Origin of the sequence: Erwinia sp. STN24 (genome assembly GCF_041320675.1) — a bacterium.
Classification (GTDB): domain Bacteria; phylum Pseudomonadota; class Gammaproteobacteria; order Enterobacterales; family Enterobacteriaceae; genus Erwinia; species Erwinia aeris.
On record NZ_JBGGPM010000001.1, the window covers coordinates 2,059,507 to 2,115,204 of the forward strand.

Here is a 55,698-nt window from a genome sequence, read left to right on the forward strand (position 1 = left end):
ACCGCATCGGCGGCTTCTGTTGCAGGAGTAATGACCAGGCGTTTTGTGTCCAGATTTGCCGCCAGGTTATCAAGATCGTCAGAAACAGCGTGGCTCAGCATGCACGCGGCAGCCCCCTCGTTAATCCGATGCCGTAGCATCAGCTCGCGATACGCTATGACCTGCACGATAATGTTCAGAGGCTCAGACTCCAGCGCCAGCGCAGCGGCAACCGACGTCTGTTGCTCCTGCGGAAACGCCGCAATCATCACGGCTTTTACGTCGCTGAGGATGGTTTCAAAATCCAGCGTTTCGATGATCTGCGGCTGCGGCAGCTCCGATAAGTCAACTGTTGCCATTATCATTCCTCAGCGTCAGGGATGTAGCTGCTGTCTGCATGGTTTCAGTGATAATGCCGCTCAGTTCAGCCGTGACGGCACCGGTTTTCGACCAAGCGATATCAATCGCATTCAGCGCAATGCGCGGTTCCCATCTCGCCAACGCAATAACCGCCGCGCTCATGCAGCGCAGGCGCGTCACATCATTTTGCGGCTCGTCCAGTAAATCAGGGATCAGGCTGCCGTATTCTCGGCGCATGATGCGGCTGGCGAGCGGCGTCGTCAGCACATCACGCACGGCGCTCCACAGCTGATCTGCGTCAGTCAGCAATCCTGTGCCAACAGGATTCATGCCTGTATAACGCACTGTCATTGTGGGCCTCCGGTTCTGCTGAGGCCGCTCTGTACCCTGTCATGCACGTGCGTATGAACAACGACCCCATTTGACGACAGCGCGCCGCCGGAGTGCACAACGTCGCCAGCCAGCGTGCCGCCGTCTGTCAGTTCAAACGTCCGCGTTTTCAGATGTTTTGTGCATTCGACAAGCGGCGTTTCCAGCGTGATGCGGGCGGATGCCTGAATATGCGCCGTTCTCATGCCCTGCGCTTCCAGCGCCCCGGCGTCGGCGTCATAACTGAAACGGGCGCCATCTGGTGCCGTGATAACGATCTCTTTTGTGCTGTCGCCGGGTGCAGGGTTATCGTTGCTGTATGCGCTTCCGATGATGAATGCGGTTTCAGGGTTGCCACCGATGCAGCCCAGCCAGACCTGCTCACCCACGGACGGCGGTACCCAGACATTAAACGCCCCGGCGCGGGCGGTGCTCCAGCGCAGCCAGCCGGTTTCCAGCTCGCCGCTGCGCACGCGTACTCGCCATTTTTTTTCATCAACAGCAAACACGACGCCGACACGAAAAATATTTTCCAGCAGGCGCATCAGTTCAGCATTCATTGTGCTGCGCTCCCCAGGCTGTTGATCACCTGCTCCTGTATTGCCTGCTCGTCAGCCAGCGTGAAGCCCAACAGCTCGCGCACCGGGTATTTCGCAAAGGCGCCCGGCCCGATTTGATCGCGCTGGCCGTACTGATGCACGCGGGCAATGCGGGCGGCCACGCCGCCATAGCCCACACTGGCGCTGTTACTGTCCGTCTGCATTTTCAGAAAGCGATAACCGCGCAGGCGCTGGAACAGCGGTGATTTTTTATTAACGGATTTGCGCACGGCCTGCGTGTTGATTTCGATATAGCGTTCAATATCGGCACGGTAAAACGTTCTGATGCCGTTGCGATCCTCGCCAAATCCGGTCAGCGTGCGGCCGTGCCGTCCGCGTCCTCCGTGCCAGTTTTTCAGGCTGCGCAGTTCTCCCTGCCAGATAAATTTAATGCCCTGCTGCGAGCGCAGCACGCGGCGGCGGCGCGCGTGATATGGCGAGCCGTCCGGATTTTTCTGCGCCCTGATGCGTTGCTGCTGGCTGCGGCGCAGCGCCTGACCGACCGCGCGTAAAGTGCGCGTGCGACCGGCTGGCGACGTGCCGATCAGCACGTCGCTGAATACTCGATCCAGCTCGCGGAAAAGATCGCTGCTCACGCGTCAGCCTCCCACATCATGCCATCAAAAACAGTGCTCCAGTCACCGCGTGCTGACGGGATGCGCGGACGCGGCTCCGGCAGGTGCTCAGCGTGCGGAATACCCGCATCGTCAAGCGAGACGCGAACGCGTTCACGGATCGGCAACTCAAAAAGAACATCGGCCGTATCGTCGTTGTTAATAAGCGTCGTGAATTTTATCCCGCTGTTTTTCTGCGGATTCAGCAGCAGATCGGGCTGGTTATGCCAGAGCCACGCCATCAGCGGCAGCGTGAACGCGTCCAGGTCTCCGGCGAAATTCATCACAAACAGCACCAGGGTATAACGATACATAAACGACGGGGTTCCGCCGGTCGTCTCGATATTGCCCTCTTCAATAAAAACGGTGAATGCCTCCGGGTTTGCCCGGCACCATTTGTTTGAGCGCGTCAGCGCTTCGCGTAATGAATCGGTTTTCAGCATGGCGCCTCCTTAATTTTTATGCTGGCTTTCCAGTCCGGCGATGGCGGCTTTATCTGCGTTACACGCGTCCAGCGCGTCGCGCAGACGATCACTCCAGATTGCTATCACGCCCCACGTTACCGGCGTTGCCAGCTGCGGCGCTGGCGTCGGCGTGGTCAAACTTTCCGGCACCTGAGCGCGTATTATCCGCGTCTGAACCAGCGGTTTTTCGCCGGAGCAGCTCGTTACTGACGTTAGCAGGCACAACAGTACCGGCGCAGCCATCACTTTGTATTGCTGCCTGAATTTTTTCACGCCTTGCCTCCCCATCTTCATTGCGTTTCCTTTCGCTCTCTTGCACGGCCAATAATGCCGCACGGCTTTCAGCAACCAGCCAGCGCATTTCGTCGATCGCCGCCTCGCTGTCGCGCAGGCGGCTGCGGGTATAATCAATTTCTGCCTCGTTCAGGCCGCGCTTATAGCCGCAGTAAAACCCTGCCGACTGCAACGCGACTAGCAACAGGATGGCGAGCACGGTTGTCAGCAGCTTCACCGTGGTGCCTCCACATCGCGCAGGCACCAGGCCTTAAAGTCCTGGCGGCGGTTAGCCAGGCCCGCACTGCGTTTCCCGGCGCTGTTCACAAAATCGGTCAGCCTGTTGCACATCGCCGCCCATTCGTACGCCTGCGCATGCCGCCAGATTGTCGTGCGCCGCTGGCGGTGCTGGCGGTCTGTAAACCACATCAGGCCCGTACAGCCAACGTTAAACGCGGCGTCGGCCATTGCCTCAAAAGCTGACTGCGGCATCAGCTCACCGGCAAAGTTTTTATTAATGCAGTTTTCAGCGTGCTGCATATCGTTAATCCATCGTTGCGCGATCTCTTGCTCGCTGTATTCGCGCTGCTCCACATTACTAGTCGAACCAATGCCCACTGTCGCGACGCCTGCGATGCAACGATACGGCGTTTTTCGACAGTCCTCCCAGCCAGCGATTTTCTGCTGGGCTTCAGGTGACGAGCGCAATGCATCCGGGCTGAGCGTTATGCCCAACGCAACAACTGATGCGATGGCGCAACGTTTAATAATCGGTTTCATTGCTGTTTCTGATCTCCTTTAACAGTGCCAGCGCCTGCTGCTCTGACTCACTCAGCGCAAGCCGATCGGTGTTCTCCAGTATCTGGCTGATCAATTCATTGCGTCGCCGCTGCGCGCGTTCAATCCTCTGGCGGTGCAGCCAGGCCCGCGCAGCCGTAACCAGCCCTACTAACAGACCGGCCAGCGCAATTTTTTCGCTGATGGTCATAATACCGATGCCTGTAACCATGGCTGACATCGCAAACGCTACCCAGTCATTCAGGCGCTGAAACTCTGTTAATCCCATAGCTGTACTCTCTTTTGCTCTGCCTGCCTGGCGATTTCCGGCAGTTCGACCCGCTGACCAGCCGCCAGAAAAACCTGATTGCACAGGCCCGGATTGGCTGCGAGTACAGTTTCTGTTACGCCCTGTGTGGTGCCATAGTGGCGATAACAAAGCAGATCTACGGTGTCACCCTGATGCGCTCTGACTTTCATCAGCACAGCTCCGCAAACAGTCGTTGCGCATCCTGAATATCAGCGATACTCCAGCGCGCATCGCGCCAGAGATCGTCGCGCTGTAAATCCAGGGCGGCGGCTTCTTTGTCGCCCTTTGCGGTGGTATCAACGTCTCTGTAGCCTTCCAGTACCAGCGCACGGGCAATGGAATAGACGGCGCGCCGGTAGCTCCACACCTTTATGCTCTCATCATTAATCTGCTGTGCCGGGACAGCCTGCAAAGTGCTGTAGCCGGATGCCTGCTGCCCGGCCTGCCAGTCACGCAGCTGCTTTGTGACATGTGCCACGGCTTCGGTTGCAACATGCATCAGGCGCGACGTGGTGACGCCGCCGGTAATCCGCGCAGCAAGGCGCAATTCACGCAGGCTAATTACCGGCCAGAAATCGCCAGCGGCGATTGTCGCGTCGCCATCATCGACGTCAGCAATGTCACCCTCAGCGGGCAAAACAGACTTACGCGCTACCAGGCTCATACTCAGATCTCCTGAAAAATCAGGCGGTGGGCGAACGGTCAAAAGACCAGGAGCGGGCAGATAACTGCTCGCGCCGCCTGCCGGACGGGGCCGAAGTCGTTAATTCTTACCTTTGCGGGCGGCGGTTTTGCCCGTTTTACGGACACGCGTGGGTTTGCGCACGGTTGTTTTTGCGGCAGCTGGCGCCGGTGCAGTGACTATCACAGCTCCGTCAGTGTCTGCCGGTACGCTGTCGGCAGGCAACTTTTTCAGGTCGCGGGTCAGCACGCCGATTTCTTTTTTCACTCCGGCGTTCGGGTTACGCGTCATTGCCTCGCGATAAAGCCTCAGCATCGCCGTTTTTGTATCAGCATCGCTGGCGCCGCGACGCGAAACCGCGCGTGCTTTGCACAGCTTGGCACGCACGACGTCCGGCATATCACTTTCGGCGGTGATCTCTGCGACTTCATCCAACACGGCAGTAAACCCGGACAAATCAGCGTCAATATCCGCAGCGGCCAGCGTTAGTACTGGATTGCTGATCTCTTCGGTGAAAAATGTTGCCGCGTCGCGGTTGAAATTGTCGGGTAGCGTCAGGCCATGACGGATCACATAGCTGCCCAGCGCGAGCGCCAGCGCGTAATTTTGACAGTCAATCGCCCACACCATCAGCGTGCTGATAACCTCATCCTGGCGCCCGCTGTCGCCGTCCAGCGTTCCCTCGATCCATCCCGCATATTCCGGCAGCATCGCCGCTTTCATTTCGGCTTTTGTTGCGTCTGACTGCACACCTTTCAGTCGCGACTGATCGAGACGCAGCCGGTGCAGGATCTGCTCATGGGCCGTGCGCTGAATATCGCTTTCTTCGTCAGCCAGGCCCCGGCGCTCGGCCATGACCCGCTGAAAATGTCGTTGTGCCGGTGTCTGCATCTTAACTTCTCCCCGTCCGGCGGATATTCCCGCCTTCGCTGTTATTCCGCCGTCGCAAACTGGATGCCGTCAATAAACGCCACCTTGCCGTAATCCTCAACGGCAAAATCATCGTTAGACGACTGATACGTCGCAATGCGGTTGTAATGCGGTTCCTCAACGATGCTGCGGCGCAGCGCGCCGAGCTGGTAATAAATCGACAGGTTTTTAAACGAGGTGATCAGCACGCCGTTTGACGGGAAGTAAGGTGCAAAGAACGTCGGCAGCCCGCCTACTTTTTCCTGACTAACAATCAGTTGGGCGGCAATAAGTTCGCTGTTCGGGTTGCTCTGGCTTAGCGCGTTGAGTTTCGGAAAGTTGCTGGCCGTCAGCAGATCAGATGCCATGATCACAACCAGATCCGGCGCCTTGCGGTGCCACGATTCTAATAGGCTGTTTTTGGCGTCGAAAACAGCGGTGTCTAAATTACCGTAGGTGCCTTTAGCAACGATTTTGTTGTCTTCATCACGCGACGTAAGGGTAACGTCTTTGATGATGCGGTGTGACGCCTCGTTGCGGATCTTTTGCAGCCAGCCAACGCCGCAATCCTGAAGCAGCGGATTGGCAGCGCGGTCAGATTTTTCAGCGTACTTCGTGCCGTTAAATCCTATCATGATGCGATCGAGCGCAATCTGTTGGGCATTAGCCTGGCTGATCAACGCCTGAAAATTCGGCTGCATTGACCAGGTGTCAAGCTGTGCATAGCCCAGCCCGGAATCGTAGTTAATCTTGCGGCAGTGGTAGCTGTTTGGCTCTTTTGAATGGTTATCAACAGGCTGGCGACGGGCTGAGCCGTCACTACTGTTATTAGTGCTGGCGATCGGCCCTTTGCTGCCAATCAGGATTTTTTGCCCTTCCTGTGCCTTTACTGGAAATACGTTAATCTTTTTCAGAAATTCGTCACTTTCCATCGCAGCTTTTTCGAGGCGCTGCTGAACGGCCGGATCAACGTTGAACATTTGCGCGACGTCGCCCGGCTGCACGCCGTTCAGCTGCGCCTGACGGGCAATGTACTGGTTATAGAGACTGCGGGTAGAGTTTTCCATTTATCCTGTTTCTCGCGTTGGTTCTCAGAAATCAGCCAGCTGGCCGCCAGCATTGCCGCCACTGGCGGGCTGGCGCTGAGAAAAGTTGTTGTCCTGTGTTTCCAGTTTGCCGGTCAGCGCAGCCAGATCGGCTGTCAGTTTTGTGATGGTCTGGCTGTCCTGCTGGCGCTGCTGCGCCAGGCTGTTGACGCTATCGAGCAGATCAGCATGGGATTGCGCAACGCTTTCCACGGCTTCGCGCACCTGGCTGAACTGTTCGCCGTCGGATTTGCGGCCCTTACCGATAATCCCCATTACACGCCCAAACCACTGTCGCCCCTCATCCCTGCGCTGTTCTGACAGCTCGATTAACTCGGCTTCAATGGCTTCTGTAAACATGGCCGGTTCGCCCTGTCGCTGATGGAATGCCTGCACCTGCTGACGCTGCTGCGCGGCAAACTTCAGGCGTTCGGTGCCCAGACTTGCAGGCGTATCAGTCATTGCCAGGCCCACAACGTAGGCTTTGCCGTTTAGCGCAAACTGCGGATGCAGCTCGATACTTGAATAGACCTTTTTCCCTTCGCCGGTCATCGTTTTCATTCGGTCTGTAGGCTCAATTTCTGCATAGAGCGCCGTCCTACCGGCAAGCGGCCCCTCGGTAATATCGTCTGCGCTCAGTGCCACAACGTCGCCCATCGCTGCAAAGTCGCTATCCGGGAACGGCGAAAGATAATGTTCGACGTTGACCCGCGCGGCATATACACCCGGACTGTAATTAGCCGCCGCTTCGCGCAGGTGTTGAGGCTGGATCTCCCGACCATCTACCGTTGCGCCGGAAACCGCGACGCGGAATTTTTTACGCGCTGGTTTTGTTGCATTCGCCATATCAAAATCCTGTCGGTTGTTTTCTGTCCGGCCATGATTACAGAGCGTAACCCGCTGTCTCAACGAGGTTTTGTTGTCGGAGAGCGGCCAGAGCCAAAAGGAAGGGCGACACCTCCCGCGCGCGCGGTAATCTCCCCGCCATAGACTGGAGGGGCTGATGATTCAGGACGCGTTTGTACGACAGCGAGCGAGGCAACTTTACTGGCAGGGTTATCCGCCAGCGGAAATTTCGCGATTAATGGGGATTAACCAGAACACGGTTTACGCGTGGAAAAAACGCGACGAATGGGACGAAACGCCGCCCATTCAGCGCGTCAGCCAGTCTGTAGATGCGCGCCTGATTCAGCTGACGAGTAAGGAGAGCAAGAGCGGCGGCGATTTTAAAGAGATTGATCTGCTGACTCGCCAGCTGAAAAAACTTGCTGACGGCCAGCCTGCTGCGGCCTCAGGTAAAACGCCCCGCAAACGTAAGCCCAAAAATCATTTTACTGACGAGCAGATTGCTGGGCTGCGCGTGAAAATTATGGACTCGCTGGCCTCGCATCAGCGCGATTGGTTTGAGCAACGGCATCACCGCAACCGGATGATCCTAAAGTCCAGGCAGATTGGCGCGACCTGGTATTTTGCCCGCGAGGCGCTGCTTGATGCGTTGCGCGACGACGTTAAATATCCCTATCAGCGCAACCAGATATTTCTTTCTGCATCCCGCCGTCAGGCGCACCAGTTCAGGGGGTTCATTCAGAAGGTGGCGGAAGAAGTAGACGTCGAGCTTAAGGGTGGCGACAAAATCGTACTGAGTAACGGCGCAGAGCTGCATTTCCTCGGCACGTCCGCTGCAACAGCGCAGTCATATACGGGTAACTTGAAGTTTGACGAATTTTTCTGGGTCAGCAACTTCACAAACCTGCGCAAAGTCGCAGGCGCAATGGCGACGCTGAAGGGGCTGACACGCACCTATTTCTCCACACCGTCTGGTGAAACACACGAAGCGTATCCGTTCTGGACGGGTGACCGCTGGAACGAGAAGCGCCCGAAGGCACAGCGCAAAGCGTTTGATGTGGGCTGGAAAACGCTGAACAGCGGGCTGTTATGCCCGGATAAAACTTGGCGTCAGATTGTCACCCTGAAGGATGTGATAGAAAACGGCTGGGAGTACACCGACCTTGAAGAAATCCAGGATGAAAACAGCGAGGATGAATTCCGCAACCTGTACATGTGCGAGTTCGTTCGCGATGGCGAGTCGGCCTTCAATCTTAACGCCCTGATTGGCTGCGGCGCAGATGGCTACGACGAATGGCCGGACTGGAAACCTTTTGCGTCCAGGCCAATGGGTAATCGCGCGGTCTGGATCGGCTATGACGCCAACGGCAGCAGCGGCAACGGTGACAGCGGTGCGATTTGCGTTGTAGTGCCGCCGCTGGTGCCGGGCGGTAAATTCCGCACGGTGGAAACGGAACAGGTGCGCGGCCTTGAGTTTGAAGAGCAGGCGAAAATTATCGAAAACTTCACCTTCAAATACAACGTTCAGCATGTTGGCATCGACGTAACTGGTGGTAACGGTGAAGCCGTTTACCAGATAGTGAAGAAGTTTTTCCCGATGGCAATGCCCTACACCATGTCAATGACGTCAAAGCGCGCCCTTGTGCTGAAAATGCTACAGCTGATCCGTGCCGGTCGCTGGGAATATGATCGCAGCGAACGCGCCTTGATCAACGCATTTAACTCTGTTCGCAAGGTAAAAACGCCTGGCGGATTCATCACCTATGACACTGACCGCTCGCGCGGCGTCAGCCACGGTGATTTAGCCTGGGCGAATATGCTCGCCATTATTAACGAACCGCTGGGTCAGGAGAGGGGCAGCGGCGGGTTTGCTATGGAGTTCTGATGAAAAAACACAGCAGTAAAAAACATTCTGCCATAAATAGCGGTGCTGGCGGGCACGACATTGGCGAAGCATTAAAACGCGATCCGGCGATGACTGCATTCACGTTTGACGGCCCCTACCCCGTCACCGGCGCACATGACCTGCTGGATAACATGTATTGCACGGACAACGGCCGGTACTATGAAACGCCGGTTGACTGGTACGGGCTGGCGCGCTCGTTTGGTATGGCGTCATGGCACCAGTCCGCGCTGTATTTTAAACGCAACGCGCTGACCGGCTGTTTTATCCCGCATCCGCTGCTGTCGCGTCAGGGGTTCTCTGCGTTCGTGCTGGACTGGTTTGTTTTCGGCAATGCCTATCTGGAGCGACGCGATAATCGACTGGGCGGCGCGCTGGCGCTGCACCATGTACCTGCAAAATACACGCGGCGCGGCAGCGATCTGGATAATTACTGGTTTATCCGGCAGTGGAAAGACGAGCACCAGTTCGCGGCCGGCACGGTTTGTCATGTTCTGAATCCTGATATTCACCAGGAGATCTATGGGATGCCGGAATATATGGGCGCCCTGCTTTCCGCCAGTCTGTCGCACTCTGCTGACATGTTCCGTAAGCTCTACTACGACAATGGGTCACACGCCGGATGCATTATCTATATCGGTGCATCGACTGTAGATCAGGAAAGTATGGCGAACGTCAAAAAGACGCTACAGGACGCGCGCGGCAAGGGCGCATTTAAAAACCTTCTGCTGCACGCGCCAAACGGCGGAGAAAAAGGCGTGCAGATCATTCCGTTCAGTCAGATCTCAGCGAAAGACGAGTTCCTCAACATCAAATCAGTGACGCGTGACGACATACTCGCTGCGCATCGCGTGCCGCCGCAGCTGATGGGCGCCATGCCGCAGGGTGTTGGCGGTTTTGGGGACATTGAGAAAGCCGCTCGCGTCTTTGCTATTAACGAGCTGATGCCTGCCATGGAGGCGCTAAAACACGTCAATGACTGGTTGGGTCAGGACGTGATCCGCTTCAATCCTTACGCCCTTCTCAAAACTGAATAGCCCGCCCCGCCGCATACCGTGCGGCGGCACAATCCTGCTCACCTCATTGTAAAACGCATCAGCACGCCTCTGGCAATCGCAACATCATAGCCGGACGCGGCATTATTTCGCCCACGCAACGACCAGAAATGGCCCGAAAACGCTCCAGATCGCAGTATCTGAGGTATACCACTGCCAACCCCCTGCCGCGCGGGCTGTTCCCCCGTCACCTGCACGCGACATTCGCTTCGTTTTTTGTGCAAGCGTAGATCTTCGTGAAGGCAGGCGCAATGCGGCTTGATCGCGATAAGATCCGGTAAAATAATCTGTGCAACATTGTGCGCTGTTTTGCAGCAGCAAACAGACAATAAAGCCGAGTCAGGGCGGGGTTTGTGCGCTAGTCAGTCAAACCCTGTGTAGGTTTATAATGAGAAAAATTTAAATGTCGATATTGTATGCTGTATATATGCCAAATTATCCTTTACGTGATATCTTTGTCCTAACATCAACTTTCCCTTTGCAAAAATGAAACATAATAAAATTAAGATATTAAAGAAAGACGGTGAATTTTCGTTAAGCTTACTTGACTATGATATTGTTCATATAAAAAAGACCCCTGAAAGAAAGCGTCTTTTAAATTATTATTGGAACAATAAAACAAAAGAAATTATAAGCGGCTCAGGCACATTGCAAACGAAAAAAAAGATACCTTCTATAGCGCATTTACTTAAGTATAAAAAAAGCACATGCGACATGAGTAGAGAAGAAATACAACTCGGTGATTCAGTTTGTGTTTTATTTAACACAACTGCCGCTATTTTCCTTTTTGGAACAATTGTTGGTGTTGATAAATTGAAAAAGGAAACATATTTTCACATCTTACCTCACGCTAAAAACTTTCCATTTCAAAAAGATGAAATAATTAAAGTGAGGTATCAGAAAAATAATATTTTCCTTTTAAATGATGGTACTAACGAGCGCTATCACTATATGGCAACAAAGAACCTTGCATATGCCAAATATCAATATCAAGTTGACTTTTCAGAGTTTGTTATTTCTTATATAAATTCCTCTAGCCTTTTGATTAAATATATTTCTGACAAAAAAAAGACGCTTAACGAAAAAACGATACTTCAATGCCATAAAGCCTTATTTGAACATATTTATGATTGGGCAGGAAAATACAGGAGTCATGTTGTTGTTGTTGGTGATAAAGAAAGGCCGACAATGGATCACGGAGAAGTTAAAAAAGCCTTAAAAGCAAGCCTAAGAGCTTGTAATAAGAAAGAGCTTGATAAAATAAAAAGCAAAGAGCAGCTTGTAAATAAATTAGCTATTCTTCATGCAGAGCTTGCATGGATCCATCCATTTCAGGACGGTAATGGGCGATCAATAAGATTATTTCTTCAAATTGTGGCAGGTACAATGGGTTATGAGTTTGATATGGAAAAACTTGAGGGGAGTATTAAAAATAAACGTGCATATCATTATGCTGTTAGAAGAGCTATCCATCATGATAAACGGAATTTGATTGCCCTTATATCAAGGGCAATCAAAGAGCTTTAGGCAACAGCAATTCTTGACAAAAATCGAGCTGCTTGCTCCATTTTGGACCATGATGTATTGGTAATCTTATTACCTTCCAGAGAAAACGATGCACGCAGGGAACGATTAACACTTTGCTCAAGCCTTGAACGACGTACAGGCTTAGCCTCACCGCGCTCACCTCTTACTTGTACTGTGATAATCTTTTGGCTCATTTTAATCTCTCTAATCTCTAAGGAAACACCACAAATTGCCTCGGCGATGATAGTCATTCTCATTTACAGACTACATGGCCGGATGGCGATTCTACGCCTACTAGTTCATATCTACAACAGTTACTTTGTATAGCTCTTCTACAGACAATCGCTGCGCAACTAGCTTTTTCAGCAACTCTGACAACTATAGAACATCTCTAATTATCGGTCGCTGTTTTGAAATCTTTACTACTCACATTTGAGCACTTGTACGGATTTAGTGCTGTTGCGGTACCGCTTACAAACTAGTACGACCCGCCGCCATAGCGGAGCGGCGAATCTTTTAATGCAGCACAGCATTTAAATTTTTTACCTGGGCTGATTCCGGCACAGGCTCGCAACTATTCAGCCCGGTTCCAATGTCTTCGCCGATGTACTCCAGCAGAAAGGCAACCTCCTCGCCCGGCAGCGGATTTTGCCGCTGCATGGGTAACTGACTCCCGGACAGGGGCACACGTCAATCGTCACTTTTTAACCGTCTGAATTTAATTGCTTTTTCTTTTGTTCCAAATACTTTTGCTCTGCCTCCGCGATCATGGCCTGATGATCAGGATGATCGCGAAATATGCCTGATGCAGGCAATTTATCTTGTGGGCCTGCGGGTTTTTCTTTATCACTATACTGCATGTGCTGTAACTCACGCTTTTCATATGAAGACTCGCGATAATAAAGCCAACGTTGGTAGTCATCTTCCCGTTCAAAATCATCATAATACTTACCCATGCAATCTCCTGTCGAACAGTGCAATCCTAAGCCTTTCCAAAAGCGCGTCGTTTTCCTGGACTCTTTCAGCCTTATCCCTTTGCCTGGCTTCATCACAACGTTGTTCAATGGCTGCCGTTCCGATTAGCTTCGCTGTACATGCCAGGCATAAGCCTTCATTGCCATATGCATGATCATCCTGAGTTAACTCAACATTACAATGCTTAGCCTTGCAATAAGTTGTTTTAACTTCTTCTGTCAGATAGCCATCTTTCAAATAAATGAGCTGCTTACCAAAAGAAATCACCGCGCCACGACGTAGGACGTTAGTATCGGCTTTCGAATTTATGCCCCACGCCGCAAGCTGGTATTTAAGGAAATTTGTCATTGGTATAAGTTGAGCGGTACTGATTTTACGGGTTGTTGCTTCTTGGCGAATCGTAGCGGCCACTTTCATGTAATTCTCTGCCCGCGCCTGATCGACCTCATCACAACCTGATGCGGTAATGGCGTTAGCGAGCGATTCAAAATCTTCTACTGGCGATCTTTGCCGCTGCGGCTGGTAGTTACGCAGGTTTTCTATCATCCGTTTTCGCTGCTCGCGTGACAGCCGACCAATTTCCAACTGTTCTGGCTCCGGCGGCCCAGCTGACAGCGTCATTTCTGGTGGCGATTCGGATGGTGAATCTGTACATTTTTTGGTCTCAGTACAGTTATTGACACGAGTCCTAGAGGGCGCAGGCGCGCCCGGAAGGTCAACGGCCAGGTCAAAAGCCGGGCCGTACTCATTAACCGGCTCCGGTTTCTTCTTAACGATGCTGTATGAATGCAGGCGCGTGGGAATGGGTGGGATTGGTGTATCGGGCATACGCAATCCCTTGATCAAGTCCCGATATTCGTCGTAATCGTTAGGCGTTTCAGTTTGCTGATACCAAATGCGCAGCGGGCGGCTTTCGCGCGGTGCCAGTGGCCCGCCCTGTAGCTGCGTGTACTCCTGCCAGTCACCAGCGTCGGCGGCGCGGTGCAGCTCAGCAAATAGCGGGTTTATTCGGTCTGCCAGCTCCTGATTACGAAACCGGCGCAGCTCGCGCCAGACCGATACCGGCGCACCACCTAAAAACTGGAACTGGCGAATGCCCCAGCACGATGCCCAGGCTGTAGCGTGCAACGCGGTTTCTTTCAGCGGCTTACCGCTTTCGTCGTCTGTCTCGCCGTCGAGCGCATAGCCGTCGATATTTTTGGAAATATATTTCACCACGTAGCCCGTGGCGCTGCCTTTAACCGGATCGATCTCTTTCATCTCAAAGCGCGGCTGCTTACCGTGTTGCCCTTGTAGCTCTTCCGCGTCCTCGCGTGTTGCATAGTCTTGCATCACTTCCAGCAGTTCGCTTGCGTGCTCCGGCAGCGAGAACAGCAGGCCGTGCCAGTGTGGCGTGCCGTCATGGTGCGATTCGGCGACGCGAAGGCCGAAAACGGGAATATCTCGACGCGCCAGCTCGGCACGGATGCGCTGCCAGACGCGGTTTAAATAGCGCTGAGTTTTCTTTGGGCTGGAGCCGTTCCACTTCGAATTACGATGCCCGAAGATGCTATATGCGTGATATTTAGACGGCGCGGTCAGTGTAAAAAACTGGCCGACGAAACCGCTTTCGGTGGCAACTTTCTCAAAGCCGCCTATACGGGTCATGAGTTCAACGCGGCGCAGCGCCGGATTGGATATGCTCTTATCGATCTGCTCAATGAGTGAGATGCGCTCTTTGGTGTCTTGGTCTTCAAGCTCGAGACGGGCCATGATCGCGCGGCTGCGCTTGCGTCTGGCATCCCACTCATCAACGTGGTGCTTACTGCAATACGGTGCAGCGCCCCGCTTCACATCACCAAACGCAATGTGCAGGTGTTCACGCCAGCGCGTTGCGTATTTTTTTAAGTTTCGGTGCCAGTAGCGATCACTCAACATTTTTTTAATGGCCGTTACCGCACCATTAACTGAAAGGCGCCCACGGCGATAACTACTTAATCCCGATGGCGTTAATTTGAACAGTAGCGTCAATTTTGCCGCCTCCGCGTAAAGGCGACCTGTGTATTGTCGATCACCTAACGGCGCGAAAGCCTCGTTGACCTCGCTGAGCGTTGCGCGCATATAGATGGCAATGTCTTCCGCCAGTAACTCCACATCCTCTGGAGTAAAATCGGGCAACCGGTTAAATCGCTCAATCAGGCCGTGTAGCGTGCTGAAATGGTGGTAGATGGAGTTAATATCGCCATTAGATTCAGTACCCTCATCCAGCTCAGCGGCATATTGCTCGTTAACCAGATTGATATGCGGTAAATCTCTGCGCACGACATCGCGTAGGGCCAGGCGCGCAATGTGACGCCCCTTTACTGTATGAATGCTGTCAATACGTGACGCCAGTCGGAGGCGGATAAAGCGCGGTAGTGGTGAAAGAGTCTTTTTTACCCATGCTAAAAATTCCTGCTCTTGACCCAGTTCGACGAGATCAACAGCAGGATTTTTATCAACATGAATAGCCGGGCGCGGCTTATTCCACTCCCACACATACCGGGTAGCGTCAGCCTGGCTACCCGGATATGGCGGCGGCGGAGAAGGCGCGCGACGGCCTCGGACTTCAGCGGTCATCGCGCGTTTCCAGATATGCCGTTATGAACGCTTCCGCGACCGGTGCGACAATGGCGTTTCCGTAGGCGCGCAGCTGGCCCACAGTCCGGGCAGCACCCACCTCCAGCGCGCCCGCATCCCTCGCAAATGTTGAGAACTCCAATTATCTCTTTGGCCTTCTGGCGGTTGCTGGCGTCAGTGCTGACGGAACGTTGCACGCTGATTTCGTGCAGGCGGAAATCGTGGTAAATCTCGCGGGTGATTTCGGTGTCGCTGTTAGAAATCACAATCGGCGTGCCGTGTTTACGATTTACAGCGAGCAACTCCGTCGCTAACTGGCGGTGGTGTCTCTCGGTGAATGGCTCGGTGTGGTATTGGGTGAAATTGGCGGTTTCGCTGGCAGGCAGGTACGGCGGGTCGCAATAAATAACTGCATCTGCCCCTGTAATAATTTCAATCGTATTATGAAAAGAACAACACAAAAAAAGGGCTTTAGTGTCGTTAGCTTTTTCTGCAAAACAGCGAATTTCCTTTTCAGGAAAATAGGGATTTGATTTGTGCTTACCGAACGGAATATTATAATTTCCCTTTTGATTATACCGCACGACGCCGTTATAACCGTGACGATTGAGATAAAGAAACAAAGCCGCGCGCCTTACGCTTGCCAATATTTTAGAATCAGCAGAATTAAATAACTTGCGATTCCTCAAATACTCTTCCTTGCAGTTTCCTTTTTCAAATAACAACCGGGTGATGCTAATAAGTAAATCAGGGTTGTTTTTTGCTTCGCGATACAGGCGAATTAAATCGGGATTTATATCAGCTAGAATATAGCGACGATAATCGGTATTAAGGAACACCGAAGCACCGCCAACGAATGGCTCAACAAGGCAATCAGCTTTCGGTAAGTGCGGTAATAATTCAGGTATAACCCGGCTCTTTCCTCCGGGCCATTTGAGCATGGAGCGGATCATAGCATTGGCTCCTTATCTGCTGTCAGGCGTTGCCATATCTCAGAAACGTAAGTTGCCTGGTGTACCGCGTCAGCAGGTGCGTTATGGCGTTCGCCCTTAAATGGCAGGTCTTGCCTAGGGTCATATCCCAATGCGTGACCCATTTCGACAACCGTGCGAACATCACGATCGCTTGACCAGTGCCACGGCACATCCAGATCGGTACGTTTATAAGCAGCACGTAAAATCACGCAATCGAACGAAGCCCCATTTCCCCATACCTGCACAGCATCAGCAGGAACTGCGTTTTCTTTAATGAAGTCGTGCAACTGAACCAGCGCTTTCCAGACTGGTATGGCATCGTCAGCAACAAGCTGCGCGCGCGCCTCAGCGCTCTGCTTCAGCCACCACTGAATGGCAGCGGATTCAGGCTTTGCACCGTATGCAATATCAGTCGCAAAATCTACGCGAGCATAGAAGCGTGCGCCGGTGCAACCGGTGGAAGGTTCGAAAAAAACGGCACCAATAGCGGCTATCGGCGCCGTGGCTTCAGTGCCCAGCGTTTCTAAATCAATCATTATATGGTTCATTTTTATATTCCATATGGAGACGCGGGAGCAGCATTCCTCAATGATTCGGTAAGATGCTGCCGATAATCTCTGACGAAGTGCTGCACGGCGGGGTGATTTGGAGATAACGTTAATTCACCATCGCAACGAGTTTTTATTGTCATTCCCTCTTCATCAATCATCGGCAGAATGACATTTAGAATAAAAAAGCATTTCTCTCTTTTAGTCATAAAATAATTCTCATTTTAGGCGTGAGTAAAAACGCCGCCAATTTATATATTGACAGTTAGATATCATCTATTTAATTTTTTTCAATTAGCAATATCGTTATAGAGGCTGCGGCACATCTCCATCACATATTGAATCTATAACGGGTCGTAGTGATTTGAGAACATTGTTATCGGAAGCACAAAACGCCAGGCCGTAAAGATGCTGGATGCCGCTAGCTAATACAGCGTAATGCGAATCCTGCCCCTGAGGATTACCTTCACAATTGAAATGATATCGTTGCAGCATATTATTGATCTGTTCAGCGTAAAAATATTCCATTTTTAGCCTCTTAATTATTTACCTTCAATGTTTATAGAGCCTTTCTTGATTTTTATTCTACTTCATCCCTATGCTTTATATATTCCTGTCGTTTAGCCCTCCTTTCTGTTTCGACTTTGTGACAATGACGTCTTATCAGCCACTGCGTTAAATTGAGGATTATTAACGCCAGCGTGAACACCAGTGCAGATTCAATTAAATAGTGCATTTCTCCCTACTCCTGTCGAAAGCGTCGCGCTCGCTAAACAGATCATCTATAAAAGACGTAGCTTGCGCCTGAGCGTCGAAGTGTCCATAGCTTTGATCGCCCATACTCACCAGATAGCGCGTGACAGGTTGCAGCTTATTACGCGGTCTGCGGACGATTACAAATCCCCGATACACGGAGCTATGATTTGATAAAGGCTTAACTACTTGTTCCATAGCCCTATCCCTTTTTACTTCTAAGATTCGCGATCTCTGTCGTGAAAAGACGATCTTTCCACGCGTGCCATTCCGGCGGCGCAACTTGGGCCAGATGCGAGGCGTAAGCGTCCCACTCGTCTTTATGAATATAGATTTCGCCCTGGCCTGTAGGGTTGGCCGGATCTTTCATGCGGACGACCGGCAGTTTGCCTGCGGCAACCATCTTGCGTATCGCGCTGGGGGTTTTTCCGATATACGCAGCGAAAAGCTCTGGAGTAACCAGGCTGGAAACTGCGTTTTCTGCCACTTCCTGCATTGTGATATCCTCCACCAGTTTAGGCTCCCAGAGTGCGTTAGGGCGCTCTGGGGTTTGTTGGTTGGTCTTTTTGATATGACCCACACACAAAGGATAGTCATATGAATAATACCTCGTCAAGGGATTTCTCTCATAAACTAAGGCAGATAAGAGTTGCTGAAGGGCTAACCCAGAAGCAATTTATTGATTTAGTAGGAATAGGCTTAGGTACAATTAAAAATTATGAAACCCATCAAACGATTGCGGGAGGAGTAATTGTTGAAAGAGTACTGAACGTGCCTCGCTTCCAAAAATACACGCTCTGGTTAATGACGGACACCGTCGCACCAGCAGCGGGGCAAATCTCCCCGCTTCTCTCCCCTGATGGGCAAGACGAAACAAAATCTACGCAATCGGATCACAAGGCTGGCTGATAGTCTGGTTTTTATGGATGCTGGATAACAATCATCACAATGATGAATGTTTTAAGGAACAAACCGGAGGGCTTCGCTATGTCGATTAAGAAGCTCGATGATGGTCGTTTTGAAGTGGACATTCGTCCGCAAGGCACTTCAGGAAGAAGAGTCAGGCGGCGTTTCAGTAAAAAATCGGAAGCTCAGGCTTTTGAAAAATACGTATTAGTTAACTATCACGACAAGGACTGGTTAGAGAAACCGGATGATAAGCGTTGCCTGTCGCAGTTAATCGAGTTGTGGTGGAGCTACAGCGGGCGCGGACTGGCCCAGGGCGAAAACTACAAAAAGCGGCTGGAACGGATTACGAAGCAGTTAGGAGATCCGCGCGCTTATATGCTGTCCCGGAAATTCCTGTCGGAATACAGATCTAAGCGCATTCAGGCAGGAATAAAAACAAGCACTGTAAACCGCGACCTCGCGCTGATTTCAAGCATTTTCCGCACGCTGATTGAAGTTGACGAGTTTCACGGCGACAACCCGATTCACAACCTGAAGAAGCTAAAGCTTCAAAACAGCGAAATGGCCTTCCTGGAGGATGACGAGATCGAAACCCTGCTGGAAAGCCTGGAAGGTGACGAAAGGCGTGTGGCCGTTCTCTGCTTAAATACCGGCGCGCGCTGGGGTGAAGCAAGCAAGCTGAAGGCTGAACACATCATCAATAACCGGGTAACGTTTGTCGAGACAAAAACCGGCCCGCGCCGCACGGTTCCGATCTCGCAAGAAGTGACGGATTACGTTTTGACACGCAAATCCGGCAGGCTGTTTAACGCTGATTATGCGCGTGCGCGTGGGATCCTGAAAGCGGTGAAACCCAACCTGCCGAAAGGCCAGGCGCTGCATGTTTTGCGTCACACGTTCGCAACGCATTTTATGAGTAACGGCGGCAATATTATTACGTTGCAGCGCATTCTGGGGCACACGTCGATTGAGCAAACGATGGTTTATGCGCACTTCGCGCCAGACTATCTGACGGACGCCATCAGGTATAACCCGCTAAAAGGATCGTCCACATATTGTCCACCGGTTAGGGCATTTTAGGGGGTTTTAGGGCAGGTGCGGCGGTTATAAGTGATTGATTTACTTATAACCGCCTGATACGACAGGCACAAAAAAAGCACCCGAAGGTGCTTTTTTTCGTTATAGCTATCAGCCTTTGGCTTTCGCTACCGCAACCATTGCCGGGCGCAGCAGGCGACCGTTCAGCGTGTAGCCGCGCTGCATGACCATCAGCACGTGATTCGGCGCCACGTCTTCGGATTCAATCATCGACATCGCCTGATGGATTTCCGGGTTAAACGGCACGTTGACGTCGCCAACCACTTCCACGCCGAACTTACGCACGGCGCCAAGCAGGGATTTCAGCGTCAGATCGATACCCTCGATCATCGCGGTCAGCTCGCTGTTCTCTTTGTCGGCCAGTTCCAGCGCGCGCTCCAGGCTGTCGATAACCGGCAGCAGCTCGTTGGCGAATTTTTCCAGCGCAAATTTATGCGCTTTTTCCACATCCAGTTCGGTGCGGCGACGAATATTTTCGATTTCGGCCTGAGCACGCAGCTGCGCTTCACGAACGCCACCCTGCGCCTGTGCCAGCTGGGCTTCCAGCTCGGCAATGCGCTCATCACGCGGATCCACGCCTTCTGCTGTCTCCGCGTCCTGGGTTGCCTGTTCCATCTCGATATCGTCTGAGACTTGCTCGTTTGGTGTGTTCTGTTCTTTACTACTCATGAATTTCTCCGCGTTTGTGCACATTCATCTCGCTGGTTCGCTTATTATGGGGATCAGAATTGCGGTTTCAAGGGAACCCGTTACATTGTCTGAGGTAGTTTACCTCATGAGGAACACCAGCATCATGAACAACCATTTTAACTGCATCGGTATTGTGGGCCATCCGCGCCATCCTACCGCGCTGACCACTCACGAAATGCTCTGTCGCTGGCTTACGGCGAAAGGCTATCAGGTGATCATCGAAGAGCAGATAGCCCGCGAACTGAATCTGGCCGACGTCGAAACCGGCTCGCTGTCAGAGATCGGACAAAAGGCCGATCTGGCGGTGGTGGTAGGCGGCGATGGCAATATGCTGGGCGCGGCGCGGGTGCTGGCTCGCTACGATATCAAGGTCATCGGCATCAACCGCGGCAACCTGGGTTTCCTGACCGACCTCGATCCTGATAACGCGCAGCAGCAGCTGGCCGACGTGCTGGAAGGCAAGTACATTACGGAAAGCCGCTTTTTGCTGGAAGCGCGGGTTTGCCGCCAGGGCCGCGAGCCGCGCGTCGGTACGGCAATTAACGAAGTGGTGCTGCACCCCGGCAAGGTCGCGCATATGATTGAGTTTGAAGTGTATATCGATGAGACCTTCGCTTTTTCGCAGCGTTCCGACGGCCTGATTATCTCTACGCCGACCGGGTCGACCGCCTATTCGCTTTCCGCTGGCGGCCCCATCCTGACGCCCTCGCTGGATGCGATTGCTATTGTGCCCATGTTCCCGCATACGCTTTCGGCCAGGCCGCTGGTAATCAACAGCAACAGTACGATTCGGCTGCGCTTTTCCCATATGCGCAGCGACCTGGAAGTCAGCTGCGACAGTCAGATCGCGCTGCCTATCCAGGAAGGCGAAGACGTACTGATCCGCCGTAATGACGATCACCTGAATCTTATTCATCCGCAAAATTACAACTATTTCAATACGTTAAGCTCAAAACTTGGCTGGTCGAAAAAATTGTTTTAAAATCCGTTGCCAGCTACTTTACTGGTTATAGAACCAGTATATACTGTATGAAAAACCATATCTGTGTTTTCATACAGGAACGCTTTCTATGCTGGCACAACTGACCATCAGTAATTTTGCGATTGTTCGTGAACTTGAAATCGATTTTCAGCGTGGCATGACCGCAATCACCGGCGAAACCGGCGCGGGTAAATCTATTGCTATCGATGCGCTCGGCCTCTGCCTGGGCGGTCGCGCTGAAGCCGATATGGTGCGTCAGGGCGCAAATCGCGCCGACCTCTGTGCCCGCTTCTCCCTGAAAGATACCCCTTCTGCCCTCGCCTGGCTGGTGGAGAACCAGCTGGACGAAGGCAGCGAATGCCTGCTGCGCCGCGTAATCAGCAGCGACGGCCGCTCTCGCGGCTTTATCAACGGCACCTCCGTTCCGCTTTCCCAGCTGCGCGATCTGGGCCAGCTGCTGATTCAGATCCACGGTCAACACGCCCATCAGCTGCTGCTGAAGCCGGAACATCAGAAAACGCTGCTGGATGGCTACGCGGGCGAGAACGGCCTGATGCAGGAAGTGGCGCAGAGCTATCGCCAGTGGAACCAGAGCTGTCGCGTGCTGGCGCAGCATCAGCAGCTGTCGCAGGAGCGTGAAGCCCGTCGCGAGCTGTTGCAGTATCAGCTCAAAGAGCTGAACGAGTTTGCGCCGGTTGCAGGCGAATATGAAGCCATCGACGAAGAGTACAAGCGTCTGGCGAACAGCGGTCAGCTGCTGTCCACCAGCCAGCAGGCATTAATGCTGCTGGCCGACGGTGAACATACTACGTTGCAGAACCAGCTTTATACCGCGCAGCAGCTGTTGAGCGAACTGGTGGCGATGGATGATAAACTCAACGGCGTTTGCGTCATGCTGGACGAGGCGGCCATTCAGATCAGCGAGGCCAGTGACGAACTGCGTCATTACTGCGAACGTTTAGATCTCGACCCTAACCGTCTTTACGAGCTGGAGCAGCGTCTGTCGCGCTATATCTCGCTGTCGCGCAAGCATCGCATCTCTGCGGACGAGCTGGCTGGCTATCATCAGCAGCTGCTGGAAGAGCAGGCCCAGCTCGATCAGCAGGAAAGCAATCAGGAAGAGCTGGCACTGGCCGTGGCAAAGCATCACAAAACCGCCGTGGAATGCGCCGAGCGTCTGCATGAGCGCCGTTTGCACTATGCGCAGGAGCTGAGCCAGCTGATTGGCGAAAGTATGCACGCGCTGTCAATGCCGCACGGCCGCCTGGCTATTGAAGTCCAGTTCAACCCGGACCATCTGACCGCAGAAGGCGCAGATCGTATCGAGTTCCGCGTGACCACGAACCCAGGGCAGCCGCTGCAGCCGCTGTCCAAAGTCGCCTCCGGCGGCGAGCTGTCGCGTATCGCGCTGGCGATTCAGGTGATTACCGCGCGTAAGATGGATACCCCAGCCTTGATTTTCGATGAGGTGGATGTGGGTATCAGCGGCCCAACCGCTGCGGTCGTCGGTAAAATGCTGCGCCAGCTGGGTGAATCCACCCAGGTCATGTGCGTAACTCACCTTCCGCAGGTAGCGGGCTGTGGTAATCACCATTTCTTTGTCAGCAAGGAAACGGACGGCGAGATGACCGAAACGCATATGCAGCCGCTGGACAAGCGCGCGCGTCTGCAGGAGCTGGCGCGTTTGCTGGGCGGCAGCGAGGTAACGCGCAACACATTGGCTAACGCAAAAGAGCTTTTGGCGGCCTGAAACGGCACTTTTTTGGCATCCGGCGGTCATAACCTTGCTTCGTAGAGGTTTCCAACTGCGGAAAGGTTTATTATCATCGGCTTCTGACGCTGTGATCGAAGCGATAAACCGATACAGAATATAAAATAGCCTGATGCCCAAGGTGTTGGCCCGAAAAGGAATAAAGATACTTATGCGCTGTAAAACGCTGACTGCTGCGGCGGTGGTTCTGCTGATGACGACCGCCGGATGTTCCACTCTGGAGCGAGTGGTTTACCGGCCGGACATCAACCAGGGCAACTACCTGGTTGCGAATGACGTCTCTAAAATCCATACCGGCATGACCCAACAGCAGGTGGCTTACACCTTGGGCACGCCGATGATGCACGATCCTTTCGGCAGCAACGTCTGGTATTACGTTTTCCGTCAGGAGCCGGGCCATCAACCTGTGACCCAGCAGACGCTGACGCTGACCTTTGACAGCAACGGCGTATTGACCAATATCGATAACAAGCCTCAGCTGTCGTCCAATAAGCGCTAAGGCAGAGGCTGACCAACCTGTCGGCCCGACTGCGGTCGTGTAGATTGGGAAGGCGACGGGAAGAAAAACAGATAAGGCGCTGAAGAGCGCCTTATTTTTTTGCGGCTCGCTCTGCGCGCTGGCGGCGCAGCTCTTTGGGATCGGCCAGCAGCGGACGATAGATTTCAATCCTGTCGCCACTGTGCACTTCATCGCTCAGCTTAACCGGACGGCTGAAAATGCCCACTTTGTTGCTGGCAAGATCAATATCGTTGCGCAGCTCCAGCAGTCCGGAAGCTTTAATCGCCTGTTCGACAGTGGCGCCCTCTTCCACGTTAACCGTATAAAGATACTGTTTTTCAGGAAGCGCATAGACCACTTCTACCGCGATATCAGGCACTGTAAACCTCTTTTGCGCGCTTGGTGAAAGCCTGCACCATGCTGCTGGCCAGCTCTTTAAAGATGCGGCCAAACGCCATCTCGACCAGCATGTTGGTGAATTCAAACTCCAGATTCAGTTCAACTTTACAGGCATCTTCGCTCAGTTCGATAAACTGCCAGCCGCCGGTCAATTTGCGGAAAGGCCCGTCAACCAGCTGCATCTGGATGCTCTTGTTGTTGTTGAGCGTGTTGCGCGTGACGAAGGTTTTGCTGATGCCGGCTTTGGAAACATCTACCGACGCCGTCATCTGCTGCTCACTGGAATCCAGCACGCGACTGCCGGTACACCCTGGTAGAAACTCCGGATAGGCATCCACATCGTTTACCAACCGGAACATTTGCTCAGCACTGTAGGGCACCAGCGCAGAACGACTAATCTGGGACATAACGTTTCCTGTTAATCTTAAACTTTACAATAATAACATCGACGGCCTGTAAACAAAAATTCTCAGCCGCCAGCGTTCTGCTAAAATAGCGCTTTTCCCCGCGCTTGTTGTTACAGGGGATGCCATCATTCACCGCTTCATGTACACTAAGTTGCACTATGACAAAGAAAAAAGCACATAAACCCGGTTCTGCCACCATTGCCATGAACAAGCGGGCGCGCCACGAATACTTCATTGAGGAAGAGTTCGAAGCGGGTCTGTCGCTCCAGGGATGGGAGGTCAAATCTCTCCGTGCAGGTAAGGCCAACATCAGCGAAAGCTACATTATGCTGCGCGATGGTGAGGCGTTCCTGTTCGGCGCAACTTTTCAGGCGCTGACCGGCGCATCCTCTCACGTGGTTTGCGATCCTACGCGCACCCGTAAGCTTCTGTTGAAGGAGCGAGAGCTGGATACGCTGTTTGGCAAAGCCAATCGCGACGGTTACACCATCGTGCCGCTGTCGCTGTACTGGAAAAACGCCTGGGCCAAGCTGAAAATCGGCGTGGCGAGAGGTAAGAAAGAGCACGACAAGCGTGACGACATCAAAGAGCGTGAGTGGAAGACAGACAAAGCACGTATAATGAAGCACGCAAATCGCTAAGGTACTGGCATTGCGTGAGGTTTTTCTGTTATACTGCTAAACAGTACTTGGGGCTGATTCTGGATTCGACGGGATTTGCGAAGCCCTAGGAGCATGCCGAGGGGCGGTTTGCCTCGTTAAAAGCCGCAAAAAAATAGTCGCAAACGACGAAAACTACGCCCTAGCAGCTTAATAACCTGCTAAGAGCCCTCTCTCCCTAGCCTCCGCTCTTAGGACGGGGATCAAGAGAGGTCAAACCCAAAAGAGATCGCGTGGATGCCCTGCCTGGGGTTGAAGCGTTAAATCCAATCAGGCTAGTTTGTTAGTAGCGTGTCCGTTCGCAGCTAACTGGCGAATGTAAAGACTGGACTAAGCATGTAGTGCCGACGGTGTAGTAATTTCGGACGCGGGTTCAACTCCCGCCAGCTCCACCAAATTCTTGGTCGATGGCTACCAGAACCATTCGATGAAGTCCTGAAAGCCCGCAAAGCGAAAGCTTTGCGGGCTTTTTTGTGTTTGTAATTTGTCACGCAGCGATACAAGCGAGATGACCGCAATTGCTGGCCAGAGAGGACAAATACCACGGCGGCAACCATCAACACGCGGAATCTTCGAGAGAACATGCAAGCATGGTTGGCTACTCCCTGATTATCCTGCCGGACCAGGAGAAGTGGAGCGGTGGCGCGGGCATCAAGGCGATTACCAGCGGCGACGCCGTGGCGATTGACCCGAATTACCGCGACGCTTATTTAACCCACATCCCGGCGGTGATACGGGCGGTGAACAACAATCCGATGCGCTTCAGCGACCGCAGCGGCGGCGTGCCCCGCCGCCGGGTAATTCTGCCTTGTCCGGATGTGATACCGGCGAACGAACGTGATCCAAAGCTGCTGGAGAAGATTGCCGGGGAGCTGGCGGTTATCGTGCGCCACCTGATGCCGCGCTTCACCCGCCCTGATGATGCCCGCGAGCTGTTGCAGGCGCAGCAGTCGCCTGAGGAAGCGCTTGAAATCAAGCGCAGCGCCGACCCGCTGGTCGACTTCTGCGGCTACCTGACGCCGCTGAGCACGCCAACCGGGCTGTTTATCGGCAACGCTAATATCCTGCCGGTGAATCCGCGCCGCTACCTCTATCACGCCTACCTTTCATTTATGGAGGCCAGAGGTCATCAGCACCCCATGAGCCTGACGGCGTTCGGCCAGGCGGTGCCGCAGATGCTGAAGAAGTACGAGATAGAATTATTGAAGCGCAAGACGAAGAACGGTATCCAGACCAGCCCGGAGCTGAGCGAAGACTGCGAGGCAGACTGGCTACCCCGTTGCGAGGCGTAAATATTAAAATGAATACCAAACCGGCTCCGGCCGGTTTGTGCCAGAAGCGGACGTTGCACACTTAAAGGACCTGTTGCCAGGCATTGTGAAAGCTTGTTAGATTTTCTTTTATCTATTGGTAACGGGGATATTTTTTTGCTATTCCTGATGTAACTTGCAAAGGAAATAGGCCTCCCCGGACTGCTTGAAGCAGGAGAATCCTGCCTGATCCAGATGCATGCCGGCAATTATCAATTTTTCATCTACAGCCTGTTTCAACGTTTTTTTCCTTGTCTCTTCGGCCTGCATAGGATCGACATCAAACATGATTGATACAGTGGGATGTGATGACTGAATATGTGGGAAATGAACGATATCGCCCCATATTAACAACTCTTTTTTATCGGAATGAATACGAAATCCGGTATGCCCTGGTGTATGGCCCGGCAGCCATACAGGACGAATTCCCTGCATTACTTCACTCTCATCAAGCAAACATATCCTTCCGGCATAGGCGTCTAAGGTCTTGCGAACCAGTGTGAAATTACGTTTGCCGCGCTCGCTGGCTGCCTGTTGTTTTTCATTGTCCTGCCAGTGTGCAATTTCGAGCGGATGCAGGTGGAGCTCAGCTTTTTTATAAACTGGCTCTCCATTTTCATGCAGCAGACCGCCAATATGATCGGGATGGCCGTGCGTCAATAATATCGTGTCTATGTCATCAGGGCAGATGTCGAGCATCGCAAGTTTCAACCGGAGCTGCCCTCCCACGTTGTCGCGCCCGCCCGCACCGGTGTCAACCAGGATGGTGCGCCCGCATCCGCGAATGAGATAGCAGTTGATATGGATACGCCCGTACTTCTCGATCCCGGCATTGCGCTGGATACCCTCAGCCTCAGCGATCTCAATGCCTGAAAGTAAATCAAGCGTGGCTTCCATTGTGCCATCGCTCAGCGCGATGACCTGGTAACCACCAATCTGACAGGTTGGAAAAATAACAGAGTGCATGAATACCTCATAAAAATTGTAGGCGAGCAACATCCTACCTGATGACTTTTCATCATGTTAAACAAGTTATTTCCCTGTTAAAATCGACATTATTTCATGACTCAGTGAGCTTTTGTCATTGAAACAAGTTACGCATAGACATTTAAGGCCACGATAATGCCCATGAAAATTCCCAGTAGCCGCTCCCTGCTGGCCTTTGAGGCTGCAGCAAAGCACGGTAATTTTGCGCGCGCGGCGCAGGAGTTATCACTAACCGAGGGCGCAATCAGTCGGCAAATCGCACGCCTTGAGTCCATGCTGAACTGCAGATTATTTGATCGTACCGGCAGTCGCGTTAAGCTCAATCCGGTTGGCGCCCGCTATGCATATCAGATACGCGAAACGCTTGAGCGGCTCGAAAGAGATACACAATCAATCATGGGTATGCCTGAAGGCAGTAAAAATCTGGATATTGCCGCTCTGCCGACCTTTACGTGCCGCTGGCTGATCCCCCGCCTGAACAGCTTTTACACTCAGTATCCAGATATCACAGTGAATATTGTCGCCAGAACCGATCCTTTTATTCTCACCGGCAGTGGTTTTGACGCCGCAGTTCATTTTGATCATCCGGCATGGGCAGGTATGCATATGCAGTTTCTTTTCCAGGAAACGCTGCTACCTGTATGTCATCCAGCGCTGGTAAAAAGCAAAGAACACAACGCGCAACTTAACAAACTGCCACGGATTCACCGTCGTCAGAATCCGCAGGCATGGCAATGCTATGCGCAGGAAACCAGGATCGAACTCGATAATCCAGCGCAGGGAGTCCGCTATGATCTTCATGAAATGTCTATCGCCGCTGCGCTATCAGGACAAGGCGTCGCAATAGTGCCGCGCATGTATGTCGAAAAAGAGTTAAATAGCGGGGAGCTTGTTGCCCCCTGGCCTGAATCTATCTCACTCAGTAAAAAGTTTTGTTTAATTAAACCGGCTGAAACAGGCATTAATGAGACGGCGCTGAATGTCTTCGAGCGTTGGCTACTGGCGGAAATTAACCCGGGCATATAGCTTCGCCGTTATTTAAGAGCTGCACTCTCGAATCATTATGTGACTGCGACTATGCTCCAGGGCAATAATCCCTGTGAAGATTATTCATCACTGCCAGTAATACTACTTCAATGTCCGCTTTTCGCTCAAAGCCGACTTGCAACGTAGATGAATGGTTCCTTTCAGCCAAGCAGTGAAACTGGCCATCTTCCGCAGTGGACGAAAATCCAAACATTGCCATCATACTTTTACGTCTGAAGGTGAATAGTGTTCACCTCGGGTGAAGAGTGGTGAAGAGTACCAATCTAAGTGATCACCAGATAAAATGATGATTCTTAAGAATAAAAATCAAAGGTGAACAGGGTGAACACTTTTTCATAAAATCTTTTTTTTCTGAAGATAGCCTGAGCATTTAGTTTCATGCAGTCTTAACTTATCAGCTGTCGAAAAGTACAGACGAAACGGCATTGGTATACGCTTAGGTATACCAATCAAAGTTGAATTAATAAAAATCACACCAATACAGTAACTTGAAGGAAAAATTCAGATTCCGCCAGCCCAGAATCATCTGACAAAGATCTGAGAGCCCATATGGCACAAACTCTACGGGCTTTTTTGTATCCTTCAGCGGCGTTGTGCCCAAACCTTTCCGCATTAACCGCTATACATCAGCGATAACCTCTGTAATTGCTCCACTTAAACCCGCTCAGCCATTCTCTCTACCGTAGTCCACGCCCTAAGCGCTTCCGGCAGCCTCAGTAGCGGGCGACCAATAGTGAAAACGACAGCGCTTCCAGTTTAACAATAGCCCGGAGATAGCCTGAGCCAGCTTGCCGGCGTGATCAAAATCAGTAATTTGCTGCTGATGAACCAAACGATAGCTATCGGTAACGGCTAGCCAGCTAATCTGCACGTCGTTCAGTTTCAGCAAGGCCGCCTCGCCTTCCGCTGACTCTGCGGCAAACGCAAAGTCCATCACTGCTGATAATTCATTCATCAATCCGGCCACGTCGCCTGTATCCGGCTGGCAGATATCGTTAACCGCCAGGTAAACCCGGCTACGCCAGAACAAGGGGAAAATGCACTATATCGCCATGTACGCAGCAGGAAGCAACGCTGGTGATGCGTCAGGCTAAACTGGTCTCCTCTCGCCTGTCGCCAGTCCGCCTCAATTCGTGCGCCAGGCGCCTGCTGGCAGGCTGCACTCAGCAAGACGTCTGGCTATAATGCGCTCATTATTGCTTAACGCGCGCGACCGGTCAGACGCAACACCAGACCAATAAAAAGTAGCGCAATGCCCGAGGCATAAATCGGGAACCAGCGCGCCCACCAGTTAGTAGAGAACAGCGGCGCGCTGTTGACATGACTGACGGCATGGCTGCCATAGAGGTTCACGGCCAAAGCTATTGCAAAGCTAACAAGGCCGATAAAAACCAGTAGATTCGAGACCTTATGCATTGTGCTTCTCCTGTTCAGGGCCGGATAGAAATTGTCGCCGGAAATCACTATTTCGGTATAAATTTCATTGATGTAATTATTTTCTACGTCTGTACCCAACTGCTCTCCGGTGATGAAAGTGCTTCCCGGAAAATCCTTCAGTCGACTATTCGCACCAGCAGAAGCAGCCGGTCAAGACAGTGTGCATTGCTCAGTCGGCACCACACTGGCCAGGCCGATTTTACCTCGAGCGGCGAATGATGTTCACCTTCGGATGAAGAGTGGCGAAGGATTTCCGCCTAATTAATCATCATTTAAGTAACTGATAATAAATCACAAAAATTAAAAAGTGAACAGGATGAATACTTTTCCCTAATGTTTTTCCTTAGAGTCTTCAAAGAATTAGTTTAACAATTACTCTTTCATATTACGGCATCGCGTCACTAACTTTGATAGCTTTAACCTGCTATAGCGAAAGACAACCCGAGTAATGGTCTATGCCTGGATACTAACTATCGACCGGTTGAAAATCCGTAGACGAAACGGTATTGGTATACTACTCAAAGTTAAATTCACAAAAACCATTTAAAAACATAAAGGGCAGAAGATCCCGAAAATTAGAAAATTGCCAAATGGCGTTTTGATAAATCAGACCTTAGCGGTTCGTCCTCAGCACGAGCGCTGTAAAAGATTACAGGCAGTAATAATTGAAGATTTACATCACTGCCAGTCACCGCGTATTATCCCCTATGAACACTACACCGGACAATGACACAAGGAAAGTATCATGATGGCGGCTCTACAGTATCCCTGCACTATATTCAAAACTCAAAACCGGATGGATGACTATGGCGCTGAGGATATGCGCTGTGGCGATCTGACTGAAGCACAACTGAAATCCCATTACCGGCTGGACTATATCTCTGACCGTGTTGATCCTTACATGCTGACCCGGCGCTCCTCAATGGATCGGCCTCAATCCATGTTCTGTTGCAATCGGCGCGGAGCCGGGGAGAAAATTAGTCGGCAGCAGTGCGCCATGATGCTATTTGATGAGTTCCGCTCGTTATCCCGTAATTTTTCCATTTATGGGCCGTACAGCCACCTGATCGAAAAGATGATCACCCATATGCAAAACGGCAACGGTACGCCTTTCCATGATATGTCACTGGACACAGCTTTAAAGGAGCATATTCTTAATGACAAATCAAAAAATAGCACTCGCCTAAGACTGCATGAAGTTATTAAAAAAATATCGATTGGCATAAAAAACATTACCCAGAAAAAGAAAAGGATAAATTAAAAGAAATAATCCTCGGCGGGAAACTCCCTAAATTTGACCGTTTCCAGGATGATTTTAATGGCATGGGTATCACTGTTCATGATACCTGGGCAACGCGTATCACCATAAAATCACTGCATATTTATAACGATCACTTTCGCGCAGTGGTGCATTACAAAGTTCAGGATCACTTTGGCCTCGACAGTGACGATATACTGAAGAAAAAATTCAGCCAGTTCCATTTTTTCCGTATCTGGTTCGTGCTCCAGCGATACAACCAGTTTGGCTTTAAGCCATTTATGACCAATATGGAAGCCACAATAGAAATTAAGGGAGCTCACAAATGAGAGTGAAAAATAGGAGAACTATAGCTTCGCTCTTTCTGGCTGGCTTGGTGCTGCTTGTCTACTGGTTTTGGTTGTCTCTGCGTCCAGTAGAGATTGTCGCTATTCATCACAGAAGTAGTGGTTTCAGTGATGTGCTGGTCACTAGTTTTCCACCGACTGATAAAGGGAAAATTAAATGGTGGTTAAAAAACCAGAATATGTTAAAAGATAAATATGCCATTCCAAAATCTGATTTAAATGGCTATTTTTATGTCACCTTCTGGTTGTTTGGGAAAGGGTATAAGGAAGAAGGAAAATATGACAGGCTCTGTTTTAATGATATAAAAACAAAAATAAACTGCATCGAAAAGGACGCTATCTTTTCTGTAGATAAAAGTAGAAATATGGGTTTAATGTTCACTGTGTATGATGGCGATAATTATCGCTTAGACCTTAATGGCGACATTATAAAAGTTACATCTGATTAGGTCTGCCTCTCTCGCGTAGAGACAGCAATATAACCCTTCGCCCTGCCCGGCTTGCACCAGCAATGCGGAAGTAGCAAAATGCCCTGGAAGGCTATCTCGACGAAGAGAAGCGGCAATGCCTTGCCGCCGGCCTCACTGATATTGCGCCTTTCCCCGACATGAACGCCCTGCTTTGATATGCGCCAGGTATGATTGCATTCTCTACCATGACGACAGCCTTGAGTGACCTGTTAAATCCAGCGACAGTAAAATCCGGCGGTTTCGCTAATTCGCCCCGCCATTAAAAAAGTACGCGAAAAGGGCTTTGCGCTTATCCATCAGCCAGCTACGCTAAGGCCCGAATTACACCAGGCCTACTTTCAGCAGCGCATTCTGGCAGGATCCATTCGCCGGTTACCTACTCCAGCTGTTCGGCAAGCTGCTTTAAATTTTGCTGCTTTTGATCGGCCACATCGGCGACGTGCATTTCCGCCCTTATCAACATCTACAGCCCGGGTTTTACCCCCATCACTGCATGGTGTTTGATGCCGAGGGAACCCGCATCAGCGCCGATATCGCCATGCCGCAGGTACGTGCCGCCTGATCGATATGATACCGCCCTCTTTCCGTTCGGCCCTGCCGGACGGATACTTTGTGTTCGTCAGTATCCGGCCCCGCTTTCTCGCTGCTGCAATCCTTCTCTTTATCCCTGCGTAAGCGCTTTTTAACCGCCATTCCACCGGTAAAGCAGCAAAATCGCCCGCTTCAGCTATGCTCAAATACAGGTTATTCCTAAGGCGGGGCGTCATTTGCCGTGCCATGCTTAACTACACAACGGATCAATGTTTGGTGAGGAAATCATGAAAAAAACGATTATTGCACTTTCTGCCCTGCTGCTGGCTTCTCCTGTTTTTGCCGCCACACACGCAACGGACGACACCGTAGCCGCCGCTAACGAAGGCGCCAACACGGCAAAAGAGAAACTGCACCAGACCCAGAATGAAGGCAAAGAGCTGAAGCTGAAGTCTGAACACGCGGCGGAAGGCAAAAGCCACGACACCACCAGCAAAATCAGCGAAGGCACGCAGAAAACCTGGCATAAGACCAAAGAAGGTACCGAAAAAGGTTGGGATGCAACCAAAGAAGGCACTGAAAAAGGCTGGAATAAGACCAAAGAAGGCGCCAGCGATCTGAAAAAGAAAGTCACTGAGTAATCGCTTATCGTGATCGGGTTGAAGGCCGCTTATGCGGCCTTTTCTTTTATCAGGCGAAAGCCTTTTTCTGGCGGAATACCTCTTCGTAAACATTACCTGTCGGCGAATTCTGAGCGCTGACGGAAACATCAGGCACATTCTCAGCCCTTCCCGCTTCCTGCCCCCTCCTTATATTCCGTGCGCCTGGCTTTTCCAGACCATCAGGAGGACGCTTGCCATCTTTGCCAGTCTTTATCGTGGTTTCTTAAGGGCCTTAAGGTTTTCCTAACCTTTCACTGGCAAGCTGAGCCTCTCTTTTCTTGCTCCGGATTGCTGGTATGTCACTGATGCAGCTAAAAAGAGTGTCGCTGAGTCGACACCTTTTCCTGATCCTCTTTTCCGCCTACATTGCTTTGTTTCTGAATCTTGCCTTCTACCATCAGGTGCTGGCGGCCATGCCGCTTACCACGTTGCGCTGTACGCTGGTTTTCCTTTCTATGCCGCTGGTAGCGTTCAGCGTCATTAATATCGTGCTGACGCTGGCTTCGTTTCTGTGGCTGGACAGGCTGCTTATCGCCCTGTTTATCCTGGTTTCCGCTGCGGCACAGTATTTTATCTGGAACTACAATATCGTTCTCGACCGCTCGATGATCGTCAATATGCTGGATACCACCGCGTCGGAATCCTTTGCCCTGATGACGCCGCAGTTTGTTATCAGCCTGCTGCTTTCCGGCGTGCTGGCCGTCGTGCTGGCGTTCTGGATACGCTTCAAAACGCCGTCGGGCCTGTTGAGCAGCGTGATGCCGCGCGTGCTTAGCCTGGCCGCCTCCGCCGTTTTAATCCTGCTGATCGCCCTGCTCTTCTATAAAGATTACGCCTCGCTGTTTCGCAATCATAAAGAGCTGGTGAAGTCGCTTAGCCCTTCCAACAGTATTGCCGCAACGCTTTCCTGGTATAAGCACAACCAACTGACGCACCTGCCGCTGGTCAGGCTGGGAGAAGATGCGCATCAAAGCCCGCAAATGCTCAACAGCACGAAAAAAAGCCTGACCATTATTGTGCTGGGCGAAACCTCGCGCGCGGCGGATTTTTCGCTTTCCGGCTATTCGCACCAGACCAATCCCCTGCTGGCGAAAGATAACGTTATCTATTTCCCGCAGACCATATCCTGCGGCACCTCTACGGCAGTGTCGGTGCCCTGCATGTTTTCCGGGATGCCGCGCGCGCACTATGATGATGTGCTTGCCAGCCATCGGGAAGGCCTGCTGGATATCGTACAGCGCGCGGGCCTGAGCGTGCTGTGGAATGAGAACGACGGCGGCTGTAAAGGCGCCTGTGACAGGGTGCCGCATCAGGATATGACGCGCCTGGATCTGCCTGGCGAGTGCATCGACGGCGAATGCTACGATGACGTGCTGTTTCACGGCCTGGATGACTATATCAACCAGCTGAAGGGCAACGGCATTATCGTGCTGCATACTATCGGCAGCCACGGCCCAACCTATTATCATCGCTATCCGGCGCAGTTCCGCCGTTTTGTGCCGACCTGCGACACCAACCAGATCCAGGACTGTTCCAGGGAGCAACTGGTCAACACCTACGACAATACCCTGCTCTATGTGGATTACATCGTCGATAAAGCCATTAACGTATTAAAATCACATCAGGATCGTTTTACCACCAGCCTGGTCTATCTTTCCGATCACGGGGAATCGTTGGGCGAAAACGGGGTCTATCTGCATGGTATGCCCTACGCGATAGCGCCGGAAGAGCAGAAGCATGTGCCGATGCTGATTTGGCTGTCGCCCGACTATCAGCAGCGCCACGCGGTGGCTATGGACTGTATGAACAAACTGACGAAGAATACGTGGTCGCAGGATAATCTGTTCTCTACGGTGCTGGGGCTGACCGGCACGGTGACGCGTGAGTATGTGCCTGGCGACGATATCCTGACGGCCTGTCGGAGCACAAATCGGTGAAAATTCTGGTGGTGGAAGACGATGCCCTGCTGCTACAGGGTTTGCTTATGGCGCTGGAAGGCGAAGGCTACGTTTGCGACGGCGTAAGCACCAGCCACGACGCACAGGCCGCGCTTGCCAGCGGCCTCTATAGCCTGCTGATCCTCGATTTGGGATTGCCGGACGAGGACGGCCTGCGCCTTTTGCTGCGCCTGCGCCGCCAGAAGAAAAAGTATCCTGTGCTGATCCTCACCGCGCGGGATACGGTCGGCGACCGCATCACCGGGCTGGACGCGGGCGCGGACGATTATCTGATCAAACCTTTTGCGCTGGAAGAGCTGCTGGCGCGCATCCGGGCGCTGATCCGCCGCGATGTTAACCAGGGTGACAGCAGGCTGACTTTCGGCCAGCTGGCGCTGGATATGACGCATCGCCAGATCCATCTTGCCGACAGGCTGCTGGAGCTGACGCCGAAAGAGTACGCTATTCTGTCGCGGCTGATGCTTAAGGCCGGGCAGCCGGTGCATCGCGAAATCCTCTACAACGATATCTACAACTGGGAAACCGAGCCGTCCACCAACACGCTGGAGGTGCATATCCACAACCTGCGCGAAAAAATCGGCCGGTCGGCGATCCGCACCGTGCGCGGCTTTGGCTATGCCCTGATCAAGGCCGATACGAATGAGTAAATTTTTCTTTCAACGTCAAGGCAACACGATGCGCTTTCGCCTGCTGATGGCGGTTGGCCTGATTTTGCTGTTCTGCCAGGTGATTAGCGTGGCGTGGCTGTGGCACGAAAGCAAAGAGCAGATCCAGCTGCTGGTGGACGCGGCGCTGCATAATCATGACCAGCACAAGCACGTGGAAAAAGAGATCCATGAGGCCGTCGCCAGCCTGGCCGTGCCGAGCCTGATTATGATTACGCTCGCCCTGCTGCTCTGTTTCCAGGTGGTGAAATGGATCACGCGGCCGCTGTCTGAACTGCAAAAGCAGCTGGAAAACCGCAGCGAGGACGATCTCGATCCCATCAGCTGTGCCCGTTCGGTGCGGGAAGTGGATGCCGTTACCCAGGCTGTTAATCAGCTGATTACGCGTCTGACCACCAGTCTGGAGCGCGAACGCCTGTTTACCGCCGATGTCGCCCACGAGCTGCGCACGCCGCTGGCCGGACTACGGCTGCATCTGGAGCTGATAGAGAAAAAGCACGCCGTTAACGTGCGCCCTTTGCTCGAGCGTCTGGATCAGATGACCAACAGCGTCTCTCAGCTGCTCCAACTGGCGCGCGTCGGGCAATCCTTTACCGCCGGCAACTATCAGCAGGTTTCGCTGATGCGGGATGTGATCGCGCCGATGAGCCTGGAAATGCAGGCGATGCTGCAACAGCGTGGACAAACGCTGGAAGTGGCGGCAACGCAGGATGTCACGGTGCGCGGCGACGCCACGCTGCTGAGCGTCCTGCTGAGGAACCTGCTTGAGAATGCCCATCGCTACAGCCCAAAAGGCACCGTCGTGACCGTTCGCATTGAAAACGTTTCCGGCGCGGTGCTGGCGGTGGAGGATTGCGGGCCGGGCATTGACGAAAGCAAAAGCGGCGAGCTGAGCCGCGCTTTTGTACGGATGGACAGCCGTTACGGCGGCATCGGGCTGGGCCTGAGCATCGTCAGCCGCATTGCCCAGCTGCATAAGGCGCAGTTTTTCCTCGAAAATCGGCCGCAAACCGGCGGCTGTCGCGCCTCGGTAAAATTTTCCTGACGGCGGCTCAGGCGGCGAACCAAACCCGCAGAAAAGCCAGGATCACAAGGCCGCTGAAAATCACGGCGGTATATTCACTTAGCGGACGGCTGTGCGGCTGTTTCATAGTGTTCTCCTCAGGTTGGTGAGAAGAGTTTCCCGCAGGAATATTAAGGCAACATTAAGGGCGCGCTAAACGGCGGAAAAATGTTGCTTTCGAGCTGGCGGAACCCGCGGGAAAATGCCCGTTGCGGTTTGCCCTCTTATACCGAAATCCTTCTGGTGCTACGCTGCGTGTTTATCCGTCACGCTATTAAGGAAACCTCTATGTTTACCGGTCTCAGCGCGTTCCCTTTAACGCCAATGAATGAAACAGAAATTGATGAGCGCGCTTTTCGCGGTTTGATCCAGCGACTGGCGGCAGCCGGAGTGACGTCGCTTGGCGTGTTGGGTTCGACGGGCAACTACGCTTATCTGACGCGTGAGGAGAGAAAGCGTGTGGTTTCGCTGGCCGTCGAGGAAGCGGGAAAGGTGCCGGTGATGGTGGGCATTGGCGCGCTGCGGACGCGTCAGGTGCTGGAACTGGCCGAAGATGCGCAGCAGGCCGGTGCGAAAGCGCTGCTGCTGGCACCAGTTTCCTACCAGAAGCTGCGGGAAGAAGAGGTGTTTCAGCTGTATCAAAGCGTTAACGACGCTATTTCCGTGCCGCTGTGCCTGTATGACAATCCCGGCACCACGCAATTTACCTTCAGCGATGAGCTGTATGGTCGACTCGCCGGGCTTTCCAGGCTCGCCGCTATTAAAATTCCCGGCGTGCCGGACGATGCCGCCCAGGCAAAAGCGCGGATAGACCGTCTGCGCCAGCTATTGCCGGACAAAATAGCCATTGGCGTCAGCGGCGACGCGCTGGCCGCGCGAGGCCTGAATGCGGGCGGCGAGCTGTGGTTTTCCGTGCTGGGCGGCCTGTTTCCGCAGGTTTGCCAGCGGATTATCCGGCTGAGCGCCGCGGGTCAGCAGCTGGAGGCGCAAAACCTTTCCGATCGGCTGGCCCCGCTCTGGGCGCTGTTTGCAAAATATGGCAGTTTGCGGGTTGTCGCCGCGCTGGCCGCCAGGCTGGGCCTGACGGAAGCGGTTAATCTACCGCAGCCACTGGCGTCAATTGACCGTGAGGATGCCGGGCGGCTGGAGGCTGTTCTGCCCCTGCTGGAGTGAAAGGCTCCAGCAGCTATCTGCCCCTGCTGGAGTAAAAGGCCACAGCAGTAGCAATCATCTGCTGCTGTTGGAGTAAAAGGCCACAGCAGTAGCAATCATCTGCTGCTGTTGGATTGAAAGGCCAAAGCGGCGGTAATTATCTGCCGCTGCCGGACTGCCAAACCAAAGCGGCGGTAATTATCCGCCGCCGGACTGCCAGCCAGGATGGCGTGAAACAGGGGCGGTCGTTACCTGCCGCCTGGCAACTTCGCTCTCTTTACATGGCTAAAAAATGCCCAAAAAACCGTCATTTATATAAGATTATCTTATAACACAATCTCATAACATTTATCCCGCACCGCTTTCTTTTTCTCAGCATTCCCCCTTACTTCAACAGGCAAACGTTTACCTGGCGACAAACAGGCTTTTTCGGCGCAGACAAGCAACAGCCCGCTTAAGTTCCGTCCTTTGCGTGATCTGCATCACACTTTAATTAAAGTGAAATGAAACAGAGTTTGACAACTGTGAGCGATATCTATTTCCTTAAGCGCGGATGACGGCACACTTTTCCGGCATTTATACGGGCGCTTTCGGCACTGAAACCGCCTTCCTGTTCCGTTCCGGATAACGACAGATAAGACCATCGCGCGGGCTGCAGAAAATGGTCGATAAGCATGTGGTAATATAATGAAATATAAATCTCTGATGGCTGGCGCAGTGATGGCGCTTTCATACAGCACCGCTTCTTTTGCTGCCCCCGAGCAGCCGCAGTACGTTTCCGACTGGTGGCACCAGAGCGTTAACGTGGTAGGCAGCTATCACACCCGGTTCGGGCCGCAGTTTAACAATGACGTTTATCTGGAATATGAAGCCTTCGCCAAAAAAGACTGGTTTGATTTTTACGGCTACCTGGATCTGACCAACTTCTTCGGTGCCGGTAACTCTAACGCCAATGGCATTTTTGACCACGGCTCGCCGATGTTTATGGAGATCGAACCGCGCTTCTCCATCGACAAGCTGACCAACACCGATCTGAGCATCGGGCCGGTGAAAGAGTGGTATTTCGCCAACAACTATATCTACGATATGGGCCGTAACAGCGATAACCGTCAGAACACTTGGTACATGGGCCTGGGCACCGATATCGATACCCACACGCCGGTCAACCTGTCGCTGAACGTGTACGCTAAATACCAGTGGGAGAACTACGGCGCCGCTAACGAAAACAGCTGGGACGGCTATCGCTTTAAGGTGAAATACTTTGTGCCGCTGACTTCGCTGTGGGGCGGCAACCTGAGCTATATCGGCTTTACCAACTTTGACTGGGGTTCCGATCTGCGCGACAAGAGCGATGCTTCACGCACCAGCAACTCCATCGCTTCCAGCCACGTGCTGTCGCTGGTTTACGATCACTGGCACTATTCCGTGGTGGCGCGTTATTTCCACAACGGCGGCCAGTGGGCAGATGGCCAGGAGCTGAACTTCGGCACGGGTAATTTTGAAGTGAAATCCACCGGCTGGGGCTACTATCTGGTGGCCGGCTACAACTTCTGATCCGCAACGCTTCCTCAACCGCCAGCCCTTTGCGCGCTGGCGGTGCTGTTTTCCCGCTTTTTCCCGCCCGCTGCACGCCCTATACTGCTTGCCCTGGTGCCTCAGTAACAAAGGATGATGTATGCCTGCTTTATCGGCCGAGCAATCGGTAAAATTACGTCCGCTGGAACGCGAAGATCTGCATTTTGTCCACCAGCTGGATAATAACGCCAGCGTGATGCGCTACTGGTTTGAAGAGCCTTATGAGGCGTTTGTCGAGCTGTCCGATCTCTATGACAAGCACATTCACGATCAGAGCGAACGGCGTTTCGTGGTGGAGTATGCGGAAGATAAAGTGGGCCTGGTGGAGCTGGTCGAAATCAACCATATTCACCGTCGCGCGGAGTTTCAGATTATTATCGCGCCCGGCCATCAGGGCAAAGGTCTTGCCAGCAAGGCCGCGCTGCTGGCCATGGAGTACGGTTTCTCCGTTCTCAATCTCTACAAGCTTTATTTAATCGTCGATAAAGAGAATAAAAAGGCTATCCACATCTACACCAAGCTGGGATTTGAAATTGAAGGCGAGCTGATCCACGAGTTTTTTATCAACGGCGAGTATCGCAATACCATCCGCATGTGCATCTTCCAGCATCAGTATCTGGCTAAGCACCGCCCGCCGCATACGATGGTTAAGCCCACCGCGCAATAACCCCGGCTATCCGGCCCGCCAGCAGCGCGGGCCACCACGTTTTCCGTCAGCCGCGCGCACCGACAGGATTCATAATGATCCGGGCTGGCGGTTCTTCGATGTGGTACATGCCGCCGTTAAACGGATCGACCAGCAGCCAGCCGGGGAAGCCGCCAAGCGGGATATTACCCAGCAGATACCAGAGGTTGGCCTTCTCGTTTAGCGGAATGGTTTGCGGCACGAAGCCCGGCTGCTCCAGCATCAGCAGAAATTTCTTTTTGCCGAAGTAGCTGCCGTCCGATTTTGCCAGCGTCACGGTCTTTGGCGTGTAGCCTTCCGCCACCGCCCGGCCGGTTTCATCCTGCACCACAAATTTTGCCCCTTGTGGCCAGCTCTGAATGCTCACATCCTGGGTTTTGTCGCCCACGATAGTGGCGCATCCGCCAAGCAGCCACGCTGCAAACAGCACCGGTAAAATACGTTTCATAAGCTTTCCTGCCAGGTTAAATAGTGAGAATAGTTGGGCGCAGCGAATAACGCCCGGCGGCTGCGGGCGTTATGGTGCAAAGCTCTGAAGGTATTATCGGCAGCGTTGGGCGATAGCTTTAATATCGGCGGGCGTGGTGCGGCAGCAGCCGCCAATCAGCCTGGCGCCGGCGGCCTGCCATTCGGCAAGGTTATCCGCCAGCGTGCAGGTCGAGGCGTCGCTGTGCCAGCTTTTACTGACGGCATCGTACTGCTCGCCGGAATTGGGATAGACCACCAGCGGCTTCGCGCTCAGCGCGGAGAAAACTTTCAGCGCGGCCGTCACCTTATCCAGCGCGATACAGTTGATCCCCAGCGCCACCGCCTGCGGCTGCGCATCCAAAAAGGCGATGACTTTAGCTAACGGCGTGCCGTCGCTGAGATGTTCGCTGTCGCGCAGCGTAAATGAAAACCAGGCCGGCGTGGCGGGAAACTCTGCCAGTAACGCGATCAGCGCCTTGATCTCCGCGAAGGAAGGCAGCGTTTCGCAGGCCAGAATATCCGCCCCCGCCGCCACCAGCGCCCGCACGCGCGGCCGGTGGAAAGCCATCATCTCCGCCTGCGGCAGCGCATAGTCGCCGCGATACTCGGAACCGTCGGCCAGAAACGCGCCGTAAGGCCCTACGGAGCCGGCAACCAGCAGCGGCCCGGCCTGCGGCGCGGCGGCCAGATAGTCCTCGCGGGCCTTCACGGCCAGCGCCACGCTTCGGGCAATCAGCGCCAGCGCAGCCGTTTCATCCAGCCCGCGCTGCGCAAAACCCTGCGGCGTCGCCTGATAGCTGGCGGTGATCGCCACCTGCGCGCCCGCTTTAAAGTAGTCGTAATGCACCTGATAAATCAGTTCAGGATTTTCAATCAGCACTTTCGCAGACCAGAGCGCGTCGCTCAGGTCGCAGCCGCGCGCTTCCAGCTCGGTAGCCATCGCGCCATCCAGCACCAGTCCGGCGGCTACCTGCTGTTTTACGGCATCAATCGACAACATGTGGAGTCTCCTTTGCCTGCTCGCGTTTTTGCAGCAGCTGAGTAAGGTAGTAAGCGCCGTAACAGACGGCGATAAAAGGCAGCCCGCAGTAGAGCGCGATGCGCTGCTCGGGATCGAAAGCCAGCCCGACGCAGGCCAGCAGGCAGAGCACAAAACCTAAAATCGGCGTTAGCGGATACCACGGCGCGCGATATTTCAGTTCGGCAAGCGGTTTACCCGCGCGCAGATGCGCCCGGCGGAAGAAAAAGTGCGCGGCGCAGATGCTCAGCCACACGGCCACCACGGCAAAGCCAGAGATAGCGGAAAGCGCGACGAACACCGTATCCGGCGCGATCACGCTGGAGAACAGCGCCAGCAGGCCGCCCAGCATACTGACGGAAATCGCGGTCAGCGGAATGCCGCGACGGGTCAGGCGGGCAAAGCAGCGCGGCAGCGTGTTCTGATTGGAGAGCGACCAGAGCATCCGGCCAGAGGCGTACAGGCCGGAATTAGCGGCTGACAGAATCGCGGTCAGGATAACGAAGTTAAAGATATCGGCCGCGTAAGGGATACCAATTTTCTCAAACACCAGCACAAACGGGCTTTTCACAATGCCGGCCTGATCCATCGGGATCAGCGCGGCCAGGATCAGCACGGTGCCGATAAAGAAAATAATCAGCCGCGCTACCGTGGTGCGTATCGCCAGCGGCAGCACCTTGTGCGGATTTTCCGTCTCGCCAGCGGCAATGCCAATCAACTCGGTCCCGGAGAACGCGAAGTTTACCGCCACCATCGTCATCAAAATTGGCAGCACGCCGTGCGGCAGCCAGCCGTGCGCGGTCAGGTTGTGGAAGAACGGCGCGCTGCTGCCGTCTTTTAACGGAATAAAGCCGAACATCGCGCCTGCGCCAAGCACGATAAATGCCAGAATGGTGATGACCTTGATCAGCGAAAACCAGAACTCCCCTTCGGCGAAGAAGCGGGAAGAGATAACGTTAAGCAGGAAGATAAGCGCGCAGAACAGCAGGCACCAGAGCCAGACCGGCGACTGGGGGAACCAGTACTGCATACAGAAACCGGCGGCCGTCAGGCTCGATCCCAGCGCCACGGTCCAGGTCAGCCAGTAAAGCCACGCCACGGTATAGCCGGTCGCCGGGCTGAGGTAGCGCGCGGCATAAACGTGAAACGCGCCGGTTTCGGGCATCGCGACGGAAAGCTCGCCCAGGCTGAGCATCACCAGATAGACCACCAGCGCGCCAATCAGATAGGCCAGCAGCGTACCCGCCGCACCGGTAGTGGAAATAATATAGCCGGTATTAAAAAACAGGCCGGTGCCGATCACGCCGCCAAGCGAAAGCATTACCAGATGGCGCGCCTTCATGCTGCGTTTAAATTGTTGCGTATTGTCCTGCTGAGTCTGCTGCATCCTGTTATCCGTATAGACGTCTAAACTTCTACATAGGCCAGGTGTTATACCTGGTCTGTGCCGGTAATGCAACGTCAGGAAACGTAAAGCAGCGCTTTCAGCCCGTCAGGCGATCAGTCGAATACGGATTCGAGATAGCGTTCCAGCGCGGCGCGCGAGCTGAAGCCGTGCGGAATACCGTAGTGATCCCGGCTGTCGCCGACCAGGTACATGGGAAACTGCACGTAGTGCTCACAGGTTTTGATTTCGTTCGCGGGTTCCGCAAAGCTGTGGCTTTTTTCCTTCAGCGTGGGATGGATAACCAGCGCGGTGCGTCCCAGACGCGCTTCGCGATTTACGTACACATAGCTGTCGCCTCGGCGATAGCCGTAAGCTTTTGCGGTGACCGCGTCCATTTCAAATCCCGCTTTTTCCAGTACGCGAGCGACCTCATCAGGGCGTAGATACATGCTTAATCCTCTAATACTTGCCAACTCCGTCACCTTACCTTAGCGCCAGGGCGCAGGGCTTTCGGAATTGTCCAGAAACAGGGTGCGCGGCAGCCCGACGCACGAAATATCTCTCTGATAGTCTATAGTAAATAGTCCGTATCATTTCCAGGAGAGCGCTAAATGTTTAACCGGACGACAAAGAACGAAGATATTGATATCAACCAGGACGTCACTCTGCTGGCTGATACCCTTGATGGCCTGCTGAAATCCTACGGCAGCAAATCGAAAGAAGAAGTTGACGATGCGCGCAGCAAAGCGCAGGCGCTGCTGAAAGAAACCCGCGCTAAGCTTAACGGCGGCGGCAACCGCGTGTCTCAGGTCGCTAAAGACGCAGGCGAGCATGTGGATACCTTTGTGCGGGATAACCCGTGGCACGGCGTCGGCATCGGCGCGGCGATCGGCGTTTTCCTTGGCGCGCTGATTGCGACCAGCACTTCCCGCGATTAATTTTACGCCTGTATGCTCTGATCAGTCCCCGCTTATGCGGGGATTGTTATTTCTGCGGGACGGCGAATTCTGCCGGATAAGAGTGCAGAAGTGGCTGCGGCCGGCAAGTTCTGCTGCCACAGTTACACGACATCTTGTTTATGTGGTTTACCGCCCTGCTTTAGCAGCTATATCCAATACCTGCTGTTTTATGACAGCCTTCCCAATAACCTCTTACTGGATATTTCTCGCCCCGCCTCTGCTGGCCATCAGCATCCGGCCTTCGTCATGAATTTATTGCGCCGTACCGCTTGTTTTTTAGCCACGCCGTTTGCCGAATCCCCTTTCAGTTCTGCCATGCAAAAAGCCTGAAATTTTTTTGCCGCGCTAAATCCAGGTGCGGCAAGGCTTTGCCCCGCTTAGCGCTGATAAGCGCACAAGCTATAAGGTTGCAATCGATAAACACCACATCTAGTATTTAATACAGCAACCAACACACAATATATGGTTATGCGGCGTTTCTGCCCGGAAGCTTGCTCAACAGTCTGTCAGCCTTATCCGTGCCGGATATCCGCCTACAAAGGGAAATACGAATCATGCGCATTATTATTTACACTAAAGATAACTGTGTCCAGTGCGGCGCGACGAAAAGCGCGATGGATAAGCAGGGCATTGCGTATCAGCTGATCAACCTCGATCGGGATCCCACCGAGCTGGAGACGCTGAAAGCGCTGGGCTATCGCCAGGTTCCCGTGGTGATGGCGGAAGGCGAACACTGGAGCGGCTTCCGCCCCGATAAGATCGCCGCGCTGGGCCGTGCCGTCGCGCAGGGCTGACGCCATGCTGGTCTATTTTTCCAGCCAGTCGGAAAACACGCACCGCTTTGTGCTGCGTACCGGCCTGCCCTGTCGCCGTATCCCGATCGGCGGCCAGCCGCTGCGCGTGGCTGAGCCCTATATCCTGGTGGTGCCCAGCTACGGCGGCGGCACCGCCAAAGGTGCCGTGCCGAAGCAGGTCATTCAGTTTCTTAACGATGTCGATAACCGCCAGGGCATTCGCGGCGTAATCGCCGCCGGCAACCGCAATTTTGGCGAAGCTTACTGCCTGGCGGGCAGCATTATTGCGCAGAAATGCCGCGTCCCGTGCCTCTACCGTTTCGAGCTGCTGGGCACTGAAGAAGACATCGCCAACGTATCCAGGGGAGTAACCCAATTTTGGCAACAACAGAAAGCACACCCATAGCGCCAGCCACGGCCGACTACCATTCCCTGAACGCAATGCTCAACCTTTACGATGCAGACGGCCATATTCAGTTTGAGAAAGATCGTGAGGCGACGCGCCGCTATTTCTTACAGCACGTGCTGCCAAATACGGTGACGTTCAGCTCTGTTAGTGAGCGCTTACAATACTTGGTAGCGGAAGGCTATTACGAAGCCGAGGTGCTGAACGCTTATTCTTTTGATTTTATCAATGCGCTGTTTGAGCAGGCTTACCAGCATCGCTTCCGCTTCCAGACTTTCCTTGGCGCGTGGAAGTTTTACACCAGCTATACGCTGAAAACCTTCGACGGCAAACGCTATCTTGAAGGCTTTACCGAGCGCGTCTGCATGGTGGCGCTGACGCTGGCCAAAGGTGACCAGGCGCTGGCGACGGCGCTGGTGGAAGAGATGCTGTCCGGCCGTTTTCAGCCTGCCACGCCAACATTTCTGAACTGCGGCAAGCAGCAGCGCGGCGAGCTGGTTTCCTGTTTTCTGCTGCGTATTGAAGACAATATGGAGTCGATCGGCCGTTCGGTGAACTCCGCGCTCCAGCTGTCCAAACGCGGCGGCGGCGTGGCGTTTCTGCTTTCTAACCTGCGCGAGGCCGGTGCGCCGATCAAGCGTATTGAAAACCAGTCTTCCGGCGTGATCCCGGTGATGAAGATGCTGGAGGATGCTTTCTCCTACGCCAATCAGCTGGGCGCGCGTCAGGGCGCGGGCGCGGTATATTTGCACGCGCATCATCCCGATATCCTGCGCTTTCTGGATACCAAACGGGAAAATGCCGACGAGAAAATCCGTATCAAAACGCTGTCGCTGGGCGTGGTGATACCGGACGTGACCTTCCAGCTGGCGAAGGCCAATCAGCCGATGGCGCTCTTTTCGCCTTACGACGTCGAGCGTATTTACGGCCTGCCCTTTGCCGATATCAGCATCAGCGAGAAATATGAGGAGATGCTGGCCGACGAGCGTATCCGCCGCACCTTTATTAATCCACGCGAGTTCTTCCAGACGCTGGCGGAAATCCAGTTCGAGTCCGGCTATCCCTATATTATGTTTGAGGATACGGTTAACCGCGCCAACCCGATCAAGGGAAGGATTAATATGAGCAACCTTTGCTCGGAGATCCTGCAGGTAAATACGCCGACCGAATACCATGAGGATTTAAGCTATCGTCATATCGGCAAGGATATCTCCTGCAACCTCGGGTCGCTGAATATTGCGCATACCATGGATTCGCCTGACTTTGCCCGCACGGTGGAGATCGCGGTACGCGGCCTGACGGCCGTTTCCGACCAGAGCCATATCCGCTCCGTGCCTTCCATCGAAAACGGCAACGCGCAGTCGCACGCTATCGGCCTGGGCCAGATGAATCTGCACGGCTATTTAGCGCGTGAGGGCATCCACTACGGTTCACCGGCGGCGCTGGACTTTACCAATCTTTACTTCTATGCCGTCACCTATCACGCGCTGCGCACTTCTAACCTGATTGCCCGGGAACGCGGCGAGCGGTTTGCAGGTTTTGCGGCCTCTCGCTACGCCAGCGGCGAATACTTTGACCAGTATGTTAATCAGCCCTGGCAGCCGCGCACGCCGGAAGCCGCCGCGCTGTTTGCCAAAGCGGGTATTACGCTGCCTTCGCAAGAGGACTGGCGGCAGCTGCGCGATATGGTTACGCACTACGGCATCTATAATCAAAATTTGCAGGCGATCCCGCCGACCGGCTCGATCTCCTATATCAATCACGCCACGTCGAGTATTCACCCTATCGTCTCGCGTATTGAGATCCGTAAGGAAGGGAAAACGGGCCGCGTCTACTATCCCGCGCCGTTTATGACCAACGATAACCAGGCGTTTTACCGTGACGCCTACGATATCGGGCCGGAAGCGATTATCGATACCTATGCCGAAGCGACGCGCCATGTCGATCAGGGGCTGTCATTGACGCTTTTCTTCCGCGATACCGCCACCACGCGCGATATCAATAAGGCGCAGATTTACGCCTGGAAGAAAGGCATCAAAACCCTGTATTACATTCGCCTGCGTCAGATGGCCCTGCTCGGCACTGAAGTCGAAGGCTGTGTTTCCTGCTCGCTCTAACCTGACCATAAGGGAGCGAAGGCATTCGCTAAAAATATGATGAAACTACAACGCGTGCACGCTATTAACTGGAACCAGATCGAGGACGAAAAAGATCTGGAAGTCTGGAACCGTTTGACCTCGAACTTCTGGCTGCCGGAAAAAATTCCGCTTTCTAACGATATTCCGGCCTGGAACGGGTTAACCCCACAGGAGCAGCAGCTCACCATCCGCGTCTATACCGGACTGACGCTGCTGGACACCATTCAGAACACCGTTGGCGCCCCGGCGCTGATGGTGGATGCGCTGACGCCGCATGAAGAAGCGGTGATATCGAATATCAGCTTTATGGAAGCGGTACATGCGCGATCCTACAGTTCTATCTTCTCCACGCTGTGCCACACCAGCGATGTCGATGCGGCCTATGAATGGAGCGAAAATAATATCTTTTTGCAGCGAAAAGCCGACATCGTGCTGGAACACTATCATTACAGCGATCCGTTAAAAAAGAAAATCGCCAGCGTTTTTCTGGAGTCCTTTCTGTTCTATTCCGGCTTTTATTTGCCGATGTACTGGTCAAGCCGCGGCAAACTGACCAATACCGCCGATCTGATCCGCCTGATTATCAAAGACGAGGCGGTACACGGCTACTATATCGGCTACAAATACCAGAAGGCGCTGCAAAAAGAGAGCAAGGCCAGACGCAAAGAGCTGCATCAGTTCGCCATGGAACTGATGCTGGCGCTGTATGAAAACGAGCTGGCCTATACGGCGGATCTGTATGAAGGCCCGGACTGGTGCGAAGAGGTGAATAAGTTTTTGCACTATAACGCCAACAAGGCGCTGATGAACTTAGGTTACGAGGCGCTGTTCCCGCCAGAGCTAACCAATGTCGATCCCGCTATTTTGGCCGCGCTTTCTCCCAATGCCGACGAGAACCACGATTTCTTCTCCGGCTCCGGCTCTTCCTATGTGATGGGAAAAGCCGTGGATACCGAAGATGAGGACTGGAATTTTTGAATAAATGCGGGCGGCTTTTTGGCTGGCCGTCCGCTGGCATTATTTTTATTGATCGGACGTTCAATAAAAATTTACTGAAAGATATTCTCCTTTTTTACGTTACTTTATTCCGTCTACAAGCGAAAAATCCCCGCTAAATTACCTCTTCCAGGACGTCTTTTTATAATAAATATCGCACTATTTTCCCTGTCTGAAATTCCTCGTCATCCCTTACCCTTACTGGCATTACCGGAGATGCACGTCTCAGGATCAATTCCGCCAGGCCGCGCAAAGGGTTGCCTCAGCCTGAGAGTGTGTTAGGGTATAGACCGTTCATATTTTACCAGGACCGATTGAAATATAAGAAAATTAACTATTTGTCAGGAATAAAATAATTACATGGCTATTAAACTTGAAGTTAAAAATCTTTATAAGGTTTTTGGGGAAAATCCCGATCGCGCTTTTAAGTATATCGATAAAGGCATGGGTAAAGAAGCACTGCTGGAAAAAACCGGCCTCTCGCTTGGCGTAAAGAATGCCAGTCTGGCCATTGAAGAAGGCGAGATATTTGTGATCATGGGCCTTTCCGGCTCCGGCAAGTCCACCATGGTTCGCCTTCTCAATCGTCTGATAGAACCCACCCGTGGTCAGGTCATTATTGACGGTGTCGATATAGCGAAAATATCCGACAGCGAATTACGTCAGGTGCGCCGAAATAAAATCAGCATGGTGTTCCAGTCATTTGCGCTGATGCCCCATCTTACCGTCTTAAATAATGCGGCTTTCGGCATGGAATTAGCTGGCGCCCCGCTCCAGCAACGGCAGGAAAAAGCGCTGGAGGCGCTGCGTCAGGTTGGGCTGGATAATTATGCCCACGCCTGGCCGGACGAATTATCCGGCGGAATGCGTCAGCGTGTTGGATTAGCGCGCGCGCTGGCCATCAATCCGGATATATTATTGATGGATGAAGCCTTCTCCGCGCTCGATCCTTTAATCCGTACTGAGATGCAGGATGAGCTGGTAAAACTGCAATCCCGCCACCAGCGCACCATCGTCTTTATTTCTCACGATCTGGATGAGGCCATGCGCATTGGCGACCGTATTGCGATTATGCAAGGCGGTGAAGTGATTCAGGTCGGCACGCCGGATGAAATTCTGAATAATCCCGCCAACGACTACGTGCGCACTTTCTTTCGCGGCGTGGATATCAGCCACGTCTTCAGCGCCAAAGATATCGCCCGCCGCAGCGCCAGCGCGCTGATGCGTAAAGCGCCGGGCTTTGGCCCGCGTTCGGCCATCAAGCTGTTGCAGGATGAAGACCGCGAATATGGCTACGTGCTGGAAAAGCAAAAGTTTGTCGGCGTGGTCTCTACCGATTCGCTGAAGGCCGCGCTGGCCGCAGGCAACGGGCTGGATCAGGCTATTTTGCCCGCGCCTGTCGCCATGCCCGGCGATACGTCGCTTAACGATCTGCTGTCGCATGTCGCACAGGCCCCCTGCGCGGTGCCCATCGTTGGCGAAGATAATCACTATATCGGCATCATTTCCAAAGGCATGTTGTTACAGGCATTAGATCGTGAAGGGAGCCAGCCATGAGCACACCAGTAACCGACCCGTGGCAGAGCGCATCCGCCGCCCCTTCTGACGTCACGCCAGCCGCTGACGCCGCTTCAACCAGCAGCGCAGATGCCTGGGGAACGCCGGGCGGTCACGACGCGGCGGCCAGCAGCAGCGACTGGTTAAGCAGCACGCCAGCCCCGGCGCCGGAGCATTTCAGCCTGCTCGATCCTTTTCACAAAACGCTGATCCCGCTTGATAGCTGGGTAACCAGCGGGATCGACTGGATCGTCAGCCATTTCCGTCCGCTGTTCCAGGGCATCCGCGTGCCGGTTGATTATATCCTCAGCGCTTTTCAGCACTTCCTGCTGGGGATGCCGTCGCCCGTCGCTATCGTGCTGTTTGCGCTGATCGCATGGCAGATATCCAGCTTCGGCATGGGCGTCGCCACGCTGATTTCGCTGGTTATTATTGGCGCTATCGGCGCCTGGTCGCAGGCGATGGTGACGCTGGCGCTGGTGCTGACTGCCCTGCTGTTCTGCATGGTGATTGGCCTGCCGCTGGGGATCTGGCTGGCGCGCAGCGATAAGGCCGCCAAATTTATCCGGCCCCTGCTGGATGCCATGCAGACGACGCCCGCGTTCGTCTATCTGGTGCCGATCGTGATGCTGTTTGGCATTGGCAACGTGCCCGGCGTGGTGGTGACCATTATCTTCGCCCTGCCGCCGATTGTGCGCCTGACCATTCTGGGCATTAAACAGGTTCCGGCTGATTTAACCGAAGCCGCCGAATCCTTTGGTGCCAGCCCGCGCCAGATGCTATTTAAGGTGCAGCTGCCGCTGGCGATGCCGACCATTATGGCGGGCGTTAACCAGACGCTGATGCTGGCGCTGTCGATGGTGGTGATCGCCTCGATGATCGCCGTTGGCGGCCTGGGTCAGATGGTGCTGCGCGGCATCGGCCGTCTTGATATGGGGCTGGCCACCGTCGGCGGCGTAGGCATTGTTATCCTCGCCATCATCCTTGACCGCCTGACGCAGTCCGTTGGCCGCGACAGCCGCAGCCGCGGTGCCCGTCGCTGGTATGCCAGCGGCCCGTTAGGCCTGATCACCCGTCCATTTATCCACTAATCCTGCCTGCTGGCGGCGTTACGTCGTCGCCAGCCTCCGCCTTTTGAATAACAAGGATCTTCTATGCGTAAGACAGCACTGTTAGCCGCCGCATTCTCCACGCTGGCCCTTCCGGCTTTTGCCGCCGATTTGCCTGGTAAAGGCATTACCGTTAAACCTATTCAAAGCACCATTTCGGAAGAAACCTTTCAGACGCTGCTGGTCAGCCGCGCGCTGGAAAAGCTGGGCTATACCGTCGATGAGCCAAGCGAGGTGGATTACAACGTCGGCTATACCTCGCTGGCCGCCGGCGACGCCACCTTTACCGCCGTCAACTGGCAGCCGCTGCATGACGATATGTATAAAGCGGCAGGCGGCGACGCGAAGTTCTATCGTCAGGGCACCTATGTGCAGGGCGCGGCGCAGGGCTATCTGATCGATAAGAAAACCGCCGAAAAATATCATATTACCCGAATCGACCAGCTGAAAGATCCTGAGCTGGCGAAGCTTTTCGACAGCAACAACGACGGCAAAGCGGATCTGACCGGCTGTACGCCAGGCTGGGGCTGCGAAGCGGTTATAAACCATCAGATCAAAGCCTACGGCCTGAGCAATACGGTTGAACACAATCAGGGCAACTATTCGGCAATGATTGCCGATACGATTTCCCGCTTTAAAGAAGGCAAGCCGATCCTTTACTACACCTGGACGCCTTACTGGGTCAGCGACAAGCTGGTACCCGGTCGGGATGTCGTCTGGCTACAGGTGCCGTTTTCCGCCATGCCTGGTGAGCAAAAGGCTCTGGATACTAAATTGCCGAACGGCGCTAATTACGGCTTCCCGGTGAACAGTATGCATATCGTGGCGAATAAGGCCTGGGCTGAGAAAAATCCGGCGGCGGCTAAACTGTTTGCCGAAATGAAACTGCCGCTGGCGGATATCAATGCGCAGAACGCGCGTATGCAGCAGGGTCAGTCCAGCGAAGCGGATATCAATGCGCACGTCAACGGCTGGATCAAAGCGCATCAGGCGCAGTTTGACGGCTGGATCCACGACGCGCTCGCCGCCGCTAAATAAAAACCCGCTTGATACAAGGGAAAGCGCACGGCCGGCTAGCCATCATATAGCTATGTGGAAGCACGCGGCCATAGCCATGTGGAAGCATGCGGCCCGTTTGCCACGATATAGCTATGTGAAAGAACGCGGCCATAGCCATGTGGAAGCATGCGGCCCGTCTGCCACGATATAGCTATGTGAAAGAACGCGGCCATAGCCCTGTGGAAGCATGCGGCCCGTTTGCCACGATATAGCTATGTGGAAGAATGCGGCCCGTTTGCCACAATATAGCTACGTGAAAGAACGCGGCCCGTTCGCCACGATATAGCTACGTGAAAGAAGATAATCGGTTTGCCGTGCCCCGCGTCGTTTCCGGCGCGGGACACGCGCCCTCTTCTCTCGTTTCCCTGGCTACAGCGTTGCGGTAAAAGTTCCCTTTCCGCTTTCGGCGGCAATCCGCGCCAATTGTAAATAATTCTATAAATAAAATAGTTTTTCAGGTTACTATCAAGCTATTCTTCTTTTTAAATTTCTGATTATCACCATGAAATCCCCTCAGCACGGTCTTAGCTCTGCCCTTGTTGCCCTGATGTCGATCGCCACCGGCCTTTCCGTTGCCAGCAACTATTATGTGCAGCCGCTACTGGAAACCATCGCGCGCGCTTTTTCTCTTTCCGTTAACGAAGCGGGGTTTATCGTCACCACCGCACAGCTTGGCTACGCCGTCGGCTTACTGCTGCTGGTACCGCTGGGCGATATGCTGGAGCGCCGGGCGCTGATTGTGGTGATGAGCCTGCTGGCAGCGGGCGGCATGGTGATCACCGCGCTTTCCACCAATATTGTCTTTATGCTGCTGGGCACGGCGCTGACCGGGCTGTTTTCGGTGGTGGCGCAGATCCTGGTGCCGCTGGCGGCCACGCTGGCCGCGCCGGAGAAACGGGGTAAGGTCGTCGGCACCGTAATGAGCGGACTGCTGCTGGGCATTCTGCTGGCGCGCACCATTGCAGGCGGTCTGGCACAGCTGGGCGGCTGGCGCACCGTTTACTGGGTTGCCAGCGCGCTGATGGTACTGATGGCGCTGGCGTTATGGCGCTATCTGCCGCGTTATAAGCAGTCGGTAGCGCTTAACTATCCGCAGCTGCTGCGCTCAATCTTCACGCTCTATTTTACTACGCCGATCTTAAGAACCCGCGCGGTTATCGGCTGCCTGGCGTTCGCCAACTTCAGTATGCTGTGGACCTCAATGGCTTTCCTGCTGGCTTCGCCGCCTTACGGTTTCTCGGAAGGCGAAATCGGCCTGCTTGGGCTGGTGGGCGCTGCAGGCGCGCTGGCGGCACGTCAGGCGGGTTCGCTGGCGGATAAAGGTAAGGCTCGCCTGACCACCACCGTCGGCCTGCTGATCCTGCTGGCCTCATGGGCGATCACCGCGATGGGCGGTCACTCGCTGACTGCGCTGGTTATTGGCATTATCCTGCTCGATTTGGCCGTACAGGGCGTACATATTACCAATCAGAGCGTGATCTACCGCGCTATGCCGGAGGCGCGCAACCGTCTTACCGCCGGTTATATGACCAGCTATTTCATCGGCGGCGCCGCCGGTTCGCTGCTCTCGGCCGCCGCCTATCAGTACGCTGGCTGGCACGGCGTCTGCGCGGTGGGTGCTTTCATCACCGTGCTTAACCTGTTGAGCTGGTGGCGAGGCTCCCGTTACGAGCTGACAACGGATTAACCCGTTGATAACGTATTGCAACACTTTCAGCGCCGCCGCCCTGTTAAGCGTTTACACAGTCTGGTATGGTTAGCCTGACACTTATTCAGGTTAGTTACTTTTTCGATTGAAACTATTAAATTCTTAACGGTACAGCATCCCTTGTTACGCAGGCGCTATGCGGAATTTTTTTCGGCTATAGCGTAGCAATAATGGGTAACCGGCCCCGCGCTGATTACCCCGGCCTGCTGGCAGGCGATTGGGTTTGACGTTTTTTGGCAGCCCACTCCCGCCGGTTTGCCGTTTTCGCCCGACCTCCGGGTTCGGGCATGACAGGTAGAACCTGTAGCAGCGCCCCGTTCCGGCGCTGCATAACGCCCTGGGTTATGGAGTGACCTGGACATTAGAGATGGCGTTGGCTGGCCGTGCCAGCCGACAGACACGACATTATATCGCCGTCGTTACAATACCAGTTGCAACTTATGAGGTTCCCCCAGATGGAAAGTTCGTTTGCCCCCATTGAACAGATGCTGAATTTCCGCGCTAACCGTCAGAAAGATTTCCCTTTACAGGAAATTATGCTGACGCGCCTCTGCATGCATATGCAGAGCAAGCTGCTGGAAAACCGCAACAAAATGCTCAAGGCACAGGGGATTAACGAGACGCTGTTTATGGCGCTGATCACGCTCGACGCGCAGGAAAACCACAGTATTCAGCCTTCAGAACTCAGCTCCGCGCTGGGCTCGTCCCGTACTAACGCCACCCGTATCGCCGATGAGCTGGAAAAGCGCGGCTGGATCGAACGCCGTGAAAGCGATAACGATCGCCGCTGTCTGCATCTGCATTTAACCGAGAAAGGCCATGATTTTCTGCGCCAGCTGCTGCCGCCGCAGCATCAGTGTCTGCAGCTGCTCTGGTCCGCGCTCAGTCCGGCAGAAAAAGGCCAGCTGGAAGGCATAACGCGTAAACTACTGACGCGTCTGGATAAAATGGACGAAGACGAGACGATCGCCGCCCTTTCTCGCTAAGCTTTCCCGCAATAGCATATTGTGCGACACAACCGCCGCCGCTTATCGCTATTTTAGCCGCAACCCAACTGATGCCAGCGCTTTTGCGCTGGCATTTTCGGATCCGGAACCGGCCTCCGGAGCCTGCCAGGATGAACGTGGAGAACCTTATGAGTGCAGAAGCACAGCAGCAACCCAACAATAAAAAGAAGAAGCGCAAAGGCGCGCTAATCGTGCTGGCGTTGATATTCGTTATCGCCGGGCTGGCATGGCTGGCCTGGTGGTTTATCGTGCTGCGCCATTTCCAGGAAACCGATGACGCTTACGTGGCGGGCAATCAGGTGCAGGTCATGGCGCAGGTATCGGGCAGCGTCAACAAGGTCTGGTTTGACGATACTGACCACGTTCATAAAGGCGACGTGCTGGTAACGCTGGACAAAACGGACGCGGAACAGGCTTTCGAGAAGGCGCAGACCGCGCTGGCGACCAGCGTGCGTCAGACCCACCAGCTGATTATCAACGGCAAGCAGTATCAGGCAACGATTGAGCTGCAAAAAACCGCGCTGGCGCAGGCGCAGGCCGATCTGAAACGTCGCGAACCGCTGGGCGCCGCTAACCTGATCGGACGCGAAGATTTACAGCACGCGCGCGATGCCGTCGCTACGGCTCAGGCTCAGCTTGAGGTGGCGATCGAGCAGTATAACGCCAACCAGGCGGCAATCCTGAATACCTCTCTGGAGAATCAGCCGGCGGTGAAACAGAGCGCGGCCGAACTGCGTGACGCGTGGCTGGCTTTGCAGCGTACCGAGATTGTCAGCCCGATTGACGGTTTCATCTCCCGGCGCAGCGTGCAGGTTGGCTCGCAGATCTCAACCACTACGCCGCTGCTGGCCGTGGTGCCGGAGAAAAATCTCTGGGTAGACGCCAACTATAAAGAAACGCAGCTGGCCGATGTGCGTATCGGTCAGCCTGC

General features: G+C 53.6%; 60 protein-coding genes, 1 other RNA gene and 2 pseudogenes (2 of these 63 cut by a window edge). 33 read left to right on the top strand and 30 right to left on the bottom strand.

Annotation, left to right across the window (positions count from 1 at the left end; translation table 11 throughout):
- From ACA373_RS09785 to ACA373_RS09845, 13 genes are all read right to left on the bottom strand, one after another.
- On the bottom strand, positions 1–338 hold the beginning of the coding sequence (locus tag ACA373_RS09785; protein ID WP_370734402.1) for a baseplate J/gp47 family protein. The gene continues 559 nt to the left of window position 1, outside the view; only the first 338 of its 897 coding nucleotides appear in the window; it begins with the start codon at positions 336–338; its stop codon lies beyond the left edge, outside the window.
- The gene (locus ACA373_RS09790) at positions 325–690 is read right to left on the bottom strand and encodes a GPW/gp25 family protein (protein ID WP_370734403.1); all 366 of its coding nucleotides are present in this window, start codon (positions 688–690) and stop codon (positions 325–327) included. The genes ACA373_RS09785 and ACA373_RS09790 overlap by 14 nt, the downstream gene beginning before the upstream one ends.
- Entirely contained in the window at positions 687–1,268 is a 582-nt protein-coding gene (locus tag ACA373_RS09795; protein ID WP_370734404.1) for a phage baseplate assembly protein V, read from the bottom strand. Before ACA373_RS09795 ends, ACA373_RS09790 begins: the two co-directional genes overlap by 4 nt.
- Entirely contained in the window at positions 1,265–1,903 is a 639-nt protein-coding gene (locus ACA373_RS09800) for a phage virion morphogenesis protein (protein WP_370734405.1), read from the bottom strand. The genes ACA373_RS09795 and ACA373_RS09800 overlap by 4 nt, the downstream gene beginning before the upstream one ends.
- On the bottom strand, positions 1,900–2,364 hold the full coding sequence (locus ACA373_RS09805) for a phage tail protein (protein ID WP_370734406.1): 465 nt from the start codon (positions 2,362–2,364) through the stop codon (positions 1,900–1,902). The genes ACA373_RS09800 and ACA373_RS09805 overlap by 4 nt, the downstream gene beginning before the upstream one ends.
- Before the next feature lie 88 nt (positions 2,365–2,452).
- Positions 2,453–2,896, bottom strand: coding sequence for a DUF2570 domain-containing protein (locus ACA373_RS09810; RefSeq protein WP_370734407.1), 444 nt, complete (start codon positions 2,894–2,896; stop codon positions 2,453–2,455).
- Positions 2,893–3,438: a lysozyme gene (locus tag ACA373_RS09815; RefSeq protein WP_370734408.1), complete on the bottom strand. Its 546-nt coding sequence runs from the start codon at positions 3,436–3,438 to the stop codon at positions 2,893–2,895. The genes ACA373_RS09810 and ACA373_RS09815 overlap by 4 nt, the downstream gene beginning before the upstream one ends.
- Entirely contained in the window at positions 3,422–3,724 is a 303-nt protein-coding gene (locus tag ACA373_RS09820) for a phage tail protein (protein ID WP_370734409.1), read from the bottom strand. The genes ACA373_RS09815 and ACA373_RS09820 overlap by 17 nt, the downstream gene beginning before the upstream one ends.
- Positions 3,715–3,915, bottom strand: coding sequence for a tail protein X (locus tag ACA373_RS09825; protein WP_370734410.1), 201 nt, complete (start codon positions 3,913–3,915; stop codon positions 3,715–3,717). The genes ACA373_RS09820 and ACA373_RS09825 overlap by 10 nt, the downstream gene beginning before the upstream one ends.
- On the bottom strand, positions 3,915–4,409 hold the full coding sequence (locus ACA373_RS09830; RefSeq protein ID WP_370734411.1) for a head completion/stabilization protein: 495 nt from the start codon (positions 4,407–4,409) through the stop codon (positions 3,915–3,917). The genes ACA373_RS09825 and ACA373_RS09830 overlap by 1 nt, the downstream gene beginning before the upstream one ends.
- Before the next feature lie 99 nt (positions 4,410–4,508).
- Positions 4,509–5,318: a phage terminase small subunit gene (gene gpM, locus ACA373_RS09835; protein WP_370734412.1), complete on the bottom strand. Its 810-nt coding sequence runs from the start codon at positions 5,316–5,318 to the stop codon at positions 4,509–4,511.
- A 41-nt stretch (positions 5,319–5,359) separates the two neighbouring features.
- Positions 5,360–6,403, bottom strand: a complete 1,044-nt coding sequence (locus ACA373_RS09840) for a phage major capsid protein, P2 family (protein WP_370734413.1) — start codon at positions 6,401–6,403, stop codon at positions 5,360–5,362.
- Between the two features lie 24 nt (positions 6,404–6,427).
- Positions 6,428–7,267 carry a GPO family capsid scaffolding protein gene (locus ACA373_RS09845; RefSeq protein WP_370734414.1) on the bottom strand — a complete coding sequence of 280 codons (840 nt, stop codon included), beginning with the start codon at positions 7,265–7,267 and terminating at the stop codon, positions 6,428–6,430.
- A 157-nt stretch (positions 7,268–7,424) separates the two neighbouring features.
- On the opposite strand from ACA373_RS09845, the gene ACA373_RS09850 reads away from it, so the two are divergent.
- The 3 genes from ACA373_RS09850 (at position 7,425) to ACA373_RS09860 (ending at position 11,752) form a co-directional block, all read left to right on the top strand.
- Positions 7,425–9,152: a terminase large subunit domain-containing protein gene (locus ACA373_RS09850; RefSeq protein ID WP_370734415.1), complete on the top strand. Its 1,728-nt coding sequence runs from the start codon at positions 7,425–7,427 to the stop codon at positions 9,150–9,152.
- Entirely contained in the window at positions 9,152–10,207 is a 1,056-nt protein-coding gene (locus ACA373_RS09855) for a phage portal protein (RefSeq protein ID WP_370734416.1), read from the top strand. The genes ACA373_RS09850 and ACA373_RS09855 overlap by 1 nt, the downstream gene beginning before the upstream one ends.
- A 504-nt stretch (positions 10,208–10,711) precedes the next feature.
- The gene (locus ACA373_RS09860) at positions 10,712–11,752 is read left to right on the top strand and encodes a Fic family protein (protein ID WP_370734417.1); all 1,041 of its coding nucleotides are present in this window, start codon (positions 10,712–10,714) and stop codon (positions 11,750–11,752) included.
- On the opposite strand, the gene ACA373_RS09865 is transcribed toward ACA373_RS09860, so the two are convergent.
- The 7 genes from ACA373_RS09865 to ACA373_RS09895 all read right to left on the bottom strand — a co-directional run bounded on the left by ACA373_RS09865 (position 11,749) and on the right by ACA373_RS09895 (position 18,096).
- Positions 11,749–12,009 carry a hypothetical protein gene (locus tag ACA373_RS09865; RefSeq protein WP_370734418.1) on the bottom strand — a complete coding sequence of 87 codons (261 nt, stop codon included), beginning with the start codon at positions 12,007–12,009 and terminating at the stop codon, positions 11,749–11,751. The two genes, ACA373_RS09860 and ACA373_RS09865, sit on opposite strands and share 4 nt — an antisense overlap.
- Positions 12,010–12,268: 259 nt before the next feature.
- Positions 12,269–12,412 carry a hypothetical protein gene (locus ACA373_RS09870; RefSeq protein WP_370734419.1) on the bottom strand — a complete coding sequence of 48 codons (144 nt, stop codon included), beginning with the start codon at positions 12,410–12,412 and terminating at the stop codon, positions 12,269–12,271.
- A 44-nt stretch (positions 12,413–12,456) separates the two neighbouring features.
- Entirely contained in the window at positions 12,457–12,708 is a 252-nt protein-coding gene (locus tag ACA373_RS09875) for a hypothetical protein (protein WP_370734420.1), read from the bottom strand.
- Entirely contained in the window at positions 12,701–15,325 is a 2,625-nt protein-coding gene (locus ACA373_RS09880) for a replication endonuclease (protein ID WP_370734421.1), read from the bottom strand. Before ACA373_RS09880 ends, ACA373_RS09875 begins: the two co-directional genes overlap by 8 nt.
- Entirely contained in the window at positions 15,322–16,278 is a 957-nt protein-coding gene (locus ACA373_RS09885; protein WP_370734422.1) for a DNA adenine methylase, read from the bottom strand. Before ACA373_RS09885 ends, ACA373_RS09880 begins: the two co-directional genes overlap by 4 nt.
- Positions 16,275–16,835, bottom strand: a complete 561-nt coding sequence (locus tag ACA373_RS09890; RefSeq protein ID WP_370734423.1) for a 3'-5' exonuclease — start codon at positions 16,833–16,835, stop codon at positions 16,275–16,277. Before ACA373_RS09890 ends, ACA373_RS09885 begins: the two co-directional genes overlap by 4 nt.
- 967 nt (positions 16,836–17,802) lie before the next feature.
- Complete coding sequence (locus tag ACA373_RS09895; RefSeq protein WP_370734424.1) at positions 17,803–18,096, bottom strand: Cox family DNA-binding protein; 294 nt, start codon at positions 18,094–18,096, stop codon at positions 17,803–17,805.
- Between the two features lie 101 nt (positions 18,097–18,197).
- Here ACA373_RS09895 and ACA373_RS09900 point away from each other — a divergent pair, with 101 nt between their 5' ends.
- On the top strand, positions 18,198–18,509 hold the full coding sequence (locus tag ACA373_RS09900) for a transcriptional regulator (protein ID WP_370734425.1): 312 nt from the start codon (positions 18,198–18,200) through the stop codon (positions 18,507–18,509).
- 78 nt (positions 18,510–18,587) lie between these two features.
- The gene (locus tag ACA373_RS09905; protein ID WP_370734426.1) at positions 18,588–19,589 is read left to right on the top strand and encodes a tyrosine-type recombinase/integrase; all 1,002 of its coding nucleotides are present in this window, start codon (positions 18,588–18,590) and stop codon (positions 19,587–19,589) included.
- Positions 19,590–19,697: 108 nt separating this feature from the next.
- On the opposite strand, the gene grpE is transcribed toward ACA373_RS09905, so the two are convergent.
- A complete protein-coding gene (grpE, locus tag ACA373_RS09910; RefSeq protein WP_125289463.1) occupies positions 19,698–20,276 on the bottom strand; it encodes a nucleotide exchange factor GrpE in 579 nt (192 codons plus the stop codon).
- 124 nt (positions 20,277–20,400) lie between these two features.
- Between grpE and nadK the strand changes: the two genes are divergently transcribed.
- From nadK to bamE, 3 genes are all read left to right on the top strand, one after another.
- A complete protein-coding gene (gene nadK, locus ACA373_RS09915) occupies positions 20,401–21,279 on the top strand; it encodes an NAD(+) kinase (RefSeq protein WP_125289462.1) in 879 nt (292 codons plus the stop codon).
- A gap of 88 nt (positions 21,280–21,367) precedes the next feature.
- Entirely contained in the window at positions 21,368–23,029 is a 1,662-nt protein-coding gene (recN, locus tag ACA373_RS09920) for a DNA repair protein RecN (RefSeq protein ID WP_253459153.1), read from the top strand.
- A 172-nt stretch (positions 23,030–23,201) separates the two neighbouring features.
- Entirely contained in the window at positions 23,202–23,549 is a 348-nt protein-coding gene (gene bamE, locus ACA373_RS09925) for an outer membrane protein assembly factor BamE (protein WP_253459150.1), read from the top strand.
- A gap of 91 nt (positions 23,550–23,640) precedes the next feature.
- Here the strand turns inward: bamE and ACA373_RS09930 are convergent, their stop codons facing one another.
- Both ACA373_RS09930 and ACA373_RS09935 read right to left on the bottom strand, forming a co-directional pair.
- Entirely contained in the window at positions 23,641–23,928 is a 288-nt protein-coding gene (locus ACA373_RS09930; protein ID WP_125289459.1) for an RnfH family protein, read from the bottom strand.
- Complete coding sequence (locus tag ACA373_RS09935; protein WP_370734427.1) at positions 23,921–24,355, bottom strand: type II toxin-antitoxin system RatA family toxin; 435 nt, start codon at positions 24,353–24,355, stop codon at positions 23,921–23,923. The genes ACA373_RS09930 and ACA373_RS09935 overlap by 8 nt, the downstream gene beginning before the upstream one ends.
- 158 nt (positions 24,356–24,513) lie before the next feature.
- Here ACA373_RS09935 and smpB point away from each other — a divergent pair, with 158 nt between their 5' ends.
- The 3 genes and pseudogenes from smpB to ACA373_RS09950 form a co-directional block, all read left to right on the top strand.
- Positions 24,514–24,996: an SsrA-binding protein SmpB gene (smpB, locus tag ACA373_RS09940; protein ID WP_125289457.1), complete on the top strand. Its 483-nt coding sequence runs from the start codon at positions 24,514–24,516 to the stop codon at positions 24,994–24,996.
- 49 nt (positions 24,997–25,045) lie between these two features.
- Positions 25,046–25,409, top strand: a transfer-messenger RNA (tmRNA) gene (gene ssrA / locus ACA373_RS09945).
- Between the two features lie 136 nt (positions 25,410–25,545).
- Positions 25,546–26,306: pseudogene (locus ACA373_RS09950) on the top strand (primase-like DNA-binding domain-containing protein); the annotation flags it as partial.
- 138 nt (positions 26,307–26,444) lie between these two features.
- Here the strand turns inward: ACA373_RS09950 and ACA373_RS09955 are convergent.
- On the bottom strand, positions 26,445–27,290 hold the full coding sequence (locus ACA373_RS09955) for an MBL fold metallo-hydrolase (protein ID WP_370734469.1): 846 nt from the start codon (positions 27,288–27,290) through the stop codon (positions 26,445–26,447).
- Between the two features lie 156 nt (positions 27,291–27,446).
- On the opposite strand from ACA373_RS09955, the gene ACA373_RS09960 reads away from it, so the two are divergent.
- The gene (locus ACA373_RS09960; protein WP_370734428.1) at positions 27,447–28,337 is read left to right on the top strand and encodes a LysR substrate-binding domain-containing protein; all 891 of its coding nucleotides are present in this window, start codon (positions 27,447–27,449) and stop codon (positions 28,335–28,337) included.
- A gap of 715 nt (positions 28,338–29,052) precedes the next feature.
- Here the strand turns inward: ACA373_RS09960 and ACA373_RS09965 are convergent.
- Both ACA373_RS09965 and ACA373_RS09970 read right to left on the bottom strand, forming a co-directional pair.
- Complete coding sequence (locus ACA373_RS09965; protein WP_370734429.1) at positions 29,053–29,313, bottom strand: hypothetical protein; 261 nt, start codon at positions 29,311–29,313, stop codon at positions 29,053–29,055.
- A gap of 245 nt (positions 29,314–29,558) precedes the next feature.
- Positions 29,559–29,873 carry a hypothetical protein gene (locus ACA373_RS09970; RefSeq protein WP_370734430.1) on the bottom strand — a complete coding sequence of 105 codons (315 nt, stop codon included), beginning with the start codon at positions 29,871–29,873 and terminating at the stop codon, positions 29,559–29,561.
- Positions 29,874–30,543: 670 nt separating this feature from the next.
- Between ACA373_RS09970 and ACA373_RS09975 the strand changes: the two are divergent.
- The 10 genes and pseudogenes from ACA373_RS09975 (at position 30,544) to speG (ending at position 40,143) form a co-directional block, all read left to right on the top strand.
- Positions 30,544–31,395, top strand: a pseudogene (locus ACA373_RS09975) (YPO3983 family protein).
- Positions 31,379–31,849: a DUF943 family protein gene (locus tag ACA373_RS09980; protein WP_370734431.1), complete on the top strand. Its 471-nt coding sequence runs from the start codon at positions 31,379–31,381 to the stop codon at positions 31,847–31,849. Before ACA373_RS09975 ends, ACA373_RS09980 begins: the two are co-directional and overlap by 17 nt.
- A gap of 430 nt (positions 31,850–32,279) precedes the next feature.
- The gene (locus ACA373_RS09985; protein ID WP_370734432.1) at positions 32,280–32,432 is read left to right on the top strand and encodes a hypothetical protein; all 153 of its coding nucleotides are present in this window, start codon (positions 32,280–32,282) and stop codon (positions 32,430–32,432) included.
- A 256-nt stretch (positions 32,433–32,688) separates the two neighbouring features.
- The gene (locus ACA373_RS09990; RefSeq protein WP_253459116.1) at positions 32,689–33,042 is read left to right on the top strand and encodes a hypothetical protein; all 354 of its coding nucleotides are present in this window, start codon (positions 32,689–32,691) and stop codon (positions 33,040–33,042) included.
- Between the two features lie 317 nt (positions 33,043–33,359).
- The gene (gene eptA, locus ACA373_RS09995) at positions 33,360–35,000 is read left to right on the top strand and encodes a phosphoethanolamine transferase EptA (RefSeq protein ID WP_370734433.1); all 1,641 of its coding nucleotides are present in this window, start codon (positions 33,360–33,362) and stop codon (positions 34,998–35,000) included.
- The gene (pmrA, locus tag ACA373_RS10000; RefSeq protein ID WP_370734434.1) at positions 34,997–35,668 is read left to right on the top strand and encodes a two-component system response regulator PmrA; all 672 of its coding nucleotides are present in this window, start codon (positions 34,997–34,999) and stop codon (positions 35,666–35,668) included. Before eptA ends, pmrA begins: the two co-directional genes overlap by 4 nt.
- The gene (pmrB, locus tag ACA373_RS10005) at positions 35,661–36,731 is read left to right on the top strand and encodes a two-component system sensor histidine kinase PmrB (RefSeq protein WP_253459093.1); all 1,071 of its coding nucleotides are present in this window, start codon (positions 35,661–35,663) and stop codon (positions 36,729–36,731) included. Before pmrA ends, pmrB begins: the two co-directional genes overlap by 8 nt.
- 306 nt (positions 36,732–37,037) lie before the next feature.
- Positions 37,038–37,922: a dihydrodipicolinate synthase family protein gene (locus ACA373_RS10010; RefSeq protein WP_301252684.1), complete on the top strand. Its 885-nt coding sequence runs from the start codon at positions 37,038–37,040 to the stop codon at positions 37,920–37,922.
- A 666-nt stretch (positions 37,923–38,588) separates the two neighbouring features.
- Positions 38,589–39,455 (top strand): nucleoside-specific channel-forming protein Tsx, encoded by an 867-nt coding sequence (locus ACA373_RS10015; protein WP_253459086.1) that lies wholly within the window; start codon positions 38,589–38,591, stop codon positions 39,453–39,455.
- A 121-nt stretch (positions 39,456–39,576) separates the two neighbouring features.
- A complete protein-coding gene (gene speG / locus ACA373_RS10020; protein ID WP_253459083.1) occupies positions 39,577–40,143 on the top strand; it encodes a spermidine N1-acetyltransferase in 567 nt (188 codons plus the stop codon).
- A 46-nt stretch (positions 40,144–40,189) separates the two neighbouring features.
- Here speG and ACA373_RS10025 read toward each other — a convergent pair whose 3' ends face one another.
- From ACA373_RS10025 to ACA373_RS10040, 4 genes are all read right to left on the bottom strand, one after another.
- Positions 40,190–40,609, bottom strand: a complete 420-nt coding sequence (locus ACA373_RS10025) for a hypothetical protein (protein ID WP_125289397.1) — start codon at positions 40,607–40,609, stop codon at positions 40,190–40,192.
- 93 nt (positions 40,610–40,702) lie between these two features.
- Positions 40,703–41,629, bottom strand: coding sequence for a homocysteine S-methyltransferase (gene mmuM, locus ACA373_RS10030; RefSeq protein ID WP_370734435.1), 927 nt, complete (start codon positions 41,627–41,629; stop codon positions 40,703–40,705).
- Positions 41,616–43,034, bottom strand: a complete 1,419-nt coding sequence (mmuP, locus tag ACA373_RS10035; RefSeq protein WP_253459077.1) for an S-methylmethionine permease — start codon at positions 43,032–43,034, stop codon at positions 41,616–41,618. The genes mmuM and mmuP overlap by 14 nt, the downstream gene beginning before the upstream one ends.
- 113 nt (positions 43,035–43,147) lie before the next feature.
- Positions 43,148–43,483: a DUF2002 family protein gene (locus tag ACA373_RS10040; protein WP_125289393.1), complete on the bottom strand. Its 336-nt coding sequence runs from the start codon at positions 43,481–43,483 to the stop codon at positions 43,148–43,150.
- A 162-nt stretch (positions 43,484–43,645) separates the two neighbouring features.
- Here ACA373_RS10040 and ACA373_RS10045 point away from each other — a divergent pair, with 162 nt between their 5' ends.
- The 11 genes from ACA373_RS10045 to emrA form a co-directional block, all read left to right on the top strand.
- The gene (locus ACA373_RS10045) at positions 43,646–43,972 is read left to right on the top strand and encodes a DUF883 family protein (RefSeq protein WP_125289392.1); all 327 of its coding nucleotides are present in this window, start codon (positions 43,646–43,648) and stop codon (positions 43,970–43,972) included.
- A gap of 575 nt (positions 43,973–44,547) precedes the next feature.
- On the top strand, positions 44,548–44,787 hold the full coding sequence (gene nrdH, locus ACA373_RS10050) for a glutaredoxin-like protein NrdH (RefSeq protein WP_125289391.1): 240 nt from the start codon (positions 44,548–44,550) through the stop codon (positions 44,785–44,787).
- A gap of 4 nt (positions 44,788–44,791) precedes the next feature.
- Positions 44,792–45,193: a class Ib ribonucleoside-diphosphate reductase assembly flavoprotein NrdI gene (nrdI, locus tag ACA373_RS10055; RefSeq protein WP_125289390.1), complete on the top strand. Its 402-nt coding sequence runs from the start codon at positions 44,792–44,794 to the stop codon at positions 45,191–45,193.
- On the top strand, positions 45,166–47,310 hold the full coding sequence (gene nrdE / locus ACA373_RS10060; protein ID WP_370734436.1) for a class 1b ribonucleoside-diphosphate reductase subunit alpha: 2,145 nt from the start codon (positions 45,166–45,168) through the stop codon (positions 47,308–47,310). The genes nrdI and nrdE overlap by 28 nt, the downstream gene beginning before the upstream one ends.
- A 39-nt stretch (positions 47,311–47,349) precedes the next feature.
- Positions 47,350–48,309, top strand: a complete 960-nt coding sequence (nrdF, locus tag ACA373_RS10065) for a class 1b ribonucleoside-diphosphate reductase subunit beta (protein WP_301252702.1) — start codon at positions 47,350–47,352, stop codon at positions 48,307–48,309.
- A 378-nt stretch (positions 48,310–48,687) separates the two neighbouring features.
- Entirely contained in the window at positions 48,688–49,884 is a 1,197-nt protein-coding gene (gene proV, locus ACA373_RS10070) for a glycine betaine/L-proline ABC transporter ATP-binding protein ProV (RefSeq protein ID WP_370734437.1), read from the top strand.
- Positions 49,881–50,975 (top strand): glycine betaine/L-proline ABC transporter permease ProW, encoded by a 1,095-nt coding sequence (gene proW / locus ACA373_RS10075; RefSeq protein ID WP_301730868.1) that lies wholly within the window; start codon positions 49,881–49,883, stop codon positions 50,973–50,975. Before proV ends, proW begins: the two co-directional genes overlap by 4 nt.
- A gap of 63 nt (positions 50,976–51,038) precedes the next feature.
- Positions 51,039–52,031: a glycine betaine/L-proline ABC transporter substrate-binding protein ProX gene (gene proX / locus ACA373_RS10080; RefSeq protein WP_253459063.1), complete on the top strand. Its 993-nt coding sequence runs from the start codon at positions 51,039–51,041 to the stop codon at positions 52,029–52,031.
- 523 nt (positions 52,032–52,554) lie between these two features.
- Positions 52,555–53,739 (top strand): MFS transporter, encoded by a 1,185-nt coding sequence (locus ACA373_RS10085; RefSeq protein ID WP_253459059.1) that lies wholly within the window; start codon positions 52,555–52,557, stop codon positions 53,737–53,739.
- Positions 53,740–54,215: 476 nt separating this feature from the next.
- Positions 54,216–54,746 carry a transcriptional repressor MprA gene (mprA, locus tag ACA373_RS10090; RefSeq protein WP_253459056.1) on the top strand — a complete coding sequence of 177 codons (531 nt, stop codon included), beginning with the start codon at positions 54,216–54,218 and terminating at the stop codon, positions 54,744–54,746.
- Between the two features lie 149 nt (positions 54,747–54,895).
- Positions 54,896–55,698, top strand: partial view of a multidrug efflux MFS transporter periplasmic adaptor subunit EmrA gene (gene emrA / locus ACA373_RS10095; RefSeq protein WP_253459053.1) — the 5' portion only. Its footprint extends 358 nt past the window's final position; the window shows 803 of its 1,161 coding nt (coding positions 1–803); the start codon lies at positions 54,896–54,898; the stop codon falls past the right edge of the window.

Excerpts from the sequence above, each read along its gene's own strand:
- ACA373_RS09830 (WP_370734411.1), bottom strand. The coding sequence starts at position 4,409 with ATGAGCCTGGTAGCGCGTAAGTCTGTTTTGCCCGCTGAGGGTGACATT.
- ACA373_RS09990 (WP_253459116.1), top strand. The coding sequence starts at position 32,689 with ATGAAAAAAACGATTATTGCACTTTCTGCCCTGCTGCTGGCTTCTCCT.
- mmuP (WP_253459077.1), bottom strand. The coding sequence starts at position 43,034 with ATGCAGCAGACTCAGCAGGACAATACGCAACAATTTAAACGCAGCATG.
- ACA373_RS09885 (WP_370734422.1), bottom strand. The coding sequence starts at position 16,278 with ATGATCCGCTCCATGCTCAAATGGCCCGGAGGAAAGAGCCGGGTTATA.
- nrdI (WP_125289390.1), top strand. The coding sequence starts at position 44,792 with ATGCTGGTCTATTTTTCCAGCCAGTCGGAAAACACGCACCGCTTTGTG.
- ACA373_RS09960 (WP_370734428.1), top strand. The coding sequence starts at position 27,447 with ATGCCCATGAAAATTCCCAGTAGCCGCTCCCTGCTGGCCTTTGAGGCT.
- ACA373_RS09860 (WP_370734417.1), top strand. The coding sequence starts at position 10,712 with ATGAAACATAATAAAATTAAGATATTAAAGAAAGACGGTGAATTTTCG.
- mprA (WP_253459056.1), top strand. The coding sequence starts at position 54,216 with ATGGAAAGTTCGTTTGCCCCCATTGAACAGATGCTGAATTTCCGCGCT.
- ACA373_RS09790 (WP_370734403.1), bottom strand. The coding sequence starts at position 690 with ATGACAGTGCGTTATACAGGCATGAATCCTGTTGGCACAGGATTGCTG.
- ACA373_RS09905 (WP_370734426.1), top strand. The coding sequence starts at position 18,588 with ATGTCGATTAAGAAGCTCGATGATGGTCGTTTTGAAGTGGACATTCGT.
- ACA373_RS09880 (WP_370734421.1), bottom strand. The coding sequence starts at position 15,325 with ATGACCGCTGAAGTCCGAGGCCGTCGCGCGCCTTCTCCGCCGCCGCCA.
- ACA373_RS09815 (WP_370734408.1), bottom strand. The coding sequence starts at position 3,438 with ATGAAACCGATTATTAAACGTTGCGCCATCGCATCAGTTGTTGCGTTG.
- ACA373_RS10010 (WP_301252684.1), top strand. The coding sequence starts at position 37,038 with ATGTTTACCGGTCTCAGCGCGTTCCCTTTAACGCCAATGAATGAAACA.
- ACA373_RS09870 (WP_370734419.1), bottom strand. The coding sequence starts at position 12,412 with ATGCAGCGGCAAAATCCGCTGCCGGGCGAGGAGGTTGCCTTTCTGCTG.
- speG (WP_253459083.1), top strand. The coding sequence starts at position 39,577 with ATGCCTGCTTTATCGGCCGAGCAATCGGTAAAATTACGTCCGCTGGAA.
- ACA373_RS10045 (WP_125289392.1), top strand. The coding sequence starts at position 43,646 with ATGTTTAACCGGACGACAAAGAACGAAGATATTGATATCAACCAGGAC.
- recN (WP_253459153.1), top strand. The coding sequence starts at position 21,368 with ATGCTGGCACAACTGACCATCAGTAATTTTGCGATTGTTCGTGAACTT.
- ACA373_RS09855 (WP_370734416.1), top strand. The coding sequence starts at position 9,152 with ATGAAAAAACACAGCAGTAAAAAACATTCTGCCATAAATAGCGGTGCT.
- ACA373_RS10040 (WP_125289393.1), bottom strand. The coding sequence starts at position 43,483 with ATGTATCTACGCCCTGATGAGGTCGCTCGCGTACTGGAAAAAGCGGGA.
- bamE (WP_253459150.1), top strand. The coding sequence starts at position 23,202 with ATGCGCTGTAAAACGCTGACTGCTGCGGCGGTGGTTCTGCTGATGACG.
- ACA373_RS09845 (WP_370734414.1), bottom strand. The coding sequence starts at position 7,267 with ATGGCGAATGCAACAAAACCAGCGCGTAAAAAATTCCGCGTCGCGGTT.
- ACA373_RS09850 (WP_370734415.1), top strand. The coding sequence starts at position 7,425 with ATGATTCAGGACGCGTTTGTACGACAGCGAGCGAGGCAACTTTACTGG.
- ACA373_RS09935 (WP_370734427.1), bottom strand. The coding sequence starts at position 24,355 with ATGTCCCAGATTAGTCGTTCTGCGCTGGTGCCCTACAGTGCTGAGCAA.
- nrdH (WP_125289391.1), top strand. The coding sequence starts at position 44,548 with ATGCGCATTATTATTTACACTAAAGATAACTGTGTCCAGTGCGGCGCG.
- smpB (WP_125289457.1), top strand. The coding sequence starts at position 24,514 with ATGACAAAGAAAAAAGCACATAAACCCGGTTCTGCCACCATTGCCATG.
- ACA373_RS09805 (WP_370734406.1), bottom strand. The coding sequence starts at position 2,364 with ATGCTGAAAACCGATTCATTACGCGAAGCGCTGACGCGCTCAAACAAA.
- ACA373_RS09820 (WP_370734409.1), bottom strand. The coding sequence starts at position 3,724 with ATGGGATTAACAGAGTTTCAGCGCCTGAATGACTGGGTAGCGTTTGCG.
- proW (WP_301730868.1), top strand. The coding sequence starts at position 49,881 with ATGAGCACACCAGTAACCGACCCGTGGCAGAGCGCATCCGCCGCCCCT.
- nadK (WP_125289462.1), top strand. The coding sequence starts at position 20,401 with ATGAACAACCATTTTAACTGCATCGGTATTGTGGGCCATCCGCGCCAT.
- mmuM (WP_370734435.1), bottom strand. The coding sequence starts at position 41,629 with ATGTTGTCGATTGATGCCGTAAAACAGCAGGTAGCCGCCGGACTGGTG.
- ACA373_RS09875 (WP_370734420.1), bottom strand. The coding sequence starts at position 12,708 with ATGGGTAAGTATTATGATGATTTTGAACGGGAAGATGACTACCAACGT.
- ACA373_RS09795 (WP_370734404.1), bottom strand. The coding sequence starts at position 1,268 with ATGAATGCTGAACTGATGCGCCTGCTGGAAAATATTTTTCGTGTCGGC.
- proX (WP_253459063.1), top strand. The coding sequence starts at position 51,039 with ATGCGTAAGACAGCACTGTTAGCCGCCGCATTCTCCACGCTGGCCCTT.
- pmrB (WP_253459093.1), top strand. The coding sequence starts at position 35,661 with ATGAGTAAATTTTTCTTTCAACGTCAAGGCAACACGATGCGCTTTCGC.
- proV (WP_370734437.1), top strand. The coding sequence starts at position 48,688 with ATGGCTATTAAACTTGAAGTTAAAAATCTTTATAAGGTTTTTGGGGAA.
- ACA373_RS09840 (WP_370734413.1), bottom strand. The coding sequence starts at position 6,403 with ATGGAAAACTCTACCCGCAGTCTCTATAACCAGTACATTGCCCGTCAG.
- gpM (WP_370734412.1), bottom strand. The coding sequence starts at position 5,318 with ATGCAGACACCGGCACAACGACATTTTCAGCGGGTCATGGCCGAGCGC.
- ACA373_RS09825 (WP_370734410.1), bottom strand. The coding sequence starts at position 3,915 with ATGAAAGTCAGAGCGCATCAGGGTGACACCGTAGATCTGCTTTGTTAT.
- grpE (WP_125289463.1), bottom strand. The coding sequence starts at position 20,276 with ATGAGTAGTAAAGAACAGAACACACCAAACGAGCAAGTCTCAGACGAT.
- eptA (WP_370734433.1), top strand. The coding sequence starts at position 33,360 with ATGTCACTGATGCAGCTAAAAAGAGTGTCGCTGAGTCGACACCTTTTC.
- ACA373_RS09955 (WP_370734469.1), bottom strand. The coding sequence starts at position 27,290 with ATGCACTCTGTTATTTTTCCAACCTGTCAGATTGGTGGTTACCAGGTC.
- ACA373_RS09895 (WP_370734424.1), bottom strand. The coding sequence starts at position 18,096 with ATGCAGGAAGTGGCAGAAAACGCAGTTTCCAGCCTGGTTACTCCAGAG.
- ACA373_RS10025 (WP_125289397.1), bottom strand. The coding sequence starts at position 40,609 with ATGAAACGTATTTTACCGGTGCTGTTTGCAGCGTGGCTGCTTGGCGGA.
- ACA373_RS09865 (WP_370734418.1), bottom strand. The coding sequence starts at position 12,009 with ATGAGAATGACTATCATCGCCGAGGCAATTTGTGGTGTTTCCTTAGAG.
- ACA373_RS09965 (WP_370734429.1), bottom strand. The coding sequence starts at position 29,313 with ATGAATGAATTATCAGCAGTGATGGACTTTGCGTTTGCCGCAGAGTCA.
- ACA373_RS09890 (WP_370734423.1), bottom strand. The coding sequence starts at position 16,835 with ATGATTGATTTAGAAACGCTGGGCACTGAAGCCACGGCGCCGATAGCC.
- ACA373_RS09900 (WP_370734425.1), top strand. The coding sequence starts at position 18,198 with ATGAATAATACCTCGTCAAGGGATTTCTCTCATAAACTAAGGCAGATA.
- ACA373_RS10015 (WP_253459086.1), top strand. The coding sequence starts at position 38,589 with ATGAAATATAAATCTCTGATGGCTGGCGCAGTGATGGCGCTTTCATAC.
- ACA373_RS09980 (WP_370734431.1), top strand. The coding sequence starts at position 31,379 with ATGAGAGTGAAAAATAGGAGAACTATAGCTTCGCTCTTTCTGGCTGGC.
- ACA373_RS10085 (WP_253459059.1), top strand. The coding sequence starts at position 52,555 with ATGAAATCCCCTCAGCACGGTCTTAGCTCTGCCCTTGTTGCCCTGATG.
- nrdF (WP_301252702.1), top strand. The coding sequence starts at position 47,350 with ATGAAACTACAACGCGTGCACGCTATTAACTGGAACCAGATCGAGGAC.